The sequence below is a fragment of the Pseudomonas sp. Pdm06 genome (genome assembly GCF_014851795.1).
Taxonomy (GTDB): domain Bacteria; phylum Pseudomonadota; class Gammaproteobacteria; order Pseudomonadales; family Pseudomonadaceae; genus Aquipseudomonas; species Aquipseudomonas fluorescens_AA.
This window is the reverse complement of sequence record NZ_JACVAH010000027.1, coordinates 1-50,103: the sequence shown is the minus strand read 5'-3', so window position 1 is coordinate 50,103 and position 50,103 is coordinate 1. Positions and strand designations below refer to the sequence as shown.

General features: G+C 58.9%; 40 protein-coding genes, 1 tRNA gene, 1 rRNA gene and 1 pseudogene. 12 read left to right on the top strand and 31 right to left on the bottom strand.

Annotated features, from left to right (window positions below):
• A pseudogene (locus IB266_RS30850) lies at positions 1-93 on the top strand (IS110 family transposase); the annotation flags it as partial.
• Positions 94-139: 46 nt separating this feature from the next.
• On the opposite strand, the gene IB266_RS29935 reads toward IB266_RS30850, so the two are convergent.
• Positions 140-826: a Crp/Fnr family transcriptional regulator gene (locus IB266_RS29935; protein ID WP_192264302.1), complete on the bottom strand. Its 687-nt coding sequence runs from the start codon at positions 824-826 to the stop codon at positions 140-142.
• Positions 827-913: 87 nt separating this feature from the next.
• Here IB266_RS29935 and IB266_RS29930 point away from each other — a divergent pair, with 87 nt between their 5' ends.
• Positions 914-1,438, top strand: coding sequence for a DUF962 domain-containing protein (locus IB266_RS29930; protein WP_192264299.1), 525 nt, complete (start codon positions 914-916; stop codon positions 1,436-1,438).
• A gap of 140 nt (positions 1,439-1,578) precedes the next feature.
• Here the strand turns inward: IB266_RS29930 and IB266_RS29925 are convergent, their stop codons facing one another.
• The 9 genes from IB266_RS29925 to dibA all read right to left on the bottom strand — a co-directional run bounded on the left by IB266_RS29925 (position 1,579) and on the right by dibA (position 12,349).
• The gene (locus IB266_RS29925) at positions 1,579-3,798 is read right to left on the bottom strand and encodes a GMC oxidoreductase (RefSeq protein WP_192264296.1); all 2,220 of its coding nucleotides are present in this window, start codon (positions 3,796-3,798) and stop codon (positions 1,579-1,581) included.
• Entirely contained in the window at positions 3,795-4,304 is a 510-nt protein-coding gene (locus IB266_RS29920; protein ID WP_192264293.1) for a sorbitol dehydrogenase, read from the bottom strand. The genes IB266_RS29925 and IB266_RS29920 overlap by 4 nt, the downstream gene beginning before the upstream one ends.
• A complete protein-coding gene (locus IB266_RS29915; RefSeq protein ID WP_192264289.1) occupies positions 4,294-5,661 on the bottom strand; it encodes a cytochrome C in 1,368 nt (455 codons plus the stop codon). The genes IB266_RS29920 and IB266_RS29915 overlap by 11 nt, the downstream gene beginning before the upstream one ends.
• Before the next feature lie 287 nt (positions 5,662-5,948).
• Positions 5,949-6,938, bottom strand: a complete 990-nt coding sequence (locus IB266_RS29910) for a sulfate/molybdate ABC transporter ATP-binding protein (RefSeq protein ID WP_060739762.1) — start codon at positions 6,936-6,938, stop codon at positions 5,949-5,951.
• Positions 6,939-6,941: 3 nt separating this feature from the next.
• A complete protein-coding gene (gene cysW, locus IB266_RS29905) occupies positions 6,942-7,811 on the bottom strand; it encodes a sulfate ABC transporter permease subunit CysW (RefSeq protein ID WP_192264286.1) in 870 nt (289 codons plus the stop codon).
• A 12-nt stretch (positions 7,812-7,823) separates the two neighbouring features.
• Positions 7,824-8,642 carry a sulfate ABC transporter permease subunit CysT gene (gene cysT / locus IB266_RS29900; protein WP_013692011.1) on the bottom strand — a complete coding sequence of 273 codons (819 nt, stop codon included), beginning with the start codon at positions 8,640-8,642 and terminating at the stop codon, positions 7,824-7,826.
• 148 nt (positions 8,643-8,790) lie between these two features.
• Positions 8,791-9,804 (bottom strand): sulfate ABC transporter substrate-binding protein, encoded by a 1,014-nt coding sequence (locus IB266_RS29895; protein WP_192264283.1) that lies wholly within the window; start codon positions 9,802-9,804, stop codon positions 8,791-8,793.
• Between the two features lie 167 nt (positions 9,805-9,971).
• The gene (oscA, locus tag IB266_RS29890; RefSeq protein WP_042732574.1) at positions 9,972-10,154 is read right to left on the bottom strand and encodes a sulfur starvation response protein OscA; all 183 of its coding nucleotides are present in this window, start codon (positions 10,152-10,154) and stop codon (positions 9,972-9,974) included.
• 287 nt (positions 10,155-10,441) lie between these two features.
• Positions 10,442-12,349, bottom strand: coding sequence for a phosphodiesterase DibA (gene dibA, locus IB266_RS29885; protein ID WP_192264280.1), 1,908 nt, complete (start codon positions 12,347-12,349; stop codon positions 10,442-10,444).
• Positions 12,350-12,493: 144 nt separating this feature from the next.
• Between dibA and desA the strand changes: the two genes are divergently transcribed.
• Both desA and IB266_RS29875 read left to right on the top strand, forming a co-directional pair.
• Entirely contained in the window at positions 12,494-13,678 is a 1,185-nt protein-coding gene (gene desA, locus IB266_RS29880; RefSeq protein ID WP_060739765.1) for a delta-9 fatty acid desaturase DesA, read from the top strand.
• A gap of 296 nt (positions 13,679-13,974) precedes the next feature.
• Complete coding sequence (locus tag IB266_RS29875) at positions 13,975-14,964, top strand: GGDEF domain-containing protein (protein ID WP_192264276.1); 990 nt, start codon at positions 13,975-13,977, stop codon at positions 14,962-14,964.
• A gap of 369 nt (positions 14,965-15,333) precedes the next feature.
• Here the strand turns inward: IB266_RS29875 and IB266_RS29870 are convergent, their stop codons facing one another.
• From IB266_RS29870 to gabD, 3 genes are all read right to left on the bottom strand, one after another.
• Positions 15,334-16,551, bottom strand: a complete 1,218-nt coding sequence (locus IB266_RS29870) for an HDOD domain-containing protein (protein WP_192264273.1) — start codon at positions 16,549-16,551, stop codon at positions 15,334-15,336.
• 146 nt (positions 16,552-16,697) lie between these two features.
• Positions 16,698-17,975, bottom strand: coding sequence for a 4-aminobutyrate--2-oxoglutarate transaminase (gabT, locus tag IB266_RS29865; protein WP_060739768.1), 1,278 nt, complete (start codon positions 17,973-17,975; stop codon positions 16,698-16,700).
• 172 nt (positions 17,976-18,147) lie between these two features.
• Positions 18,148-19,590, bottom strand: coding sequence for an NADP-dependent succinate-semialdehyde dehydrogenase (gene gabD, locus IB266_RS29860; protein ID WP_018606643.1), 1,443 nt, complete (start codon positions 19,588-19,590; stop codon positions 18,148-18,150).
• Positions 19,591-19,939: 349 nt separating this feature from the next.
• On the opposite strand from gabD, the gene IB266_RS29855 reads away from it, so the two are divergent.
• A tRNA-Arg gene (locus tag IB266_RS29855) sits at positions 19,940-20,016 on the top strand.
• A 606-nt stretch (positions 20,017-20,622) separates the two neighbouring features.
• Positions 20,623-23,127, top strand: a complete 2,505-nt coding sequence (locus tag IB266_RS29850) for an NB-ARC domain-containing protein (RefSeq protein WP_192264270.1) — start codon at positions 20,623-20,625, stop codon at positions 23,125-23,127.
• 90 nt (positions 23,128-23,217) lie between these two features.
• Here the strand turns inward: IB266_RS29850 and IB266_RS29845 are convergent, their stop codons facing one another.
• From IB266_RS29845 to IB266_RS29835, 3 genes are all read right to left on the bottom strand, one after another.
• Entirely contained in the window at positions 23,218-23,742 is a 525-nt protein-coding gene (locus tag IB266_RS29845) for a type II toxin-antitoxin system VapC family toxin (RefSeq protein ID WP_192264267.1), read from the bottom strand.
• Between the two features lies 1 nt (position 23,743).
• Entirely contained in the window at positions 23,744-24,442 is a 699-nt protein-coding gene (locus IB266_RS29840; protein ID WP_225613693.1) for a hypothetical protein, read from the bottom strand.
• Between the two features lie 84 nt (positions 24,443-24,526).
• A complete protein-coding gene (locus tag IB266_RS29835; protein WP_192264261.1) occupies positions 24,527-24,805 on the bottom strand; it encodes a hypothetical protein in 279 nt (92 codons plus the stop codon).
• 166 nt (positions 24,806-24,971) lie between these two features.
• Between IB266_RS29835 and IB266_RS29830 the strand changes: the two genes are divergently transcribed.
• The gene (locus IB266_RS29830) at positions 24,972-25,220 is read left to right on the top strand and encodes a helix-turn-helix domain-containing protein (RefSeq protein ID WP_192264258.1); all 249 of its coding nucleotides are present in this window, start codon (positions 24,972-24,974) and stop codon (positions 25,218-25,220) included.
• Between the two features lie 262 nt (positions 25,221-25,482).
• Here IB266_RS29830 and IB266_RS29825 read toward each other — a convergent pair whose 3' ends face one another.
• Complete coding sequence (locus IB266_RS29825) at positions 25,483-25,698, bottom strand: hypothetical protein (RefSeq protein WP_192264305.1); 216 nt, start codon at positions 25,696-25,698, stop codon at positions 25,483-25,485.
• 339 nt (positions 25,699-26,037) lie between these two features.
• Here IB266_RS29825 and IB266_RS29820 point away from each other — a divergent pair, with 339 nt between their 5' ends.
• A complete protein-coding gene (locus IB266_RS29820; protein ID WP_192264255.1) occupies positions 26,038-29,937 on the top strand; it encodes an SIR2 family NAD-dependent protein deacylase in 3,900 nt (1,299 codons plus the stop codon).
• Positions 29,938-30,156: 219 nt separating this feature from the next.
• Here IB266_RS29820 and IB266_RS29815 read toward each other — a convergent pair whose 3' ends face one another.
• The 3 genes from IB266_RS29815 to IB266_RS29805 all read right to left on the bottom strand — a co-directional run bounded on the left by IB266_RS29815 (position 30,157) and on the right by IB266_RS29805 (position 33,196).
• Positions 30,157-30,774 (bottom strand): hypothetical protein, encoded by a 618-nt coding sequence (locus IB266_RS29815; protein ID WP_192264252.1) that lies wholly within the window; start codon positions 30,772-30,774, stop codon positions 30,157-30,159.
• Positions 30,771-31,343: an RNA polymerase sigma factor gene (locus IB266_RS29810; RefSeq protein WP_060739771.1), complete on the bottom strand. Its 573-nt coding sequence runs from the start codon at positions 31,341-31,343 to the stop codon at positions 30,771-30,773. The genes IB266_RS29815 and IB266_RS29810 overlap by 4 nt, the downstream gene beginning before the upstream one ends.
• Before the next feature lie 176 nt (positions 31,344-31,519).
• Positions 31,520-33,196 (bottom strand): vWA domain-containing protein, encoded by a 1,677-nt coding sequence (locus tag IB266_RS29805; protein WP_192264249.1) that lies wholly within the window; start codon positions 33,194-33,196, stop codon positions 31,520-31,522.
• A 208-nt stretch (positions 33,197-33,404) separates the two neighbouring features.
• On the opposite strand from IB266_RS29805, the gene IB266_RS29800 reads away from it, so the two are divergent.
• Together IB266_RS29800 and IB266_RS29795 are read left to right on the top strand one after the other, a co-directional pair.
• The gene (locus IB266_RS29800) at positions 33,405-34,016 is read left to right on the top strand and encodes a hypothetical protein (protein ID WP_192264246.1); all 612 of its coding nucleotides are present in this window, start codon (positions 33,405-33,407) and stop codon (positions 34,014-34,016) included.
• Between the two features lie 10 nt (positions 34,017-34,026).
• Positions 34,027-34,614 (top strand): hypothetical protein, encoded by a 588-nt coding sequence (locus tag IB266_RS29795; RefSeq protein WP_060739774.1) that lies wholly within the window; start codon positions 34,027-34,029, stop codon positions 34,612-34,614.
• A 142-nt stretch (positions 34,615-34,756) separates the two neighbouring features.
• Here the strand turns inward: IB266_RS29795 and IB266_RS29790 are convergent, their stop codons facing one another.
• Positions 34,757-35,758, bottom strand: coding sequence for a zinc-dependent alcohol dehydrogenase family protein (locus tag IB266_RS29790; RefSeq protein WP_192264243.1), 1,002 nt, complete (start codon positions 35,756-35,758; stop codon positions 34,757-34,759).
• A gap of 107 nt (positions 35,759-35,865) precedes the next feature.
• Between IB266_RS29790 and IB266_RS29785 the strand changes: the two genes are divergently transcribed.
• Entirely contained in the window at positions 35,866-36,744 is an 879-nt protein-coding gene (locus IB266_RS29785) for a LysR family transcriptional regulator (protein WP_192264240.1), read from the top strand.
• 9 nt (positions 36,745-36,753) lie between these two features.
• On the opposite strand, the gene IB266_RS29780 is transcribed toward IB266_RS29785, so the two are convergent.
• The 3 genes from IB266_RS29780 to IB266_RS29770 form a co-directional block, all read right to left on the bottom strand.
• A complete protein-coding gene (locus IB266_RS29780) occupies positions 36,754-38,067 on the bottom strand; it encodes an MFS transporter (protein WP_192264237.1) in 1,314 nt (437 codons plus the stop codon).
• Positions 38,068-38,105: 38 nt separating this feature from the next.
• Positions 38,106-38,279 (bottom strand): hypothetical protein, encoded by a 174-nt coding sequence (locus tag IB266_RS29775; RefSeq protein ID WP_163006770.1) that lies wholly within the window; start codon positions 38,277-38,279, stop codon positions 38,106-38,108.
• A 156-nt stretch (positions 38,280-38,435) separates the two neighbouring features.
• Positions 38,436-38,996, bottom strand: coding sequence for a YbhB/YbcL family Raf kinase inhibitor-like protein (locus IB266_RS29770; RefSeq protein WP_060739778.1), 561 nt, complete (start codon positions 38,994-38,996; stop codon positions 38,436-38,438).
• A 138-nt stretch (positions 38,997-39,134) separates the two neighbouring features.
• Here IB266_RS29770 and IB266_RS29765 point away from each other — a divergent pair, with 138 nt between their 5' ends.
• Positions 39,135-40,667 carry an apoptosis inducing factor family protein gene (locus tag IB266_RS29765; RefSeq protein WP_192264233.1) on the top strand — a complete coding sequence of 511 codons (1,533 nt, stop codon included), beginning with the start codon at positions 39,135-39,137 and terminating at the stop codon, positions 40,665-40,667.
• A 63-nt stretch (positions 40,668-40,730) separates the two neighbouring features.
• Here the strand turns inward: IB266_RS29765 and pgaD are convergent, their stop codons facing one another.
• The 7 genes from pgaD to rrf all read right to left on the bottom strand — a co-directional run bounded on the left by pgaD (position 40,731) and on the right by rrf (position 49,918).
• The gene (gene pgaD, locus IB266_RS29760) at positions 40,731-41,237 is read right to left on the bottom strand and encodes a poly-beta-1,6-N-acetyl-D-glucosamine biosynthesis protein PgaD (RefSeq protein WP_060739780.1); all 507 of its coding nucleotides are present in this window, start codon (positions 41,235-41,237) and stop codon (positions 40,731-40,733) included.
• Positions 41,234-42,589 carry a poly-beta-1,6-N-acetyl-D-glucosamine synthase gene (gene pgaC / locus IB266_RS29755; protein ID WP_092204979.1) on the bottom strand — a complete coding sequence of 452 codons (1,356 nt, stop codon included), beginning with the start codon at positions 42,587-42,589 and terminating at the stop codon, positions 41,234-41,236. Before pgaC ends, pgaD begins: the two co-directional genes overlap by 4 nt.
• Position 42,590: 1 nt before the next feature.
• Positions 42,591-44,588 carry a poly-beta-1,6-N-acetyl-D-glucosamine N-deacetylase PgaB gene (gene pgaB / locus IB266_RS29750; RefSeq protein ID WP_192264230.1) on the bottom strand — a complete coding sequence of 666 codons (1,998 nt, stop codon included), beginning with the start codon at positions 44,586-44,588 and terminating at the stop codon, positions 42,591-42,593.
• 12 nt (positions 44,589-44,600) lie between these two features.
• Complete coding sequence (gene pgaA, locus IB266_RS29745; protein WP_192264226.1) at positions 44,601-47,081, bottom strand: poly-beta-1,6 N-acetyl-D-glucosamine export porin PgaA; 2,481 nt, start codon at positions 47,079-47,081, stop codon at positions 44,601-44,603.
• A gap of 246 nt (positions 47,082-47,327) precedes the next feature.
• On the bottom strand, positions 47,328-48,833 hold the full coding sequence (locus IB266_RS29740; RefSeq protein WP_192264222.1) for a YdgA family protein: 1,506 nt from the start codon (positions 48,831-48,833) through the stop codon (positions 47,328-47,330).
• Between the two features lie 157 nt (positions 48,834-48,990).
• Positions 48,991-49,626, bottom strand: a complete 636-nt coding sequence (locus IB266_RS29735) for a hypothetical protein (RefSeq protein ID WP_060739785.1) — start codon at positions 49,624-49,626, stop codon at positions 48,991-48,993.
• A 176-nt stretch (positions 49,627-49,802) separates the two neighbouring features.
• Positions 49,803-49,918, bottom strand: a 5S ribosomal RNA gene (gene rrf / locus IB266_RS29730).
• Positions 49,919-50,103 lie beyond the last annotated feature (185 nt).

The window sequence follows — 50,103 nt, the reverse complement described above, 5'->3', positions numbered from 1 at the left end:
ACTCAGGCGTTGGTAATGCTGGCTCGCAAGCTTGCTCGGATCGTATTCGCTCTGCTGAAAGAGCAAAGCAAATACCAACCCAAAGCGGCTTGAGGGCTTCCCCTCAACCATAGAATCTCCCACAGGGTCCAGGGCAGGTTCAGATTGTGGTCAACCCGCGCAATCGCTCGATGTCGAGGATTTCGATCTCGCCATAGCCCAAGTGGAGAATGCCTTGGGCCTGCAAGTCCTTGAGGATCTGGTTGGTGGTCTGGCGGGACAGCGAGAGCATCAGCGCCAGTTGCTCCTGAGGCAGTTGCAAGACCCGGCGCGGCGGTTCGATTTCGCCGTAGCCTTCGGCGATCATCAGCAGGCGGTGGGCCACGCGGGCCGGGGCGGGCATCAGGCTCAGGTGTTCGAGGTTGATGAAGGTCAGGCGCAGTTTGTGACTCATCAACAATGCCAGATGCCGCCAATAGATCGGTTGCGCTTGCAGGAAGGCCAGCAACGGCGCCTGGGGCACGTGCAGCAGCGTACATTGCCCCACCACAACCGCATCATGGGTCCGTGGCTGGCCATCGAACAGGCAGATTTCACCAAACCAGTGAGGTGCCTCCACCACGCTCAGCAACGCCTCCTTACCCTGCTCGTTCACCGCACCGACGCGCACCGCGCCTTCCAGCACGGCATACAGCCCACAGGGTGGATCACCGCGCTGGAACAGCCGATGCCCCGCTGGCAGGCGGCGCACTCGCGCCATGCCCAGCAGACTATTCTGTAACTCATCAGGCAGATGGCTGTACCAGTGGCCGGCCATCAGGTGTGAGTGCCAGGGATGCGAATTCATGGAAACTCCGGGACAAGTGTCGGCTAACTGACAGAACGCCTCGTGGTACCCGGGCATCATGCAGGCATCACCTCAGGAGGAACAACAATGAAAAGCCTCGTCGATCATCTCAGTCAATACGCTGCTTATCACCGAGACCCGCGCAACATCGCCAGTCATTTCATCGGGATTCCGCTGATCTTCGTCGCCGTCGCCGTGCTGCTGTCACGACCTGGTTGGCCGCTGGGCGTGATCCTGATATCTCCGGCATTGCTGGTGGCCGTGGCCAGTGCTTGGTTCTATCTACGCCTGGAAGTGCGCCTGGGTGTGCTGATGACGGTGCTGCTGGGCCTGGCGGTATGGCTGGGTCAGGCACTGGCCGCACAAAGCACGGCGGTGTGGTTGAGCAGTGGCCTGGGGATGTTCGTGGTGGGCTGGGTGATCCAGTTCGTCGGCCACTATTACGAAGGCCGCAAGCCGGCGTTCGTCGACGACCTCACCGGGTTGATTGTCGGGCCGTTGTTCGTGGTGGTAGAAGCGGGCTTCCTGCTGGGGCTTCGCGGCGAACTGAAGCGGGCCATCGAAGAGCGCGCCGGGCCGGTTGCCGTGCGCAACCAGCGTTCGGCGGCGTGAAAAACCATGTCCCTCTGTGGGAGCGAGTCTGTGGGAGCAAGGCTTGCCCGCGAATCAGCTACACCGAGGTGTTTGCATCGCGGGCAAGCCTTGCTCCCACAAGCTCGCTCCCACAGGAGTCAGGCCTTATCGCTCATGCGTTACAGGGCTCCGAATTCGACCCGAATCGTCAGTGCACCGGTGTTATCTTTCAAGCCAGATCCGTACTGCCCGGTCAGGTCATCGTTGATGCACAGTTGCAGCTCCCCTTGCTGATTGCCCGGAACCTGCGCCAGGTCCCCCACCAGGAACGGCGTGCCACCAGCGCCCACACGACCGATCAAGGCGCCTTCGGCGGCACCGGGCAAGGCATAGCTGCTGTAGTCGATGTGCCGCGAACCGCCATTTCCATCGACATTGCCGCCCTGCGGACTGGCACACCATAGCCCACTGACGTAGCGAACCAGGCGCGGAACCAACCCGTTGACCTGCACGCCAGTGCCCTGCCAGGCGATGTTGGATTGGACCTGCATCGTCACCGCCTTCAGGTCGTTGGCTATGGTGTCCCCGGCCTGGAACGACAACGCCGCGATCGTCAGGCTCGGGTTCGAGGTGCCGGTGCTGGGGAACACGCCATCGCCCACCAGGAACAGGTTCTTGTGGTCCCAACTGCGCTGGTACTTGTCCACCACCGACTTGGTCGGATCATCACCCATGCGGTAGGTGCCCATCAGGTGCCCGGCGCCCTGGAAGGTGTAATCCTCTTTTAGGTGCGTGAATTTCCCTTCGCCAATGGGTGCCGTCAGCTCCTCCGCGCCGAGCAGGTCCCGGATGATGTGACTCGCCAATGCCTTCGCCTGCCTGAAGCCTTCCTTGGTGTAATCGGACAGGTCGTAGTGGATTTCCGGCCGAAGAATGCCGAGCCCGTCCGTGAGCTTGTCCGTCGAGGGCACGATGTAGCTCTTGGCCTTGTCGGGATCCTTCTCCACCTGCTCCACCAAAAAGCCGATCCGGAACTGGCGGATGAACAGGTCGTTGAGCCGTTGAATCAGGGCCGTGCCGTAAAGCACTTCAGTGGGCTGCGTGTCCTTTTTCGATGGCAACGGGTTGGTGAAGCTTTTGTTCTTGCCGTCGATGAAATCGACCACGGTGACGTAAGGGTCGCCCACCGGCCAATTCCAGCCCTCGTTGCCGATTTCGATGCGCCACGCCGCTCGCTGGCTGCGAAAGTCGCCGTCCCGCAGGCTCTCGATGCCCGCCGTGGACACCGGGCCCCGATATGGAAACACCGTCTTGCCTTCCGGCATCAGCCCCCACGCCAGGTAAATCGGGTGGTCGGACAGGCTGCATCCGACCTGGTGGCTGCTATTGGCCACGCCATCGGGCCAGGCCGGGGTCTTGGAGTTGAGCAGCAATTTAGGGGTCTCGATGGCATGGGCCGCGATCACGTAACGCTGCCCGATGGCCACGCCGGAGCCCGTCTTCGGGCCCTCGCCAAGCTGGTATTGAATGAATTCGACGCCATTGATGTTCTTGTCCGGGCCCACGGTCACTTTGCTGGCCACGGTCCGGTACATGACCCGGACCTTGCCGGTGGCCAGGGCCTTGTTCAGGGTCACGGTGGCGTCGTACTTGGCCTGGATCGGGCAGATCGGCGTGCAGTTGGTATTGCCGGCGCACACCCGGCGCCCGGCATAGGGCTGGGAGTTGCGCCCGGCCGGGGTCGGACTGACCACCAGCGGCAAGCCGTCGAAGCTCTTGCCGGTCACGGCAGCGACAAAACTGCCATCGACCAGCGACAACGGAATGCTGTGCATCGGGAATGAATAGCCCTCGGGGAATGTCATGCCCAGGTAGGCCTGGTCGGCGACATTGGCCGACACGCCGATTTCCGCCTCCGCCCGGCAATAGGCGCTTTGCAGGTCGTCGTAGCTGATCGGCCAATCCACCCCGACGCCGTACTTGCTCTTCAGGCGGAAATCGTTCGGCAGCATGCGCAGGCAGGTTCCGACCCAGTGCCAGGTCGTACCGCCGCCCACCCGTTCATAGGTGCTGTTGAAGGGCAACGGGCCCTTCTGCACCAGGTAGCTGGTTTTCGGCTTGTTCCAGCCACCGAGCAGGTCGGCGATGGTCGCCCGAGGCGCATTTTCCTTGCTCGGGTCACGCGGTGAGTCCGAGGTCGACACTGGCGGATAGGGCGACTCCGGGGTCTTCAGGGTGGCGGTGTAGAAACGCTCCAGGTATTGCGCACGGTTGGCCGGGACCTCCGGACCCGATTCGAGCACCAGCACATCCACGCCAGCCATGCCCAACTGATAAGCGATGATGCTGCCGGCCAGCCCCGCGCCAACGATGATCACCTCGGCTTGTTCGGTACTCATGACGAGGCTCCTTGCGTGTTGGCAGGCACGCCGGTGTAGTCCTCAAGGCTCGGTGGCGTGGTGTTCCAATAACCGAAAAACATCTCGCTGTAGCCCATGGGATGGGCCTGGGCGATTTTCCAGGCCCAGCTCTGGATGTAGGCCTGGTCGGACACCACCGTCGAATCGGTCGATGCGTAGTTACCGGTGGCATAGGGCTGATACCAGACGCCCAACAACCACAGCTTCATGATCGAACGCGCGGCTCGGGCCGCTTGCGTGACAGCCGGGTGCGATCCGTCCATCAGCACCGCTTGGGCGATCTGGTCAGGGGGCACATTGTCCGCCGCCAGCGTGGCGTACTGAGTCAGCAAGGCGTTGAGTACAGCAGGGGTGATACGCGGGGTGATGAACGCGAGAAAAGTTGGCGGCAGACCCACCTGGTCGATCGCCGGTGCCAGCCGATCCACGGGAATGCCAGTCAGGGCCGAAGACAGGCCTACGAAATTGTCCAGATCACTGCTCATGGTTGACTCCTTGTCCGCCAGTGGACTGTGCACGTTCAAGCAAATAGGTGAAATCCGCGAAGCTGGTGCGCGCAGACTCGGTGACATGGGTGGCCGCGTTGCCGTGACAGGCCATGCAACTGGAGGACGCCTGGGGCACGGTGCCCTGGATATAGGTTTCCAGCGTGGCGTTGGCCAGGAACAACGGCGCGGGGCTGCCCAGCGGGTTGGCGGCCGATACCTGGCAGTTCTTGGGCGGGTCTGACGGCCACTGGGTACTGATCAGTTGATAGTTCGCCCAGACACTCTGCTTGTTCACCGTACGCAACAGCGTTTGATAGGTGGCATTGAGGTTTTTGGTGGCTTCGGTCAGCGGCACTTCCCGCACGATCTGCGAAGGTGTCGCCTTGACTGCCGGGTTCCACGGCCGTGGCGGCGGCTGGTTGATGTCGCTTTTGCTGGCCGCGTTGTAGAACAGATAAGGCCCCGTGCGCTGGGCCACAGGCGTGGTTTTTTCCGGCACGTTTTTCACATGCTCGAAGGTTGACCAGACCCATTGCGCCGCACTGGTAGTCTTATGGACCATATGCAATCCCACCAGCCCGACCGGCTCGGACACGCATGACTCCGCGACGATCGGCCCATGGCTCGGGTCGTTGTTGCCCGGGGTGTAGACCAGTGCATCGACGGTATGGAAATCCTGGCGGTTGTCGTCGGGGCCCAGCACTTTCCACGATGCCTTCACCATCACCGCGCCGACCTGTTTGGTCTGGGTGGAACCACAGCTGAACGCCACGGTGTTGTTCGGGTTGGCGGCGAAGAATTTCTGCTGGCCTTCGATGCTGTACAGGCCGTTGTCGACGATGCCGTCGAACATCGATTGGTTGACCACGATTTCGTTGCGCGTATAGGTACCGTTCTGGTCCACCAGCGGGCCGCTCTCGAAGGGCTGGATAAACTCATCCAGCACATCGGGCACCTTGCCCATCTGCTGCAACAGGCGACCGGGTTTGAGCGACTTGCACGCTTCAGGGAGAGTCGCCGATGCGTTCCAGGGCAGCGGCGTCTGGCCCTTGGCGCGGAAAATCTGGTAGCTCTCTTTCCAGCTCTCCCACACGGTGGCGCCATCCTGCTTGCCGATGGGCGTGCCGGTATTCGGATCACCGTTATCCAGCGCCGGCCAGTTCAGGGCGATGAAGGTCTGCCACGACAGCTCATCGAAATCGGCTTGCAGGCTGACCAGTGAAACGGGGTGGGTCACCGTGACATCGAAGGGTATCTGGGGGGACAACGCAGGGGCGGCGCTGGCGGCCGGGACCAGCAAGACGCTTAATAATGCACAGCCAAACGGGCCATGCCGACTGACTTCCATTCTCATACTCATCTCCTTGGCATCAGGGTGCCAGGAGATAACACCGGTCCGTCGTTGGACTCTCTCTCGCCTCCTGGCAAGTCAGAGTCTAGGTAGGGTTTGATTCAAGAACAGGTGCAAAAGTAGAACCGATTGAAGCAAGGGCGAGCGGTGTTATTCAGATTCGGAGGAAGTTGGCCGTGCCGTCGCCATCGCGAGCAAGCTCGCTCCCACAAGGTTTTGGGGATGACCGCAACGATGCAGCCACCGCCGACCCCGTGTGGGAGCGAGCTTGCTCGCGATGCTTTTTGCTCTTAAAGGTTGGAAACCTTCTGCCAGACCTTCGGCTTGAAGAACAGTGTCTCGCCCTTCGCCAGGCCCACCAGGCTGTCATGGTCCTTCACCACTTCCGCCTCGATCAGTTCGCTCTGGCCTTCCACCTTCAACGTCACCCGAGTGGTCGCGCCCAGCGGGCGAATGTCGCGCACTTCGGCGGCGTGATGGTCTTCCAGCTCCGAGCGCGACAGCGAGACTTCGTGAGGACGGAACAGCACATGCTGGTCCTCCCCCAAGTGCAGGCGGTTCGAGTCGCCGAGGAAGTGGTACACAAAATCACTGGCCGGGTTTTCGTAGACATCGCCCGGCGAGCCGATCTGCTCGATCACGCCTTTGTTCATCACCACGATCCGGTCGGCGACTTCCATGGCTTCTTCCTGGTCGTGGGTTACGAACACCGAGGTCAGGTTGATGTCCTCGTGCAGGCGCGCCAGCCAGCGGCGCAGTTCCTTGCGGACCTTGGCGTCGAGGGCGCCGAACGGTTCGTCCAGCAACAGTACCTTGGGTTCCACAGCCAGGGCGCGGGCCAGGGCGATCCGCTGACGCTGGCCGCCGGACAGCTGCTCCGGGTAGCGGTCGGCGAGCCAGTCCAGTTGCACCATGTTCAGCAGCTCGTGGACCTTGGTCGCGATCTGGCTTTCGTTCGGCCGCTGGTTCTTGGGCTTCATGCGCAGGCCGAAGGCGACGTTGTCGAACACCGTCATGTGACGGAACAAGGCGTAGTGCTGGAATACGAAACCGACGTTGCGATCACGCACGTCGTGGCCGGACACGTCCTCGCCGTGGAACACGATGTTGCCATGGTCCGGGGTTTCGAGGCCGGCGATGATCCGCAGCAACGTGGTCTTGCCGCAACCCGACGGCCCCAGCAGCGCGACCAGTTCACCGCTCTGGATGTCCAGACTGATGTCGTCCAGGGCCCTGAAGGCGTTGAAATTCTTGCTGACGTTACGGACTTCGATCGACATGACTTATTCCTCCGCGGCGCTGGCGCGCAGGCGGTTGATTCGGTTTTCGCTCCACTGCTTGAGCAGCAGGATGAAGAGCGCCAGGATCAGCAACAGGCTCGCCACAGCGAACGCGGCCACGTGGTTGTATTCGTTGTAGAGGATCTCGACGTGCAGTGGCAGGGTGTTGGTCACCCCACGAATGTGCCCGGACACCACCGACACCGCGCCGAACTCGCCCATGGCCCGGGCGGTACACAGCACCACGCCATAGATCAGCCCCCACTTGATGTTCGGCACGGTGACATGCCAGAACATCTGCCAGCCATTGGCGCCCAGCAGGCGCGCGGCCTCTTCTTCCTGGGTGCCTTGTTCCTGCATCAGTGGGATCAGCTCACGGGCCACGAACGGCACCGTGACGAAGATGGTCGCCAGGACGATGCCCGGCAGCGCGAACACGATCTGGATGTCGTGATCCGACAGCCACGGCCCGAACAGGCCCTGGGCGCCGAACATCAGCACGTACACCAGGCCCGCGATCACCGGCGACACCGAGAACGGCAGGTCGATCAGCGTCACCAGCATGCTCTTGCCGCGGAATGAATACTTGCTCACGCACCACGCGGCACTGACGCCGAACACCAGGTTCAGTGGCACCGAGATCAGCACGGCGATCACCGTGAGCTTCAAAGCCGACAATGCGTCGGGTTCAAAGATCGCGGTAAAGAATGCCCCCAGGCCGGACTTCAGCCCTTGGGACACCACGATGAACAGCGGCAACAGCAAAAACAGCGCGAAAATCAGCCAGCCAAGGCCGATCAGCACGCGCCGCGACGTCGCACTGCCGCGACGGGCGGCGTTGGTGGAGGCTGCGGAAATAGACGATTGGGACATGTTCGCGCCTCCTTATGGGGTTTCGATGCGCCGCTGCAGCAGGTTGATCAGCAGCAACAGGACGAAGGAAACCACCAGCATCAGCACGCCGATGGAGGTGGCGCCGGTGTAGTCGTATTGGTCGAGCTTCACCATGATCAACAGCGGCAGGATCTCGGTTTTCATCGGCATGTTGCCGGCGATGAAAATCACCGAACCGTACTCGCCCACGCCACGGGCAAAGGCCAGGGCGAAGCCGGTCAACCAGGCCGGCAACAACGCCGGCACCAGGATGTGGCGGAACACCTGCCACGGCTTGGCACCCAGGCAGGCGGCGGCTTCTTCGACTTCACGGGGAATATCGGCCAGCACCGGCTGCACCGTGCGCACCACGAACGGCAACGTCACGAAGGTCAGCGCCAGGGTGATACCCAACGGGGTGTAGGCGATCTTGAAGCCCAGGTCGGTGGCGAACTGACCAACCAGGCCGGTCGGCGCGTACAACGCCGTCAAGGCAATACCGGCCACGGCGGTGGGCAGGGCGAACGGCAGATCGATCATCGCATCGATGATCTTGCGGCCAGGGAAGGTGTAGCGCACCAGCACCCAGGCCAGCAGCGTACCGATCACGCCGTTGATGATCGCGGCGTACAGCGCGGTACCGAAACTGAGTTTCAAGGCCGCCAGCACCCGCGGCGCCGAGATGATCGCCCAGAACTGTTCCCAGGTGAGTTGGGCGGCATGCACGAACATCGCCGCCAGGGGTATGAGCACAATCAGACTGAGGTACACCAGGGTGTAGCCCAGCGTCAGCCCGAAGCCGGGTATGACGGGGGATATGCGACGCGACATAGAAGTCCTTGATTTACTGTGGGAGCGAGCTTGCTCGCGATAGCGGCGCATCAGTCAACATCAATGCAAACTGAACCGACGCCATCGCGAGCAAGCTCACTCCCACAGGTTTGTGGCTTAACTGGCAGGCACTAAGACAAAACCCAGCTTACTGCGCCTGATAGATCTGGTCGAACACGCCGCCATCGTTGAAGAATTTCGGTTGAGCAGTTTTCCAGCCGCCGAAGTCCTTGTCGATGGTCACCAGCTCCAGTTTCGGGAATTGGCGGGAGTACTTGGCGGCCACGTCCTTGTCACGTGGACGATAGAAGTTTTTCGCGGCGATTTCCTGGCCGGCCGGGCTGTACAGGTGCTTGAGGTATGCCTCGGCGATCTCGGCATTGCCCTTTTTCTCGGCGTTCTTGTCCACCACCGCCACCGGCGGCTCGGCGAGGATCGACAGCGACGGCACAACGATGTCGAACTTGTCGGCGCCACCGTCTTCCTTCAGCGCCAGGAAGGCTTCGTTTTCCCAGGCCAGCAACACGTCGCCCTGACCGTTGTTGACGAAAGTAATGGTCGAGCCACGGGCGCCGGTGTCGAGGATCGGCACGTGCTTGAACAGCGCCTGCACGTATTCCTTGGCCTTGGCTTCGTCACCGCCGTTGGCCTTCAGGCCGTAGGCCCAGGCAGCGAGGAAGTTCCAGCGCGCACCGCCGGAAGTCTTCGGGTTCGGGGTGATGACCGACACGTCGTTCTTGATCAGGTCGCCCCAATCCTTGATGCCCTTGGGGTTGCCCTTGCGCACCAGGAACACGATGGTGGACGTGTAAGGCGTGCTGGCATCCGGCAGGCGTGTTTGCCAGTCCGCTGGCAGGGACTTGCCCAGCTTGGCGATTTCATCGATGTCGCCGGCCAGGGCCAGGGTCACCACGTCGGCCCGCAGACCGTCGATCACCGCCCGACCTTGCTTGCCAGACCCACCATGGGACTGCTGGATCTTCACGCTGTCATCCGGGTGCGCTTTCTTCCAGAAATTGACGAATTCGGCGTTGTAATCCTGGTAAAGCTCGCGCGTCGGGTCGTAGGACACGTTGAGTAGCTCGTAATCCTTGGCGACGGCGGAACCTGCAAAAACAGCACTGGCCAGGGCGGCCAGGGCATAACGACGAATGGACGACATGGTGAAAGCTCCTGGAATTCTGGTTTTCTTATGGCTTATAAATCGTGAGACCTGAACAAATCGAACCGCTGTGGGAGCAAAGCTTGCTCGCGATGAAGGCACCACAGTTCCCCAGAAATCGAGGCGCCTGTTTCGCGAGCAAGCTTTGCTCCCACAACCAGACTGTTTCAGCCCGGTTTATGGCTCGGCTGCTGCAAGCGGAATTTTTCCTTGCGTTCGATCTGGACCACCTGGGCGTTGTGCACAGTGATTTCCACTGCCCCAAAGCGTAGATCGCGCAACGCGCTCTGGATCTCGCGCAAGATGGTTGCTTCGTCCTGGCCGTCAACACTACGTAGAGATGCGCTCATGCTGCTGCTCCTTTAAATGAATGCCTGGCAGTGGGCGGCACTGCTTGCGGCGTGGGAGCAATACTAGATAAGTGCGGATATTCTTAAAAAGACTATTTAAGAATTTTTATATAACCAAAATGATATTGAGCTTTCCGCCCCCCTACGGCGGCTGTGATTGCGCCATCGCGAGCAAGCTCGCTCCCACAGGGGGAGCAGGTTAGCGCGCATATCACAGGCAACACAAAACAACGGTGGGAGCGAGCTCGCGATAGCCGAGTGTCAGTCAACATCAATGCCACTGACGATCAAGCAATGACCGGCGCGCAGTCCCAATCCAACTGCGGCGCCGCCACCGGCCGGCCAAACCAGTAGCCCTGCCCCAGCTCACACGCCTGGCCAAGCAAAAAGGCCGCTTGTTCGCGCTGTTCAATGCCCTCGGCATGCACTTGCATGCCCATGCTGTGGGCCAAGGCGATGATCACCCGGACGATTGCCGCGTCATCCTCATCCCACGGCAACCCCGCGACAAAGCCCTGATCAATCTTGAGCTTCTGCACCGGCAAGCGTTTGAGCCGCAGCAGCGACGAATAGCCCGTGCCGAAATCGTCGATGGCCAGGCGCACGCCCAATTCCCGCAGGCGGTGCATCTGCTCCAGCGCCACCTCCGGGTCTTCCATCACCGCGCTTTCCGTCACTTCCAGCTCCAGGCAGGCCGGATCCAGGCCCGTGTCGTGCAACACCTGGGCAACCTGCTCGTACAATTCGCGATGGGCAAACAACCGACTCGAGACGTTGACGGCGACGAACGACAACGCCACGCCCGCCTGCTGCCACCGGCACATCTGCCGACAAGCCTGGTCCATGACCCAGGCATCGACCTGGGCAATCAGGCCGGTACGCTCGGCGATAGGAATGAACTCGGCCGGCGACACCAGCCCCCGCGTGGGATGCTCCCAGCGCACCAGCGCCTCGACACCGATCAGACGGCTGCTCGCCAAGTCGTGTACTGGCTGGTAATGAACACGCAACTCCTGCTGCTGCAGCGCGCGACGCAGTTCGAAGGCAATTTCGACCCGTTGCTGCGCATGGGCGGTAAGTTCTTCGGTATACAGGGCGTAGCCGTCGCGTCCGGCGCTCTTGGCCTTGAACAACGCCGAATCGGCATTGCGCAACAGTTGCCCGGCGTTCAGGGCATCACCGGGGAACAGGCTGATGCCGATGCTGGCGTTGATGAACAACGCGTGCTCATCGAACCGCAGCGGTTCTTTCAAGGCGTCGAGGATGCGCCGGGCCAACGCCGCAGCCTGGCCAGGCTGGGAACAGTTTTCCACCAGCACCGCAAATTCGTCGCCCCCCAGCCGGGCCAGGGTCACGCCCGGGGCAAACAGCCCGCGAAATCGCTCGGCCACGCCTTTGAGCAACTCGTCGCCGACGTTGTGGCCGAGGCTGTCATTGATGTTCTTGAAGTGATCCAGGTCCACCAGCAACAGGGCACAGCCACGCTTGTGCAACTGCGCCGACGCCAGGGCCTGCTCGGTGCGGTCGGAAAACAGCAGGCGGTTGGGCAAGCCTGTCAGCGGGTCGTGATGGGCCAGGTAGGCCAGTTCGTGCTCGGAATCCTTGATGGCGCTGATGTCCGAAAACACCGCGACATAGTGGCTGACTTGGCCGTTGTCATCGTGAATGACGCGGATCGTCTGCCATTGCGGGTAGATCTCACCACTTTTACGCCGATTCCAGATCTCGCCACTCCACTCGCCCAGGCTGGCCAGGGCGGCAAATATGTCGCGATAGAAATCCGGCCCATGGCGACCGGACTTGAACAGATTGGGGCGCTGGCCCAGCACTTCGTCCCGGGCATAACCGGTGATCGCCATGAAAGCCCGGTTCACATGCACGATCAAGCCGTTGCGGTCGGTCACCAACACCCCTTCGCGGGTGCAATCGAAGACGGCGGCGGCCTGGCGCAAGCGCTCGCGATCGACACCGTGCTCGCCCTTGGCGAAAAACCGCGAGATCCGTGCCCGGGCCAGGAAGATCAGCCCGGCACTAAACAGGATCCAGGCATACCCGTTGATCAGGAGCCAGCGCTGCCTGTCGGCGAATTGATCGAAGAAACTGCTCAATAAATAACCAACCAGCTGCAGCCAGACGACTGACAACACGAGGTAAAGCAGCGCTACGCGCATGGCACTGCGTTGATAAGCAGGCATTCGGCCATCCATGTCCCTACAAAGAGGTGGATTATAGAGGAAGAAACATTCAGCCACTCTTATCTGAAAGGCCGACTGGTTTTATCTGTGGGGCTGGTGATAATGCAACGGCGGTTTCTATCTTTATCGAGGGCCCTACAGCCTATGTGGTACGAAGGTTTTCTTGGCTTGTCGGCCTGGTCACTGGTGGCAGTCACCCTGCTGATGACCCACGTCACGATCATTGCCGTCACGGTCTATCTGCACCGCTATTCGGCCCATCGCTCCCTGGAGCTCAACGCCGGTCTCAAACATTTCTTCCGTTTCTGGCTGTGGCTGACCACGGCGCAGAACACCCGCGAGTGGACTGCCATCCACCGCAAGCACCACGCCAAATGCGAAACCGAGGATGACCCTCACAGCCCGGTCATCAAGGGCTTGTCCACCGTGCTGCGCAAAGGCGCCGAGCTGTATCGCGCCGAAGCGGAAAACCCGGAAACCCTGCGCATCTACGGCAAGAACTGCCCCGACGACTGGATCGAGCGCAACCTCTACAGCCGCTTCCCGTTGCTGGGCGTGGCGATCATGGGCGTCATCGACCTGCTGCTGTTCGGCACCATCGGCATCACCATCTGGGCCATCCAGATGATGTGGATTCCCGTGTGGGCCGCTGGCGTGGTCAACGGCCTGGGCCATGCCGTGGGCTACCGCAACTTCGAATGCCGCGACGCGGCGACCAACCTGGTGCCCTGGGGCATCCTGATCGGCGGCGAAGAACTGCACAACAACCACCACACCTACCCCAACTCGGCCAAGCTGTCGGTACGCAAATGGGAGTTCGACCTGGGCTGGGCCTGGATCCGGGTGTTCAGTTTCCTGCGCCTGGCCAAGGTCCAGCGCGTTGCGCCGATCGCCCACCGGGTCGAAGGCAAGGGCCACCTGGACATGGACACGGCCATGGCGATCCTCAACAACCGCTTCCAGATCATGGCGCAGTACCGCCGGCTGGTCATCGCGCCGCTGGTCAAGCAGGAACTGGAAAAAGTCGATCACTCGGTGCGTCACCAGTTCCACCGGGCCAAACGGTTGCTGTCGCGGGAAACCAGCCTGCTGGACGACCGTCACCACGTGCGAATCCAGAACATGCTCGAACACAGCCAGGCACTGAAGGTAATCTACGAGAAACGCCTGGCCTTGCAGCAGATCTGGGTCAAGACCAGCAGCAACGGCCACGACATGCTCGCCGCCATCAAGGAATGGGTCAACGAGGCCGAAGCCAGCGGCATCCAGTCCCTGCGGGACTTCGCCGACCAGCTCAAGACCTACTCGCTACGGCCTGCCACGGCCTGACCAGGCAACTCCACCACTGTGGATGAGGGCTTTTTGTGGCGAGGGAGCTCGCTCCCGCTGGGCTGCGCAGCAGCCCTTCTTTTCTTGTGAGCGCTTTGCGCTCAAGCGGGAGCAAGCTCCCTCGCCACAGGTCCAACACTTGGCATCTGACTCGCTAAATCCCCACGCCCTTCGTCGCCTGAAAAGGAACTTCGCACCGAATCCCCTATCTCAAAGAGCACTTCGCCATCCAGGCGGGATTTGGAGAAAAGTGCGTGCAAAACAACAGCAGTGCACGCTCTTTGAGATTTGTGCCGATGGTCGACAAGAACCTACAGGATTACTCCCTACCTCATTGGCCCGAGGCGGCCCAGACGCTCATGGCGCTGATGCACGCCCAGGGCGAAGTGGCGCGCCTGAGCGAACGTGAGCAACTGTTCAGCTCGCTGCTGGTCAGCGTCAATGCCGTGCTGTGGGCGTTCAACTGGGAAACCCGGCAAGTGCTGTATGTCAGCCCCGCCTACGAACGGATCTTCGGCCGCCCCGCCGGCCTGGTCCTGGCTGACTACAACGAATGGCGCGACGCAATCTACCCCGACGACCAGGAGTACGCCGAACGCAGCCTGGCCGAAGTATTGGTCAAGGGCGCCGTCGAAGACCGTGAATACCGCATCATCGCCGGCGACGGCCAGGTTCGCTGGCTGAGCGACAAATGCTTCATCAACCGCCAGGCCGAGCCTGGGCAACCGGTGATCGTGGTCGGCATCGCCGAGGACATCACCGAAAAGAAGCTCTTGGAAAGTGAGCTGCAGCGATTGGCAACCACCGATGTGCTGACCCAGAGCAGCAATCGCCGGCATTTTTTCGAATGCGCCCACCGTGAGTTCGAGCAGGCGCGGCTACAAGGGACGCCCATGGCGTTCCTGTTGCTGGACATCGATGACTTCAAGGTGATCAACGACACCTACGGTCATCAGGAAGGCGATACCGTGTTGCAGAAGATCGCCGAAAGCGGCCGGTCCGTGCTGCGACGCGGCGACCTGTTCGGGCGGATCGGGGGCGAAGAGTTCGCTGCGGTGTTCCCTGGCTGCGCCCCCGACATGGCATTGCAAGTAGCCGAGCGGTTGCAACGGGAAATCCAGCGCCTGATGTTCCGCTGCGGCGAACAGACCTTCGGCATTACTGTCAGCCAGGGCCTGACCGCCATTACCCCCGAAGACCAGTCCCTCGACAGCCTGTTCTCCCGCGCCGACGCGGCCATGTACGAGGCCAAGCGCAAGGGGAAGAACCGCATCATCGCGGCTTGACGCCAATCGCAGTGCAATTGAATCCAGTCATGCCACAGATCCTGTGGGAGCGAGCTTGCTCGCGATGAGGGCCTGACATTCAATGATGGGGTGACCGTCATGCCGCCATCGCGAGCAAGCTCGCTCCCACAGTTTTGGTTTCGAGGCGGTTGCGAAATTCCGAGCCACCGCCAATCCCCTGTGGCGAGGGAGCTTGCTCCCGCTCGGCTGCGCAGCAGTCGCAAAACCGAACAGCGCGTTCTGCCTGTAAGCATGCTGGGGGCCTGCTGCGCAGGCCAGCGGGAGCAAGCTCCCTCGCCACAGGTTCTGGCCTGTCTGGGCTGACGCCATCGCGAGCAAGCTCGCTCCCACAGGGGTCAGGTGGCGGTGCTAGTTGCGGCGCAACCGCATCAGTTCCGGCAGTCCGATCTTCAGCAACCGCGCCGTGCGCCCCTGGGCCAGTTCTTCAAGCCCTTCATGCTCGGTCAGATGGGCCATCTGCGCCGCCATGTTCATCACCAGCGCCTCGCGGGAATAAACCCCACCACCCAGGCTATAGGCCGCCGCGATCAATTCACGCAACTCCAGCGGCAGGCGCCAGCGAGTGCGCAGCGCCGAACCGAAGCCGGCGCCGTATTGATCGAGGGCGTTCCCGACTTCTTCCAACTCATCCAGTTCGCCCCCCGCCTGCGTCCATTCTTCCAGGCAACGCAGCAGCGCCAGGTCGCCCAAACGATGTAACAGCCCCGCGCAGTAACAACGCTCCGGTTCCAGATCCAGCAACCGCGCCAGGATCCGGGCGTACTCGGCGGTGTGCAGCGACAATTCCCAGTAACGCTTGGCATAGTCCGCCAGACAGGGAACGGTGAGCCGGGCGCAGCGCTTGAGGGTCAGGCCAAGGATCAGGTTCATGCTCTGCCCGGTGCCGAGCTGGTGCAGCGCCTGGGCCACAGTCTGCACCGGGCCACCACCCTGATGCTGGGCAGCGCTATTGGCCGCCGCAATCAGCACCCCGGTGATTTGCGGGTCGGTGCGGATCTCCTCTTCCAGCAGTTTCAGATCCAGGCCCGTGGGGTTGAGGCAGCGTTTGACCGCCACCTGCACATCGGTCATCAGCGGTGCGCCTTCGGACAGATCACGCCGTCGCTCCAGAAAGGCTATCAGGGTCAGCCCCGGGCCCGGAACCGGCACATCGCCGACGGTTTCTTCAGTACCACTCAACAGCAACCCTTGCAGACGCAGGGTCAGGCTTTCCCGGTTCAACGGCTTGGTCAAATACGCCGTCGGCGCCAGTGGAACGACCTCACGCACACTGGCGCTGTCGTTACGCCGACTCATCAGAATGAACGGCAACGGTGCAGCTCGATGCTGTTGGCGAAGGCCACGCAGGATCGTCAGGCCATCGACACCCGGCAGTTCCCAATCGGCGATGACCAGGTCGTACGCGTTATGCGCCAGCAAATCCAGGGCCTGTTGCCCCTCGCCGCAGGTGTCCACTCGGGCATCGCAGCGCACCCCCGACAGCACTTGCTCAAGCATCTCCCGGGACGCCGGATCGGCCTCGGCGATCAACACACGCGGTACAGCGGGTAAAACCACAGCAGTCATGCAACATCGCTCCCTTGCCATACATGCACCTTAGACAATGAAGGCCGTTCCAGACAGCTCAAACCTGCGGGATATGCCCGCAGACATGAAAAAACCCGCCGAAGCGGGTTTTTTTGTGGATCAGTGCACAGTCAGCGTTCGTCAGATCAGAGCTCGGAGAAACACTCTTCGATGATCGCCAGGCCTTTGTCCAGTTGCTCGTCCGGCGAGGTCAGCGGCACCAGCACCCGCAGAACGTTGCCGTAGGTGCCGCAGGACAGCAGGATCAGGCCCTTGTCACGTGCCTTGGCCACCACCTGGGCCACTGCCGCTGCGTTCGGCTTGTGGGTGTCGCCGTTTTCGAACAGCTCGACGGCGATCATTGCACCCAAGGCACGGACTTCACCGATGACCGGGTACTTCTTCTGGATGGCCTTGAGGCCCGTGACCAGACGCTCGCCCACGGCCTTGCAACGGTCCAGCAGGTGCTCTTCCTCGAAGACTTCCATCACCGCCAACGCCGCCGCGCAAGCGATCGGGCTGCCAGCGTAGGTGCCTCCCAGGCCACCTGGGGCGATGGCATCCATGTACTCGGCCTTGCCGCAGACACCGGCCAACGGGAAGCCGCCAGCGATGGATTTGGCGAAGGTGGTCAGGTCAGCGGCGACGCCCATCTGCTCCATGGCGAAGAAGGTGCCGGTACGGCCAGCGCCAGTCTGGACTTCGTCAGCGATCAACAGAATGCCGTGCTGGTCGCACAGGGCGCGCAGGCGCTTCATGAACTCCTTGGGCGCCACATAGAAACCACCCTCGCCCTGCACCGGCTCGATGATGATTGCAGCGATGTCACGGGGCTCGGCGTCGTTCTTGAAGATGCGTTCGATGCTGGCGATGGAATCGTCGATGCTCACACCGTGCAGTTCGTTCGGGTACAGCGCGCGGAAGATGCCGCCGGGCATCAGGCCCATGCCGGCCGAGTACGGCACGACTTTACCGGTCAGGCCCAGGGTCATCATGGTGCGACCGTGGTACGCGCCGGTGAAGGCGATCACACCGGCACGGCCAGTGGCGGCGCGGGCGATCTTCACGGCGTTTTCCACCGCTTCCGAACCGGTGGTCACCAGCAGGGTTTTCTTGGCGAAATCACCGGGCACCTTGGCGTTGATTTTTTCGCACACTTCCACGTACGGCTCGTAGGCCAGGACCTGGAAGCAGGTGTGGGTCAGCTTGTTCAACTGCGCGGTCACGGCGGCGATGATTTTCGGGTGCACGTGGCCGGTGTTCAGCACGGCGATACCACCGGCGAAGTCGATGAATTCACGACCTTCAACGTCGGTGACCGTGGCGTTCTTCGCCGACTCGGCGAAAATCGGGTGAATCTGGCCGACGCCACGTGGAACAGCGGCGGTACGGCGGGCCATCAAGTCAGCGTTAGTCTTGCTCATTACAGTCCTCATTCGCCGCTCATCGGTCGGCGTGGCTCAAGGAATACATGGCGGGAAGGCAACTGCGACAGCATGCGATGATCGACTGCCACAGCGTTCCCGGCCACAAGAAACAGAACGGGTGAAACACGCAAAGGGACAGCACTCTCGTGCCCTTTGCGTTTGAAGCGGATCAGATACCCAGGCAGAGGTATTTGATTTCCAGGTAGTCCTCGATGCCGTACTTGGAACCTTCACGGCCCAGGCCCGACGCCTTGATGCCGCCGAACGGCGCGACTTCGTTGGAGATCAAGCCGGTGTTGACGCCGACCATGCCGTATTCCAGGGCCTCGGCCACACGGAACACACGGCCCAGGTCGCGGGCATAGAAGTACGAAGCCAGACCGAACTCGGTGTCGTTGGACATCGCGATCACTTCGGCTTCGTCTTTGAAGCGGAACAGCGGCGCCAGCGGACCGAAGGTTTCTTCCTTGGCCACGGCGGCATTGTTCGGCACATTGGTCAGGATGGTCGGCTCGAAGAAGTTGCCTTCCATCGCCTTGCCGCCCGACAGCACGGTCGCGCCTTTGCTGACCGCATCGGCAATGTGCTCTTGCACCTTGGCGACCGCTTTGCCGTCGATCAACGGACCGGTGGTGGTGCCATCGTCCAGGCCGTTGCCGATCTTGAGCTTGGCCACCGCCACTTTCAGTTTCTCGGCGAAGGCGTCGTACACCGAATCCTGGATGTACAGGCGGTTGGCGCAGACGCAGGTCTGGCCGTTGTTGCGGTATTTGGAAATGATCGCGCCTTCGACGGCCTTATCCAGGTCGGCGTCGTCGAACACAATGAACGGCGCGTTGCCGCCCAGTTCCAGGGAGACTTTCTTGATGTCCTTGGCGCATTCGGCCATCAGCTGGCGACCGATCTCGGTCGAGCCGGTGAAGGACAGCTTGCGCACGATCGGATTGCTGGTCAGCTCGCCACCGATGTCGCCGGCGCTGCCGGTGACCACACTCAACACGCCTTGCGGGATGCCAGCACGGTGCGCCAGCTCCACCAGGGCCAGGGCCGAGAACGGGGTTTGCGAAGCCGGCTTGATGACCATGGTGCAACCGGCAGCCAGGGCTGGACCAGCTTTACGGGTGATCATCGCCGCCGGGAAGTTCCACGGGGTAATGGCCGCGGTCACGCCGATCGGCTGCTTGATCACGATCAGGCGCTTGTCGGGCTGATGGCCGGGAATCACGTCACCGTAGATGCGCTTGGCTTCTTCGGCGAACCACTCGATGAACGAGGCAGCGTAGACGATCTCGCCCTTGGCCTCGGCCAGTGGCTTGCCTTGTTCCAGGGTCATCAGGCGACCGAGGTCGTCCTGGTTTTCGATCAGCAATTCGTACCAGCGGCGCAGCTTGTTGGCGCGTTCCTTGGCGGTCAGTGCACGCCAGGCCGGCAGTGCCTTGTCGGCGGCTTCAATCGCCCGGCGGGTTTCGGCCGCGCCCATCTTCGGCACGGTGCCCAACACTTCGCCCGTCGCCGGGTTGGTGACCTTGATCGTCTGACCATTGTCCGCATCGACCCAAGCGCCATCGATAAAGGCTTGCTGGCGGAACAACTGGGTGTCTTTAAGCTGCATGTCGGCTTTCCTTAACAGCACCGCGCGCACGCGGAGCGAATTAGATTTGTAGAAAGGCGCCTCGGGGGCTGCCGTCAGGGAAATCATTCACCGGGCTGAAGCACAGAAATAACGCACATAAGCACAGACGTGCGGTTCAGCACCCAGACAAGAGCGTTTGAAATCTCAAACGAATCCTAGGGCCGATGGGGGTGAAGGACAAGAGCCTGTTCGAAAAAAAGAACGAAAAAACCGAATTTGCCCGTTTTTTCTGATCAGCGTAGACAACACCCGGCGAGTTGCTCAAAAACGCAGGCGATTCAGCAGCATGGACGCCCGCCATGCATATGAGTATCATGGCGCCCGCGTCGCACCAGTAGCTCAGCTGGATAGAGTACTGCCCTCCGAAGGCAGGGGTCGTGGGTTCGAATCCCGCCTGGTGCACCATATAGCTATCTAGACCTGTCCCGGACAGTCTATGAACCTCTCCAAGAAGCCCGCCCTGTGCGGGCTTTTTTTGTTTATGGCGACCTCTACAACTTCACGTTTTTGCCATCAGCACATCAAGCGGAGACATACACAGGTATGTGGTAGTCAGCTCCGAGCACAGCATGAAATTTTCTCGGCCAGACCTAGACCTTATCCTCGAATACATTGATGCGGTCGAATCCGGTTATGCCTGCGTTTCAGCTAATGACGGATGTCTCGGTGCGCTTGTACTCGACCATCAGAGCCTAACTCTACTCGTCGGGCCGGTGCGCTCTTGCTGAACCAGCTACCCCATGAGCGACTGCTTCGCTAACACGATAGCCCTGATCAATCCCGAGGCTGCGACCGCGATATCATGGTTGAAAACAGAATCACTTGGTTGCTCATCATCCCACCCTCTTCCGAAAGCATTCTTATCTAGCGGGGGTGGCCAATGAAGTTTCACCAAACCGCTAGACAGAGTGATGTCAAATTGATAGCTTTGTTTGGTTTCTATACAAATCTCAGCGGGCATGCCCACCTCCCAGCAGTGTAAGTCCAACAAGATTTCAAAGGAGTGAACTTGTGAAAGAGATCTATCTGACCGAGCTAGCCAAAACAAAAGTCATGAGTTCAGAGTCCGATAAATTTAGCTATTTAAACTCCATCACTCGTTCAATACTCCAAACAGCGGCGATAGTCTCACTTGAGATTGCAAGAAGACTTATCCCCAATGCTGATGATAGCTACGAACTTGACTACCTAGCAATTAGATTTCAGCAGCCTTCAGACGGCCTCCCTGTCGAAATACTTGACAGGTTAATACCTATAATTCGCAGCTTAATCAGTGACGAGTACATGAAAGGCTGGTTCGAGAAGTCTGAAGGCGCCACAGAAAATTTGGTTACATCCATATTAAAGTGGGTAGAGTTCCGAAACAAAGTTATTGCGCACGGCGTAGTCGACCAAAATGACATAAGGGAATGGAATCCAAAAACCGAGGAACTGGTGAACAAATGTATCGCCGTTTTTTCCCAAGCCCTACCAAGATTTACTCCTGACCGACACGACTTGACCTTATCTGAAACATATAACTCACTATCTGTAAATACACCCCTAGTAATAAACAACAAAGCCGTGGTAGTAACAAAAATAATTTTTAAGAAAAACCTGTGGAAGATTCACGGGCAATTGCTCTGCTGGGATAACGCCGCAGAGTTCACAAATGACCTGCAGGAAGCCAATGCCTTTTCCGAACAAGGCTTTCAACGACAAAATAAATTCAAATACAGTCAAATAATTCTTAGCAGCAATACATTTTCCTTACTTCAAAACATACCAACAAGGCAAACCTCAACGTTCGAAGGAAGAAAAAAGGAATTAGCCAAACTTACAAAGTGGCTCAACGAGCCAGAAGAATCGCGATCTTGTTTGATATTCGGCGACGGCGGCTATGGAAAGACGACCTTAGTTCTAGAGTTTCTAAACAAACTGATTGATGGTGGAATCGAAGTCAGTACGGGCATGCCAGAAATAATAAGTTATCATACCGCGAAGATGACAAGGTGGACTGATCAAGGCATAACGCATTTCCGGGGTATTTCCAATGCAATGGAGGATGGCATTAGAGAAATCATGTACTGTCTACAGGATGTACTGGGAAAAGAATGGTACCGAGTTGAAGGTATAGCTCTAATTGACAAAGTAAAAAATGAGCTAACGACGCAGGGATACTCAAGAAACGATTTATTACTAGTATTGGATAATACCGAAACTCTAGCCACCTCGGTGGCAGACAGAGAAGAACTTACAGATTTCTTTGATGAAGTTGCCAGAAAAATCGGCCGAATCATAATAACTTCTCGACGTAGAGAATTGATGAATGTGACACCCGTACAAGTTAGCGCACTGACGGAGGATGAGTCGATTCAATTACTCCGTAGGTTAGGCACTGAACATTGCGCTAAACCTATTCTGCAAGCAGGCGATGCAAGATTAAGGCGAGTTAGCTCTCAGCTTTCTCACAAACCACTGCTGATGGATGCACTAGTCAAATACATCGCCAGAGCATCAGTTGGTATAGATGATGCGCTATCAAGTATATTTAGAAAATCCAATGATCAGCTTTTAGAGTTTTTGTACGAAGACGCTTGGCTCCGAATGAGCGAGTCGCAACGCCATGTTTACCTGATCCTAGTAAGTATAACCTGCCCGGTAGATGAATATTCTGTCGGCTATGCCTGCCAAGAAATTGGAATCCCTCATGACGAGTTTCATCAGAGTTTAGACGAAACATACTTTGCAAATCTTACAAGCTATGGTCGCTCCTACGAACTAGAGATTGTAGATCTAGCGCACAACTTCTTTCTTCAAAAACTATCAAAACTACCTACCCTTGAAAAAGGCATTATACAAAACTGTGCAAAAATAGTAGACGAGCATGCGAAAGAAAGAGAAAAGGTTGAACTAGAGTACAGAAACGACCGTATAGCAGAGGCCTTTAGAGGCCAGTATGCAAAAGCCGCAAAAATTGCCACGAGCAAAGGGAAAATTGCCGACGCGCGCGACTTATTTGAGATGGCCATTCAGGATGACCCAATGAATGCGGCTCTTCATGATCGTTTCGCATGGTTCTTATTAAACAAAGACCACGACCTTGATGAAGCCTTAAAAATGGCAGAAAAAGCAGTATCTCTTGACGAGAAAAACCCCGATGCGCTGCTCACCCTAGCAATTATTTTATATCATAGAAGTGATCTCGAATCAGCAGACAGCTATATTCAAAAAGCCAATAGCTTAGGAAAGCCTAACTCCCTTTGCTTACTAAGAATGGGGATAGGACGATATCATATCGCAAAAAATATTAGCGATAGAACAGCAATACCCTTTCTAGAGAAGGCCATCGACTGCTTCAATCGTTCAAGCCGGGAAATAAAACCTACTGATAGGTATTATGCAAAAAACAAAAATGAGTTAAACAAATACGTAGCACTCTCCCAAAATGCCTTACACATACTTAAAAGCAACAACTCCACCCCCTTATCGGAGGTAATCTTGAATGGGAATTTGGGTGGTTTCGAGCCATCGTAGACATGTACGCCGCGAACAACATAGCTCCAAACCCAGATCAGCCCGCATAATCGCGGGTAGTGCCCTTCAAGATCAGCGCTTGGCAGACACTCATTGGTCGAGATCAACCTCAAGCTGCTCAGGTGCCGGCTCAATATCTCCCAAAGACTTCACCACAAGCCCGCACCTTTGAGCCTTGGAATATAGCCCCGCATCATGAGTCCATATTTCATCAGCATTGGTTGCGAGAGCAGTAGCAATTATCTGGCGATCAAAACGTAGCTTGGCTTTCGTTGCTGCCGGGTCAAGGACCTTTAGCTCGTTGTCATCGACCATACGAGCACATTCGACCGCAGCAATCTGATCGAACGATACGATTTCAAAACACGAAAAACCATTTATGACATCCAGATGGCTCTGGTGAAAATTCCGATCAATGCCTACCAGATACTCAGCCAATGCAGGTGTCGGTATCAGCACGGTCCCGCCTCTTGCGTCGACCAAGTCGATTAAAGCCTCAGCTCTAGCCTCCGCCCTATCAACATTGTGACCAGTGGCGGGATCAACCAAGACGATACCGTCCTTTGCATTTCCCAAGGCTTGGACAAGAACGTTGGTATCGAGAACTATGCGCACCTCAGCCCCTTAGGTTTTGAATCGTTCCATGAGGATCATCCATCTCGCTCCAGGTGATGCCTCCGAGTTCTTTGAGCTGGGTAACCGCACTACGCAAAGAGGTTTTCTCGAGCTTCTCGAAGGATTGAATGAACATTTTTCGCAGCCGCCAACCACCGTGCGGCCGGCTTTCCCATTCACCTTTTCCGTGAACGCGGACGTACTTGAACAAGAGCTTGCCCAGTTGTTCAGCCAATGCCGTATCGGCTTCACACAGAAGAGTTTCGCCGCCAGCGCCCTCAAGCCGAACAGGAACAGTCTCGTCTTTCCCGCCTACGACATACAGGCGACCTTGGACGCTACCCTGCTTGATGACAATCATGGGAGGAGGAGCCGCCTTAGCTTTTGGAAATTGAAGAATGTTCGCATCCGCGGCTTGCAAGACACCATCCACTCGATCTTGCTCCATCAGTGCAGATAATTGCAGGTAGGCTTTTCGTGCGCGCTTAGGGCCAATTCCCTGAGCAGCCTCCCGTACCCTGTTCAAGACGTGGGGGTACTTCTCATCCTCCACCCACGTATTCAGGCAGACACAGCCTTCTGTAACGGAGTCAAAATGAACATTATCGTGTGAGCCGAAAAGCTCAGCGAGCTCACACAGATAATCCGTCAAGCGAACCATCGAGAGCTTGCTTGGATCGGTTCCGTCGAGTTCGAGCATCAGCTTTTTCATGCCGTCGAGTATAGTTCCGCCCAAATGATCCTGCTATGGCCGCATTTGTAACGCTGTGCCCGACTAAGCCGCCTACAACGCTACCCTGCCAGCACCATCGATGTTCCGACTCACCACTTCCAGCAAATCCGAACCTTCTCGCAGCAGCAAATACGCCGCGTTGGTAAATCGATACAAATCCCCATCGTCGATGCCCTTGATCGTGACCGAAGTGATGCTTTCCAAAAGGTCGGTCCCGGCCTTGATGCGGCTGAGCGCACTGTCAATCAGCATCGCGGTGGGCATCTGGCTGTCGATCAGTAGGACGGGGCAGTCGGGATTGTTGGTTTGCAACGGGATGTAATGCGACATGTATATGACTCCTTGTCAGACGAACTGATAAATGGATGAAACGGGTTACTGGAGCCACGAGAGCCATAGCACTCCGCCCAACCCGTCATTTAATCCAAAATACCTGAAATTCAGATATCCGAAAAGCAGATATAGCGTGGCGAAGCGAATATCAATGGATGCAGCCATGACCAAAGCTATTTATCGACGCGAGCACGAGGTTTTTCTTCAGGTCCTCAAGCGCATGCGAATCGAATCCGGGCTTACTCAGGCACAGTGTTCGACAGCGCTGGGTAGACCGCAGTCATTCATGAGCGATGTGGAGCGAGGGGTGCGAAGGCTGGATACGGTTCAGTTGCGAGATTTGTGTTTGGTTTTGGGCACGGATTTGACGAGTTTTTCAGCCGACTACGAAAGGGCGCTCAAGGTCGAATGATCCTTCAGCTTCTAGGACCACTAGCACTTCAAATGTCTCGGTCATGGATCGTAGTCCCGTTCATTTATGGCCTGCGGAAGCCATTATGTAGTGGAGCTTGCCCCCGCTCGGCCTGTAGGAACTGCCGAGCGAAGCGAGGCTGCGATCTTTGCGCAGACACTTGAGTCTAAAGCGAAATATCAAAAATCGCAGCCCTCGGCAGCTCCTACAACTCAGCCCAGCGGGAGCAAGTTTCCTCGCCACGAATTCTGGCCGTGTCCCTTCAACGCTTGCGTAACGCCTCCAACCGCGCCGGCAAATCCTCCTTTGGAAAGCGCTTGTGCAGCACCAGCAGCTTCTCATAAGCAGCCTTGCTCTCACCCGCCTCGCACAAGCGCAGGATTTCCAACAAACCTTGCTCCAACGATGGCAGTGCATCCGGCGCCGATTTTTCGCCGCAGGCTTCCCACCAACGATTGCATTGGGTTTGCCGGGGCACGGGCCAGTTCGCCCTGGGGCGCCGTGCGGGTGATCGGGCGGGGCAGTCATAACGACGTTACAGCGGTAATGGCGGGCTCTTGCCGCTCAGCGGAAAAACTCCATCGAGGCGGTGAGGAAAGCTGGTCGTGAGACACGGGCGAACACAGCACCAAGCCGATCATCAGCGCCCGCCGCCCGGCGCGTACAATTTCCCCCCAACATGGATGTTAGCTAGATCGCTTTCCTGCGGGCCTGCAGTAGCTGCTAATGTAGGTCCAGGAGGGCTTACAGAGATCAATTCATGTATTTAAAGCCCTAAATCCCTGCACATCCGCATGCTGCAACCAGAAGGAATGTTATGGACAATGAGTCTTACGTACATATCGCTGCCGTTCGGAAAGCGCTGACCCACAATACTGCAGCAGTGATGATCGGAGCAGGATTTAGCAGAAATGCCGAGGGTGGAGAACAGCTTAAGCTATGGAAGGATTTAGCATACGAACTTTGGACTGCTCTAAACCCCGGAAATACGAACATCGAAGAGTTTCATAGCAGTTCTGTAACGGCATTAGCCTCTCAATACGCTCAAATGTTTTCCTTACCGAGCCTAGAAGATCTTCTCAAGCGACACATACCGGATGAAAAAGTTAAGCCTGGCGACCTCCATCACAGGCTGCTAACACTGAATTGGTCAGAGATTTTCACCACTAACTATGACACATTACTCGAGCGCTCTGCTGAAGATATTATCGAGAGAGCGCACTATGTAGTTACCTGCAGGGAAGACATTCCACAGTCTAAAACCTTAGGCCGTCGAAGAATTGTTAAGCTGCATGGATCATTTCCATCTCAACGCCCTTTTATATTTACTGAAGAACAGTATAGAAACTACCCAATCCAATTTGCACCTTTTGTTAATCTAGTTAGACAGTCCATGCTAGAAAATGTTTTTTGTCTAATTGGATTTTCAGGAGATGACCCAAATTTCCTCCAGTGGATCGGATGGGTTAGGGACATGCTTGATCAGCATGCTTTGCCAATATATCTTTTTATTAGCCGTCCAATGCCTTTCGGACAACGCAAGTTACTCGAGGCACGAAAAATAACTCCCGTACTACTTCCAACAGACTCAAATACAGATGAATCCGACTACCAAGCACGATATAAGCTTTTGTTACAGCTTCTTGCCAAGCCAGAGGAGGAAGACGAAAGTAAGAACTGGCTAAACTCTCTAACAATTAAATCAGAGCCCAGCCAAGACATAGAGAAGAAACTTGACGAACTACTTCTAGCCCTCCCCGAACTTATAGAGTTTAAGAACAAATATCCGGGCTGGCTGATATGCCCCGAAAGTACTCGAAAAAACCTCCAGTCTAAACTTTCAAGACTAGAAGACATTTTGAGCGATGAAACAATATACATCGCACTATCCAAAAAAAGCCCCCACCTTGCAGTTATTGCAATTGGAGTTTATGCATGGCTAACCGAAACGGTGTTAGAATCCCTTAATGACGGACTAGCACTAAGAGGCCTTGAGCTTATTTCCAAAACTAGAAAAACGAAACCAGAAACAAAGGACAGCAAGGCTAATGAAGCACTCAAAAAAATAAATGTTCTAACTCGCAAAAACTTTATGGATTATTGGAGTGAACTTGCCGTCAGAATTTTACGCTGGAGCAGAGAAGAGCAAGACCATAAGCGCTTTAGACTAATCAGCAAATTTTTAAAACTCAACTCTTATCTGAGTCTTACAAATCAAGACAATCTAAACTATGAATCAATTTTATTCGCTATTTACGAAGGTGACAGGTCGCTGGCTCGCAAACTAACTATCGAATGGATACCTGCTTCGAACGAAAACTACATGGAGATTCGGAAAGGCTCGCTATTAGCAGAAATGGGTGAGCTTTCATTGGGGTTAAAAGCATGTATACAAGGACTTCAAAAACTACGAAAGGGACAAAAACTTAATAGCAATAGCGCCAAACTCTTATCCGAAGAGTCTTGGGCTGCGCTGGTAATTAGAAATATCAAATTAGCACTCAACGGAACTGAGCAGCTGAGTTCGACACACAGCATCTCTAATAGCACTGAAATCGAAGACCCTGAATATCTATCAGATGCCGAAGGAGACTACCCGGATGAAGCTGGTCAAAATACTTCGCACGTCTATCAGAGAGAGTCCAATAGCTACGAAATCGATAGAGTTACGAAGAGTATAGACTCTAGAATTTCTGAGCTAGAAAGCAAGGGATTCAAGGCTGAGCGGGAAAGAGACGCAATACTTTCCAGGCTGGACTCTGAAGTATCATATACACATAGTGAAAAACAGATAATACATTCTTTTGAGATTGGCAAATACAGCTCAACACGAACCTTAGGGCACGGAAGTGGCGAGCACAACCAAAAATCTTTAGCAGCATTCAACTTCCTTAAGCTTAGCGATATTGCTGCAATCCCTCCTACTTTGGGAGGCTACTCCTTCTTCTCCGAATCTTATATCCAAGCAGCTTGGTGGATTCATAGAAATGACTCTTTCATACGAGTTTTGACGACAGCTCTGCGAGCACAAGATGCGACCATCTTCAAGCCAAGAGATCAAAATAAAGCACAGTACAAAACGGGGTGGCTCTCTCGCTACCAAGTCGGCACTATCGAGGAGGCCGCAGCGAGCAAAATATGTGAACGGTCGTTAGAAATCCTTGAAACGTCTTTAACCGACTCAAGTTCAATAAGTCCAGAGAGTACTATTGAAAGCTCGAAACACAGAGTTGCAAACATCCACGCCGAGCTGTACTCAAGATTAGTTATTCGACTCACGAATCAAGATGTCATTGCAAAGCACATACAAAAAATAATCGAATTCCATAAGTCACACGAACTTTGGTCAAACCCGGATCTATGGAAGTCATTTGGTAATGCACTATACCGAAGTTTAGAGGCTGCCAACAAATCCACTAGATCGGATTTCATAGTAAGTTTACTAGAAATACCAGCTATGCCTCCAGTTCAAGAGGCTGACCGTTTCCGCAAGCACTTTAGGCATGACTGGCTTAATATCAACCAACTGCTATCGGTACTTCGCGACCTGACGATTTCGACAACACCGGCGATTAAAAATGAGATACACAGACTTACAACGAGTATCTTGAACACTAAAGACGAAGAAATTCTAGAGAAACTATGGTCTAGGGTCTTGATGCTTGATCGCTTGGGCCTTATGCCGGAAGAATACCCATCATCATTAGTAGAAAGCCTGAAAAAAACAAATGGCATCCCTATCATCCCAGGATTAAAGATGGTTGCAACATTCATGTTGCTGTCGAACCAAGAGCAATTCACCCGCAGTCTCCACACAGAAATAATTGATGATATATCACGTATTTCTAAAGACGGAAGGCGCTCATGGTCTTTACATATAGATGAAAGGACACTTGATTGCTGGGTATATCTAGCGCAAGAAAAAAAACTAACCATCGACGATGTAATAGCTGGTATCAAGGCTATAAAAGTTTGGTGGGACAGAGAGTGGAGCGTTATTACAAATGAGACATTATCATTCGATGATATAAAATCGAATATCGCTCATAGACTGACTCTCATAGACAAGTTCTTAGCTACGGCTTTACCGATGGACTGGCGAACTATCCCTGGGTTCAAGCCCCATGCGAAGTGGCTGAGATCGCTACCTACCGAAGCGCTAAAAGCGGGGGTAGATCTATGGAGAATTCAGCACAAGCATAAAATTAAAATACCTAGCGCCCATGTAGCTGAAGAAGTTGGGCTTGATATCTCCTGCGCATTGCTAGGCGACCCCACCTCACCTAATTTTATTAATTCGATATCCACCACCAAGGACTGGATACAGACTGGATGGAGCCCAGAACCCAAGCATCTAACGGAGTCTGCGATTAGCATGATGTGCTGCCTCAGGCAAAGAACTACGGCATGGGGCCTAGATATACTTATAGATATCGCAAGAAAAAGAATTGAGAGCATAACCGAAAGTCGATTCAAGCGAATAGAGAAGGGTTTACAACTTCTCGAAACGATAGCAATTTATCGCCCAAGAAATGTTCCCTACCCTGTCTTCGACGAAGATATACCTCTTATAAGATACTCATGTTGCCGTCTGTCCCTCGAGCTCAGCAAATATGACCGTTTCCGGGACTCCCTGGTTCTACAAAGGTGGTTATTGGAAATACCGGGCGATCCACTTCCTGAGGTCAGGTATCTACTGGAGATCGACATCGATTAAACCGCTAACATGAAATTTTGTATCCGATTTGTACCCTCTCCAAAAAAACCCGCCTGTGCGGGTTTCCTTGGTTCTGCTGACAACGGCCCTTTTACCAAGCCTGTTCAATATCTTTGCCAAGGCCCTAATCATGACCCGCAAATACCGTTCACTTATGGGTTGTGTAGGTCCTTGTACCGAGGAAGCTTGTTCCTTCGCCACGGCAATGGCGGAACCTCTTCAACGCTTGCGCAACGCCTCCAACCGCGCCGGCAGGTCTTCCTCGGGAAAGCGCTTATGCAGCGCCAGCAGCTTCTCATCAGCGGCCTTGCTCTCACCCGCCTCGCGCAAGCGCAGGATTTCCATCAGGCCTTGCTCCAGCGATGGCAATGCTGCCGGCGCGGATTTGCTCATTTTCGCCGCGGGCTTTTCCGCCAAGGATTGCACAGGGCTTGCCGGGGCCCGGGCCAGTTCGCCCTGGGGTGCCATTCGGGTGATCGGGGCCGGGGCGGGCATGGCCGGTGGTGGTGTGGCGGCAACGGCAGGCGCTTGCCGATCGGCGGAAAACTCCATCGAGGCGGGTGAGGCCAGCTCCTCGTGGGGCACGGGTGAGCGCAATACCAGGCCGATCATCAGCGCCACACCGGCGACCGTGGCGAATGCCATTTGCCAGCGCGGCCGTTGGCAGGCTTGCAGCCAGCGTTGCCACAGGCTTGGCGTGGGTGTCGGTGCTTCGCGACGGGCGGTGGCCAGGATGAAGGCGTCCAGGGAGGCCGGCGGCTCGCCGCTGGTGTGTTGGCGGAAATGCTCGATCAGCACTTCGTCGTTGGGATCCGGAGTGTGTTTGGCGTCGATCATGCGGGTACCTCCTCGGCCAGCAGTCGCTGCAATTTCTGCTGGGCGTAACGCAAGCGGCTTTTGACCGTTTCCAGCGGGGCGCCGGTCAGGGCGGCAATCTGTGGCAGCTCCAGGTCGCCATGCAGGCGCAGCAGGAAGACCTCTCGCTGATCCTCGGGCAAGGCCTGCAACGCGGCGTCGAGACGCGCCTGGTCACGGCTCAGGCTCAGCTGCTGCTCGGGGCTGCCGGTGTCGTCGGGCTGGACGTGCAGTTGCTCGTCATAACTGTCGTGCAGCGGGTTGTGGACACCCTGTCTGCGCCAGTGGTCGATCAAGCGGTTGCGGGCAATCTGGAACAACCAGGTACGAAAACTCGCCCGGCCTTGTGGCTGGGTGGCGCTGCGAATCAGGCTGAGCCAGGTGTCCTGGAAAACTTCCTCGGCCAGCTCGGCTTTGTTGCTCAAGGACAGCAGGAAACGGTAAAGCCCTTGCCGATGGCGGGCGTACAGGACTTCGAAAGAAGCTCCGTCGCCATTGCGGTAGCGGGCCAGCAGCGATTCGTCGCTGGGAGAATCAAGCGCAGCGGGCATGTGGGGGGCGAACTCCTTTCCGGTCATTGCAACACAGTCCTGGCAGACAACAAGGGAGCCCTGTGGGAGCGAGCTTGCTCGCGATGGCGTCCGATCAGTCAATGACGAACATGATCGGTCTACTGCTATCGCGAGCAAGCTCGCTCCCACATTGATGATCCTCGTTGTAGTCAGGCTCAGCGCTTGGCCGCAGGCTCCAGGCTCTGGGCCAGTTCCACCAACTGCACAAACTCCGAGCGCAGCCCAAACGGATCATCACCGCGGGCCGAGCGCGCCAATTGCGCAGTGTCCTTCAAGGTCATCGTCCCAGTGTAGCGTCCATCACCCTTGAGCTGTTGGGCGAAGGCGGCAACAGCGGCCGAGAAACGCAGGTCATCGCTGGGCTTGCGGTCGTTCTGCACGCTGGCAATGGGATGTTCGATCAATCGACTGCTTCCGCCCTCGGCCGGCTTGTAGCGTACGCGCAACATCGCCAATTCGCCTGAGGTGCTCTGCGACTTGGGCGTGCTTGCATAGCGCAGTGGTTCCAACCAGCCCGGCGTGCCCTTCGGCACGATTTCATACAACGCCGTCACCGTATGCCCGGCGCCGATCTCGCCTGCGTCGACCTTGTCGTTGTTGAAATCCTCACGCTTCAACGCGCGGTTCTCATAGCCCAGCAGTCGATACTCACTGACCTGGGCGGGGTTGAACTCCACCTGCAACTTCACGTCCCGGGCGACCACCGCCAGGGTGGAACTGAGCTGGTCCACCAGGACCTTGCGCGCTTCGAGCAGGTTGTCGATGTAGGCGTAGTTACCGTCACCGGCGTCGGCCAATTGCTCCATCAGGTGCTCGTTGTAGTTATCCACACCGAAGCCCAGTGTCGTCAGGGAGACGCCGCTTTTACGCTGGTCCACCGCCATCTGCTTGAGGCTGTCGAAATCACTGACGCCGACGTTGAAGTCGCCATCGGTTGCCAGCAGGATGCGGTTGATGCCTTTGTCGATGAAACTCTCCCGCGCCATCTGATAGGCCAATTCGATACCCGAGGCACCTGCGGTGGAACCACCGGCGTCGAGTTGATCGATGGCGTTGCGGATTGCCGCCTTGTCGCGGCCCGAAGTGGGCTTGAGCACCACCCGGGATTCGCCGGCATAGACCACCAGGGACACCCGGTCCTGATCGCGCAATTGGTCCACCAGCAGTTTCAGCGTGCTCTTGACCAGCGGCAGGCCTTCGCGACGGTCCATGGAGCCGGAAACGTCCACCAGGAAGACCAGGTTGGCCGGCGCCAGGTCCGCCACGGCGCGGTCACTGGCCTTGATGCCGATGCGCAGCAAACGGGTGTGGGGGTTCCACGGTGAGGGGGCGACCTCGGTGGTCACACCGAAGGGCGAACCGTCGGTGGGGAGGGCGTAGCTGTACGGGAAATAATTGACCATTTCCTCCAGCCGCACAGCCCCTTCGGGCGGCAGGCTACCTTGGTTGAGGAACCGTCGCACATTGGCATAGCTGCCGGTATCGACATCCACGCTGAAGGTCGACACCGGCGTTTCGGCCACGCTGTGGATCGGGTTGTCCGGCAGCTTTTCGTACTGTTCACGCGGTTCGGCACGGTAACCCGCGGCGATGGCATCGTTCGCCACGCTGGGAGCGGGCATCGATGCCGGCTTCATGAGCATGCGCTTGACCGTCGACTCGGGCCCTTGGGCGATCTCGCCTTGCGGCACCACGCTGGGCGCCACAGGCACCGGTTCGGAGGACTGGGCAGCCTCTCGGGAGGAAGACAACCCACAGCCGGCCAACGCCACCAGCAAAGTCACGGCGAAGCCTTGGGCAGCAGGACGCATAAAGGGAAGTGGACGGAACATGGGCTGAACCTCGTGAATGAATGATTCGTACACAGGCTCAGACGCAAGGCACGCGCGGTTCGGGTTAACCGGTCGAAATTATTTTTCCGGCGGCTGACAACCCTCGCCATTTTCCTCTACAGCCCCTTGATACCTTTGCGGTTTTCCCTCAAGTTACCGCCCCCCGAGTCGAGACATTGAAGTGCCATCAACCCTATAAGGACATTCCGTGTTCAAAACGCTCCTCAAGGCCAGCGCCCTGGTCGCCACTCTATCGATGACCGGCTGCGTGTCCTACACCGTCACCGGCCCGGTGGGCGCCCCGCAGCACCCTGCTCCTGCGAGCAGCCCGCGTATCGCACAAATCGCCGATGTCGCCGTGACTGCACCCGATGTCAACGATGCAACCCGCACGGCCATCAGCCGCTCGCTCACGGCCCAGCTCAATCAGTACGTACAGACCGGCGGCTACTTCAAGCAGGTCACCGAATACCCAACGCGCCTGGGCGAGAATGACGTACTGCTCAAGTTCGACATGACCTCCCTCAAGGGCCATCGCGCCCCGCACCCAGGCTACTTCCCCGGCGCGTTGCTGACCCTGACGATCTGGATCTGGGTGAACGGCCCGATCTACGTCGACAGTTTCGATGTCGCCGGCAACCTGAAGATCGTCGACCGCGACGGCAAGGAACTGGCAGCGGCCAAGGAAGAGGTCAAGCTCGAGCGCAACGTTGGTTTGTACGGCCGCGAATATTGGGCGCCGACCATGGGCGCCCAACAGCTGAATCAGTTGGTCGCACAACTGCTGGACACCGCCACCGCGCGCCTGGCCAAACAATAAGGAGCAACACATGATGGGTTTCATCAAACACAGCCTGGTACTGGCCGCCGTCCTGCTGACCGGTTGCGTGTCCTACTCGCAACACGAATTGCCCGACGTGAAGACCTGGCCGCCAGCCGCCGCCACGCCAGCGGCCAAACCCAGCGCCTTCGTGCGCACCACCGCGCAGAACCAGGTCAACAGCGGCCCGGCCGTTGCCGCCTCGGGCGCCCAGGCCACCGCGTGGGAAACCTCCGTGGCCGAGACGTTCCGCGACTCCGGACGCTTCGCGCGGGTCAGCACCGACAAGGTCGAGTCGGACATCTACGCCGAAGCCACCTTGAGCAACAACGAGCAGTTCAGCATGGCCTCGGCCATCATCACCGGCGCGACCTTCTTCGTGATCCCGTCCACGGCCGAAAACACCTTCACCCTCGAAACGGTGTTCAAGGACAAGGACGGCAAGGAACTGGGGCGCGTGCAGAAGAGTGAATCGGTGCGCACCTGGATGCACTTGGTACTGATCTTTGGCATTCCGTTCCAGCAGGACACCCGCGACGTGGTGCAGGCGCTGACACGTAGTACGTTGGAAGAGGCGGTGCAGCGGCGGTTGCTGTAACACCACCCGTTGGCGTCACAGTGGCGAGGGAGCCAGCTCCCGCCGGGCTGCGAAGCGGCCCTTGCATGGGTGCTTCGCACTCAAGCGGGAGCAAGCCCCTCGCCACAGATCATTTCAACCTTGGACAGTATTGCGACCCACCTCACTCAGCCCCGATTTCCACCACGGTTTTTCCTTTCCCACGCCCCTCGGCTACCTGCGCAAAGGCCTCATTGACCTCCCCCAGGCCAAACCGGGTTTGATCCACCTTGATCCGCAACACTCCGGCCTCAACCAATGCGGCTGCCTCGCGCAAAATCTGGCCATGGTGCTCGCGGCCGTTGCCCGTCAGCAGCGGCAGCAACGTAAACACTCCAGAATAGCTTGCGCCCCGGAACGACAATGGTGCGAGGCTGTGCTGGCCCCAACCGAGGCAACTGAGCACATGGCCGGTGTAGGTTTTAACCGCGTTGAATGAAGCATCCAGGGTCGAGCCACCAACGGTGTCGTAGACGATGTCGAAGCCTTCGCCATCGGTGTACAGGCGCACGTAGCTGTCGGTGTCCTGGGTCCGATAGTCGATGGCTGAGGCGCCCAGTTCGCGGATGAAATCCAGGCTGCTGGCCGAGCCCGTAGCGTAGACCTCGGCGCCCCGGGCCTTGGCGATTTGCACGGCCATTTGGCCGACGCCCCCCGCGCCGTCATGAATCAGCACCTGTTGCCCGGCCCGGACGTTGGCGCGGTCTACCAATCCTTCCCAGGCCGTGATGAATGCCAGCGGCAAGGCGGCCGCTTCGCGCATGCTCAATGAACGGGGTTTGGGCGCAATCAGGCGGGCATCGACCGCGATGTACTCGGCCAGCGCGCCTTGCGCCCCGCCGATTCCGCCGGCCATGCCGAATACCTCGTCGCCAGGTGCGAAGTCATCCACGCCTTCGCCCCGCTCAACCACCGTCCCGGCCAGGTCGATCCCCAATACGGCGGGCAACGGCTGGCGTGCATGGGCACCGCCTCCCGCCGCGATCTTGGTATCCAGCGGGTTGATTCCGGCGGCATGCACCTTGATCAATACCTGGCCTTTGCCGGGAACGGGACGGGCGATGGAACGGACAATCAGCGGCGCCTGAGCGGTTTCGGCAACGGCGGCGAACATGGCGTTGTTCATGACGGTAAACCTCCAATAAGTGGGCAGGTTCATCATGCGAGCGAAGACGCATTCCGATAAGTGAGCAACAATGGATAGGATTTATTCCAGACAGAGGCCAAATCCTGATGGATCTGCTCGATGCAATGCAGGTGTTCGTGCGCGTAGTGGAGCGCGGTTCGTTCTCGGCGGTCGCCAGGGAGCTGAACCTGGGCCAACCGGCGGTGAGCAAGCAGATCCGCGCATTGGAGCAACATCTGGGCGGGGCGCTGTTTGCCCGCAGCACTCGCCATCTCGCGCTGACCGATCAGGGACAGCGCTTCTACACCGAGAGCAAGGACATACTCGCCAGCGTGGACGCCGCGCGGCTCAGTTTCGCCAGTGGCCAGGAACAGATCGCCGGCCTTCTGCGGGTGGCGGCGCCCGTCAGTTTCGGCCGGTTGTGTATCGCGCCCCTGGTGGGCGAGTTCCTGACCCATCACCCACAGCTTCGTATCGACTTGAGGCTGAGCGACCAGAACGAAGATGTATTGAAGGAAAACATCGACCTTGCCATTCGCATCGGCGTGGTGAAAAACGAAGGGCTGGTGGCGATTTCCCTCGGTGATAGCCCGCGCCGGGTGTACGCATCTCCTGCTTATCTGCAACAGCACGGCACGCCCCTCGAACCGGCCGACCTGGCCCGCCATAACTGTTTGGCGTTCACGCTGCTGGAGCATTACGACGTCTGGCGATTCGAGCAGGATGGCCTACAGCACAGCGTAACGATCAAGGGCAACGTCACCTGCAACAGCAGCGAGGCGATCCGGGAAATGGTGCTGTCGGGCCTGGGCGTTTCGCTTTCACCGCAGTGGTTGTTCGCAGCCGATGTCCGCCAGGGAACCGTCTGCCCCCTGCTTGCCGATTACCAACCGCTGGCGCTGCCCATCAGCGCCGTGTTCAGTCTCGACCGACGCCGCTCGGCACGAACCCGAGCCTTTGTGGATTTTTTGCGCGAGCGTCTTTGAGCAGCCGGATCAGGACTCACAGGCCAATGACGGCTGCGCAGCCTTGCCATGCCGTCCCGGGAAATACGCCGCCGCACCCACGCCTACCGCGCCCATCACCACGCAATACCCTACGCACACCCACGGGCTCCACGGCACCAGGGCGATCAGCATCAACGGTGTCATGCTGGCCCATAGCGCATAGGCGATGTTGTAGGTGAGCGAGATGCCCGACACGCGGATCTTCGGCGGGAACAGGCTGACCATCACCGACGGCACCGCGCCGACCACACCGCAACCCAGGCCGGCCACGGCGTAGGCCAGGCCCAGCCAGGCGCTGCCGCTGATCAGGCTGGCGTAGAGCACGGCAATGCCCAGGGGCAGCAGCAGGCTGTAGAGCATGACGGTGCGCCAGGCGCCGATGCGGTCGACGATGAGGCCGGCCAGGACGCAGCCGATGTTCAGGAAGACGATGCCCAGGCTGCTCAGGGCGAAGGTGTGGCTGGGCGTCATGCCGAAGCTTTTCTGCATCACGGTCGGGGTGATGACCACGAACACCACCACGGCAGAGGTCAGCACACAAGTCAGGATGGCGGCGGGCAGCAAAGCCTGGCGGTGGTCACGCAAGACCGTGCGCAACGGCAGTTCCGCAGCGCCTTCGCGATCGGCTTGCAGGGCCATGAAGATCGGCGTTTCGCTCAGCCAGCGGCGCAGCCAGACGCCGATCACACCGAAGACACCCCCCAGCAGGAACGGCAGGCGCCAGGCGTAATCGAGTATCTCCGCCGGTGTGTAGATCCGCGCCAGCGCCGTTGCGGTCAGGGCGCCCAGCAGGTAGCCGAAGGTCAGGCCGGCCTGGAGGAAACCCAGGGCATAGCCGCGATGATGCAGCGGCGCGTGTTCGGCCACGAATACCCAGGCGCTTGGCACCTCGCCGCCCACGGCCGCGCCCTGCAGGATACGCAGCGCCAGTAGCAGCAACGGGGCGAAATAGCCGATTTGCGCGTAGGTGGGCATCACCCCGATGAGCAGGCATGGCAAGGCCATCATCAGGATGCTCAGGCTGAACACTCGCTTGCGCCCCAGGCGATCGGCAAAGTGCGCCATGAGAATGCCGCCCAAGGGGCGAGCCAGGTAGCCGGTGGCGAAAATCCCGAAGCTTTGCAGCAGGCGCAGCCAATCGGGCATTTCCGGCGGGAAGAACAACTGGCTGAGGGTCAGGGCGAAGAACACGAAGATGATGAAATCGTAGATCTCCAGCGCACCGCCCAAGGCGGCCAGGCCCAGGGTCTTGTAATCGGATCGGCTGAATCGGTCACCGGGTGGAACAGGGGTGGCAGTCATAGGCGGATTTGAACGATAAGTTGAAAGAGGGCGACGGCTCAGTCGTCGCGATCAGTGTCCACCGGTTGCACCGGCGGCTGGCCTGGCTCGGCGTCTTCGGCCTCGTCGGCAGGCAGGAAATCCTTGCGGCTCTGGGCAATGGCCCGGCGTATTTCGTCGCCCTTGGTGGGGCAGTTCAGGAGGCGGGCGATGCCGTCGGGTTTCTGCGTCATCGCCATCCTCCGGCATGAGTGAACAGGGGCTCGATAGTGCTCGCTTTTGGCGCGCGATGCCAATTTTGTGTCTGGACGGCGCCATTGTGGCGGGGGGCTGCTTCGCAGCCCAGCGGGAGCAAGCTCCCTCGCCACAGGGGGTTTGCGTTGTTCGGGTCAGCGGTGGTAGCGGCGCACCACGCTGCTGTTGCGTAGGACGTGGCCTTTGATTTTTTCCATCAGCTGGGCCCGGGTGAGGCCGGCGGGGAAGGCTTCCGGCGGCAGGTCCAGGGCGAAGAGCTGGATCAGGTAATGGTGAGCGCTGTCGCCGATGGGCGGGCAAGGGCCGATGTAGCCGTGGGTATTCTTGCTGTTGATGCCGCTCATGCCTTCCAACGAAGACTTGGTACCGGCGCCCGCTGGAATCTGCCGGGTGGTGGCCTTGATGCCGTAGTGGATCCAGTGGTCGACACCCTGGCCCCTCTGGCCGTCCGGGTCCAACATGACGATGGCGTAGCTGAGGGTGCCCGGTGGGCCGGCGTTCCAGCTCAAGGCCGGGGAAATGTTCTTGCCACCACAGGTGTTGGCGTCACTGGCCGCCGCCGCGGTGAAGAGGCGGTCGTCCGACACGCCGGGGATACTGAGGGTAAAACGCTCCTCCGCCTGGGCTGCCCCTTGTGCGCACAGCACCAGGGCGACGGCCGCCAGCCAAGGGGTGAGAATGTTCAATCGAGTCATACCGGGGCACCTTGTGCGTGTCTGGCCATGGACGGCTTGCGAACTATAGCCGCAGCTTCGCCAAGGGTGCAGTGACAATTATGCTGAACCTCGTTCCGGCCCTCGACTCCAAAGGGAAACGCCTGCCGGAGAACGCTCATGTCTCTGCACCAAGTCGCCCGTTTCGCCGATGTTCGCGAAGACCGCGGCCTCGAAGTCAAAATCCACGACACGTCCATCCTGTTGCTGCGTTCAGGCGATCAGGTGCGCGCCTTCCAAGGTAAGTGCCCCCATGCAGGCGCACCACTGGCCAAGGGCGCGGTGTGCCATGGACGGCTGATTTGCCCGTGGCACAAGGCGGCATTCCGGGCTGAGGACGGCGCCCTGTGCGAGCCGCCAGCCCTCGACAGCCTGGCGCGCTATCACGTCGAAGTGCGCGGCGATGACATCTGGGTCGATGACCAACCGCTGCCGGCCGATAAAATTCCGCCGGCCGATGACGCGCGCACCTTTGTCATCATCGGCGCCGGAGCGGCCGGCACGGCTTGCGCGGCGGCGTTGCGGGAGAAGGGGTTTGGCGGCCGGATCCTGTTGATCGACCGCGAAGCCGAAGCCGGCTACGACCGTACGGTGCTGAGCAAGTATGTATTGGCCGGCGACATGCCGGTCAACGAGACGGCGCCGCTGCGCGATGAAACTTATTTCACCCAGCAACGTATCGAAAGGCTCCACGGCGAGGTCACGCATTTGGACCCCAGTGCCCGGCAAATCCAGCTCGCTGATGGCCGGCGCCTGGACTACGACGCCGCGCTCATTGCCACCGGCGGGGAGCCGAAGAAGCCAGCACTGCCCGGCATCGATTTGCCGCAAGTCTTCGTGCTGCGCTCGATTGCCCACGCCCGGCAGATTCTCGACACTGTCCGGCCAGGGCAACGGGCGGTGATCATTGGCGACAGTTTCATCGCCATGGAGGTCGCCTCGTCCCTGCGCAAGCGCGAGCTGAGCGTCACCGTCTTGGCCCGGCACCCGGTGCCATTCGCCGCGCAATTGGGCGAGAGCGTCGGTCAGGCCATCCTGGCCCGGCACCGGGCCAACGGCGTGGAGTACCGCACCGACGGCGAAGCGGCACGGATCGAGGGCGCGCACAAGGTCGAAGCCGTGGTGCTGGATAACGGCCAGCGTTTGGCTGCGGACCTGGTGATCGTCGGCATCGGCGTGCATCCGGCCACCGAGCCGTTTGCCCAGTTGCCACGGGAACAGGACCAGTCGCTGTCCGTTGACGCGGGCATGCGTGTGGCTGATGGCTTATGGGCCGTGGGTGATATCGCGACGTTCCCCCTCAACGGCACGCCTGTGCGCATCGAGCATTGGCGCCTGGCCCAGCAACAGGCACGCATCGCCGCCGCGAACATGCTCGGCGGCGACGAGCACTATCTGGACGTGCCGTTTTTCTGGACCTATCACTTTGGCAAACGCTACGACTACCTCGGGCACGCTGAACATTGGGACGAGGTGGAATTCAAGGGCACGCCCGAGCATCCGCCCTTTATCGCCCTGTTGGGCAAGGACGGCCTCGTTGCCGCCGCCGTGGCCTGCGATGAAGGCCGGGCCATGGCAGCGCTGGCCCAGCGCATGAAGCAACCGCTGCCGGTGGACGAGGCATGGCGGCTGGTTCGGGATTTCTCGTCGTAGATCTGTCCCACCCAATCCCCTGTGGGGGCGAGCTTGCTCGCGATGGCGGTGGATCAGCTTGCATCAATGCACAGACTGATCGGCCGGCAAGTGGATAACCCGTGGCCGCTCCAATGGCGCCAGGGGCGGTGGCTGCAAGTCCGGGCTGAGCAAATGGAAATGCGGCACGACGTGGCTGATATCGCCGTCCTGGTTGTTGTGGATGATCTTCGAGCCAGGCTGGCGCAGCGTGTCCAGGCGCTCGCCGGTCAACTTGAAACTGGCGCTCAAGCCCTGGTCATCCACCACCGGCGCCGGCAACCGGCGCTGGGCGAAGCTGCGGCTTTTGCGCTGTTGATAACGCGCCCAGGTAATCAGCAGCACCGCGTTGACCAACGCGATCCACCCATAGACCTGCAAAGTCCCCAGGGTGTCGAACAGCGACCCTCCCAGGCGCGGGCCGGCTTGGCTGTCGAGCAGCGGCCACAGCCCATTGACCAGCAAATACAGCAGCCCCACCCACGCCAGCACGGTGAAAAGCGCATCGATGACCACCAGAAAAGGCCGTTGCCGGGTCCTGACAATTTTCATCGGATCACTTCCTCTTCCTGATCATCGAACGGTTTGATACCGCGATCCGGACTGATCCAGCGCGCACGCTTCTGATGCTGCCCGAACAGCACTTTGGGAAAGCTCACCAGGGTGGTGAAGAGGCTGATCAGCCAGAACACCAACGGGTACCAGACCACCCAGAACATGATGTGCCACAGGCCTTTTTCGTAGCGCCGATCGATCAGGATGCTCACCGCGAACTGCAGCAGGCACACCACGGCCAGCAACAGGCCGGTGAAGGCTGGCGGCATCAGGTGATCCACGGCGATGGCCGCTGGCATTTCGACGAATTTGCCGGCGCCCCAGAAGATCACCGACAGCAGGAAGGTAAACGCCCAGCCGGTGGACAGGCAGTATTCGAACAGCAGCGGCCACAGGTAGCGATGGCGGTACTGCCAGATGCCACGGATGTTCTTGAACAGCACCTCGGCGCCCCCCTGGGCCCAGCGCAGGCGTTGCCGCCACAGGCCGCGCAAGGTTTCGGGCATGAGGATCCAGCACAGCGCGCGCGGCTCGTAGAAGATGCTCCAGTGATCCAGTTGCAGCTTCCAACTGATGTCGATGTCTTCGGTGATCATGTCCGGGCTCCAGTAGCCGACCCGGTGCAGGGCGGTGCGACGGAACGCGACGATCACGCCGGACACGGTGAAGATCCGCCCGAAGACCCGCTGGGTCCGCTTGATCAGGCCGATGATCGAGGAAAACTCGCCGACCTGGACCCGGCCTATCAAGGTCGAGCGGGTGCGGATGCGCGGGTTGCCGGTCACCGCGCCGAGGCGGGCGTTGTCCAGCATCGGCGCCACCAGGTAAGCACAAGTGTTCGGCGCCAGTAGCGCGTCACCGTCGATACACACCAGGTATTCGCTGCGCGCCGCGATGGCACCCATGCGCAGGGCCACGGCCTTGCCCTGGTTTTCCGCCAGGTGCAAGACGCGCAGGCGCGGGTCCTCGGCTGCCAGTTGGTCGAGCATCTGGGCGGTGTTGTCCTTGGAGCCGTCGTTGATGGCGATGACTTCGATGTTCGGATAATGCTGGCCCAGCGCCGCGTGAATGGTGTCGGCAACGTTGTCGCCTTCGTTGAAGCACGGGATCAGGATGCTGATCAGCGGCTCACCTGCCAGGGACGGTGGCAAGGTGTCGTCCTTCCACGGCCAGTGGCGTTCCCAGTGCAGCCAGAAATACAGGCCGCCGGCGATCCACAGCCCGGACATGAACAGCGGGTAAAAGAACACGAAGTCCATCAGGAATTGCCCGGTGACCAGGAAGATCAGGCCCAGGGGCACCCCAAGGACGATCGCCAGCACCAGCAGGGCGAGCAGTCTGTCGAGCATGTCAAGGATTCCACTTGTTGGAGAGCGCCGGCCGCACGGTTTTCACGGCGGGCTGGTCTTCGATGAAGTTGTCCGGGTAGTAGCCGAAGCTGGTCACGCCCTGGCGCTTGAGGCGCCCCATCCAGTCGGCCAGGAGTTCGCCGTCGATGTCGGTCACCGGTTGGCTGTCCCAATCTCGCGCCTGCAATTCGAACACCGTGCGCTTGAGTGCACCGGGCCGGCTTTTGACAGTCTGGACCAGACGTTCCAACCACGGGCCGGACTGCGCACGGGTCTGCTTTTCCATCAGCGGCATGGCCATCGGTGCCGTCCAGTCATAGGCGCCGAGGAAATCGTCGAGGTTCTGGGCGAACCAGGCTTCGCTTTGCGGGTTGAGCATCGGTTCGGCAAAGATATTGCGCGCCGTCAGCACCTGCGGACCACGAATCGCCCGGACCTTGGCGGTCAGCTCATGGGTGAAGTCGATCAGGTAGCGGCTCTTGAAACGGGTCCAGCGTTGCATCGCCGTAGGATCGTCCCGCAGGGCGGCAATGGATGTCGGCAAACCGTGGGCGGCATAGACTTTCAGGGCCGCGGGGCTGGCGTCCTCGAAGTCGGAAAACACCGCGTCGTCATGGTACAGAACGCCATCCAACGAACTCATCCGCGCCAGGTCCTCGTAGATCTCGCCGATGACCTTGCGCACGTTCGGGTCGAACGGCGACAGGCGCACGTATTGGTCCGGGGCGACGCCGGTCTTGCCGGTTTCCGGATCCCAGCGCTGTACCCGTGGCAGCTTCGCGTCCAAGGCGAAACTGAGCACTGGCATCCAGGCATAGACCTTGGCGTTGGCCCGAGTGCGCAGTTGCCACGCGACCCGGTCGAACAGATCGGCGCGTACCGGCAGGTGGCGGTTGGGGAAGTACAGCGAGTGCACGAGGCCGTCGCCTTTGGGATCGGCAAAGGCTTGCAGGAACACCGTATTGGCGCCCAGGTCGGAAATGCGCTGGACCAACTTGCCGACGTTGGCTTCCTGCTGCAACGGGTCCGGGTCGTAGACGTAATCCAGATCGACATGCACCACCCGCATCGGGTCAATCGTCTGTACGGACACGATGCTTTCGGCGAAATGGGCGCCATCCGGATCGGACGCCACCAGGAAGCGTGGGCCGCTCATCAGGTTATCCAGGCTGTCGAGGCCGTCCTCCAAGGTCAGGGCCATTTGATAGCCTTCGCTGCCAATCACCTGCAACGCAGTACCGTCGGCTTCACCGTAAGGCCAGACCCAAACGCGCGGGCTATAACCGGCGACCTTGCGGATTTTCTCGGAAATGGCCGCCACGTCCTTGCGCAAGCGCGCCTGGAAATCGGCCTCGGTCTCATAGCGACCGGTGGCCGGATCGTAGCGCCGGGTCGTCGCCGCAGGTTGCTGGTTGCCTTGCGGGTTGGCGAGGATGCCTTTGTGATTGGCATCGGTGTGGGCGGCGATTTCCACCAGGCCCGATTTCGACACCTCGCGAATCTGCTCCCAGGTCAGGAACTCGGAACGCTTGCGCGGCACCCCGGCGAAATCCACCGTCTGGTTCAGCGGCGTATCAACCCAACTGCCGACCGGAGCCAGGATGGCCGGCCAGTTATAGGCACGCAGGATGGGCATGACGCGGGTATAGAAGCTCGAATAGCCGTCGTCGAAACTCAGCAGCACCGCACGGGGCGGCAGTTCCGGGCCGCCATTGCGGGCCGTGATGATCTGGTCCACCGTGACCGGCTGGTAGTTGTTTTCCCGCAGCCACGCCAATTGCTCGATCAGCCGCTCGGTACGCACGGCCACCAGCGCCTGGTCCGGGTCTCGGTCGTCGACATCGTGGTAGGCGATGCCGAGCACATGGTTCTTCGGCCACGGGGCGTCATTGGCCGCCAGCGGACGTTGGGAAGGCGGCGTGAACGCCGGAGCTTGCTGGGCACAAGCGCTGATCAGCAAGACCCCCAGCAGAAGGATGAATCGCGAAATGACAGGCATCTTCAAACTCTTCTAGAAGCGATAGGTGAGGTCGACAAGCAGGCGCAAATCGCTTTCGCGATCGCCATCGTAGGGGCGGTTGAGCCAACTCAGCGCAGCACCTGCCTCTAGCACGTCGTTCCAGATGAAACGCTGGCCGTAGCCGAGCAATCCCATGGCCCCGGTGTTGTAGTCACGCTGGCTGTAGGTACCGGCACCGACCTGGAATTGCTGGCTCCACGTGGTTTCGTAGCGGCGATACAACACGTGGTTGGCGCTCACGGTCGGCATGACGCTGAAATCCGCTTTCGGGTTGAAATAAGGCACTTCGTTGGAGCCGCTGTTGCGGCTGGCGCCGACCTCCAGACCCAGCTCCACTTGCAGGCGCGGCGTACTGTAGATGCCCTCGCGGCCGGTCAGTTGGGTTTCGAGGCGGTTGTTGCCGTCACTGAAATGGGACGGGCTCACCGCCAATCGCCACTCGCGGCTTTCATTGGCCCGCCAACGGACGAAACCACTCCCGCCGTTGGCGCGGATGCCGCTGTTGAGCGCCCGCAGCGGGGTATTGGCCGAGAGATAATCCAGGCTGCCGCCGTATTGCCAGTGGTCGTCGATGTCTCGGGCCACGGCCACGCGCGCGCCTTGCTTGTCGCCGGAACCATAAGAGTGATTGGAGACCTCGGCCTCCAGGGTCATGTCCCGGGTGCGACGCTCCACGCCCAGGCGCTGCCAACGGTGGTGGCCAGTGCCTTCCTCGAAATCACCGGTGGCGTAGCCGGCACCGCCGAACAACCGCCAGTCTTCATCGATAGGCGGGCTGTAGAGCAACGTTTCGATACCAAAGTCCCGGCTGCCAGTGACTGCACCGGCATCACCGTTGCCACCGCCATAGCTCTTGCCGGTGTAGGCCTCGATGCGCAGCTCGGCCATGTCGTGTACCTCGCGCTGGCGCTGCAGACGTTTGACATGGGCGTTTTCCGGGTAGCGGGCGACCACGTCGTCGGTCAGTGCATCCAGCTGCCGCCACTCCTGCAAATCCATGGCGGCGCGGGCCTGGGCGATTTCCAGGTCACGGTTGCGCGGAATCGTCGCCTCGACTTCTTTGAGCAGGTTTTCCGAACGGCGCGGCCAGTCGCGGGCCTGGTACAGATCGGCCTGGGCCAGGCGCATACCAGTGTTGCCAGGGCCCTGGCTGACCAGGGTTTCCAGGCTCGCTTCGGCAGAGGGCAAGTCGGCGCCGTACGTGCCGGCCTGGGCGGCGAGTTGCTGGGCGTCCATCCATTCATCGTTGGGATTGCCGATCGGCAGGCCCTTGAGTTCGATGCGCGGACGCTGGGCTTTCGCCATGTCTTCGGCCAGTGCGCGGGCCTCTTCGGACTTTTCACTCTCCAGCAACGCATAGTAGAGCGCGGTGCTGTCTTCAAAACGCTCCGCGGGGTCGGCATCCGGCGCAGTCAGGACCCGGCGGTACAGCTCGACGGCGATCTCCGGCTCACGCTGTTCCAGATAGGAAGAGGCCACCCAGCGCAGGGCATAAGTGGGAATGCTCACGCCCTCGGCGATCAGCTTCTGGTATTCGGCAATCACTTCTGCTCGACGGGCGCGGGCATTGAGCGCGCCCATGCGATCGATGCGCCAACGGAGTACGTCGTCATGGGCCTCGGTCACTGGGGTCCAGGTGGCGAGCAACTTGTCGTAGTCGGCCAGGGCGCGCTCGGCAATGACGAAGCGCTCCTGTTCGCTGCGGCTGGCCATGTCCGCCAGGCGCACCCGTTCAGCGGCGACGTCACCCTCCAGGCGTCGTTGCACGCCACGGTCGATCAGCCCCGGCTGCAGACGCGCCAGGCGCAGCGCCGGCTCTGGCAGCCGTGCGCGTTGCAGGGCGTAGATGTATTCGCGCGCTACCTCTGGGCTGTTGCCGGCGCGCGTGAAGGCCTGGTCGTATTCGAACAGCGCTTCGTGGGGACTGTTGGCGCGGGTCAAGGCATAACCCAGTGCCAGTCGACGCATCGGATCTGTCGGCTTGGCAGCGACCAGGGCCTTGGCGCGGGTGACGGCTTCGTCGGGCTGCCCCGCATCGGCCTGGGTCAAGGCCAGGCCGAGTTGCAGGTCGGGGTTCTGGGGGGCGAGAGCCAAAGCCTGGCGGTATAGCTCGGCCGCCGAATCCCAACGCTTGAGGTTGCGATAGGCTCGAGCCGTCGCAGTCAGCGCCTGGACGGGCAGCGCTCGATTGCGCCCCTGAGTCTCATAGACCGACACCACCTCGCTATCGAGGCCGGCCCAGCTGGCGATCTGCAGGTGGTCACTGATCTGCGCGGCGCTGGCCTGGCCGGCCGGCACCTGGCGCAACGCAGTCAGCGCAGGGGTGTAATGGCCGGCACGGGCGTCGAGCACCATTTGGTCATAGGCGGTATCGGCAAACGCCAGCATCGGCCAGCACAACTGGCTGCACAGCGCGACGCGAAACAACGGGCGCAAACCACGTTGAATAAAAGGACCCACAGTACGCGGCATTCGTCAGCATCCTTACATGGCCAGCCGGGTCGCAGTGCCCCCTTGCCCATCAAACAGGAAGCCGGATCAAAGGAATCCAGCCAAGCTCTAATGGGCCTAGTCTTGCACTCTCAGGCGGGTCATCTTCAGGAACGCCACAATTCTTCAGAATCGATACAGATTTCGGCCCAGGGTTGATCCGTGGGCATAAAAAAACCCGGCCGTGCGTCATGCACGGGCCGGGTCTTGGGTGTGACTTGAACGGGCTTACTGGATGGCGACGCCGCCGCCCAGTTTGCTCATCACAAATGCCGAGAATTGTTCAACGGTCATTTTCTGGCCATTGAAATCGACCTGGTTGTTGGCGTAGTGCAACTTGGTGACAACGTCGTTGCCTTCAAGGGTCGCCAATTGAGTGCCGACGGCCATGGCGCTGAACATATCGCTGGTAGCGGTGGCTTGATCGGCGATCAGCTTGGCATCCGTCTGGCCTTCCATTTGTGCCTGCACGGTCATCAGGTCGACCAGCATCGGCTTGGAAACCTTGAGATTGAAATCCAGCAGGGCGAGCAACTGACGTCCCAATTCCTCCGGCGGCAGGTCCATGGACTGCGGCTTGGTCAGATCAACGATCAGGCTGGCACGGCTTTCACCGTTGGCGGTACTGAACGACAGATTTTCCAAGGCCACCTGCGGGGCACCGGCCAAGAGTTTTTCCAGATCGGCTTTGACCTGTGCTTCCTCAGCTTCGGTCAGGCTCAACTCTGGCGTCGGTTCACCGGCTGCAGCGGCTTCAGCGGCCGCTTTTTCGTAGGGCTGCAGCTTGGTCTGGTAGATCTGCATCAGCGACATGGTGGCCGGGATGTCCAGATTCTTCAGACTGACCGCCATCTGCGCCGAACCAATGGTCTTGTCGTTGAACGACAACTCACCGATCTTGTAATCGGCACGCCCCGAAGCACTGGTGCCGTTCTCGCTGCTGCTGTTCTTCATTTCGAAGTTCTTCAGGCCCAGCACCGACTTCGGCTCACCAAACGTGGCCTTGGTGCTGCTCATCAGCAGGGTGTTGTCACCCATGTAGTAACCGTATGAGCTTTTGCTCAGGTTACTGGCCAATGTCAGGCCGTTCAGCTCGACCTGCACCGGCGTCTGGTCTTCGGCAACGGTGGTCAACTTGAAGCTGTCCATGTAGCCGTCAGCCTTGACCTTCTGGCCTTGGGCGCTGGCGGCCAGGTCGATCTTAAGACCGGAGAAGGTGAGCTGGGACTGCTCATCCAACTTGGTGTCCAACGGCAGCAGCTCGTAGGTGCCGTTGATAGATTCGTCGTAACCCAGGTTGACCACACCTTTGAGCGGCGACTGGTCCTTGGTCGCAGCGAACCACTTGTCAGTCAGTGGATTGCGCTCAAGAGCGGTGTGACTGGTGGCCATGACCGGCAGCCACTTGAGCGTAATCAAACGCGAGAATGGCAGCGGGCCGTGCTCGATCCGGTCGACGAAGAGCAGCTCGACCGACTCACCACCGAACATCTCGCCTTCGCCTTTGAGACGGTAGTGGGCGGTGCTGCTGAATGTGCCACGGTCCATGGAAACCAGCTCCAGGGCGGCAGTGCTGTTGGACCCGGACAAGGCTGTCTGCATCTGCTTATTGCTATCGGCAATAGCATTTTTCAACACGCCTTCGAGTTTGGTCCCGGTGTACCAGGCGCCGCCCGCGCTGATAGCGCCGACAGCCACAACGATTCCCAGAAGTACGCTTGCTGATTTATTCATGAGTGACCCGATCGATATCCATGGTTGAAGAAAGCCGTCGTCTTCCCTGACCCGCCAAAGGGGTGGCTCGACGCCGCAAAGAGGAGGGGAGATTACCATCAGGCACCCTTGCGGGCCCAATGTTTATAGGGGTAAAAACGTTTTCTTGAGAGGTGGTCTACGAATATTGGACTTCAATCTCATCGAGCTGATGGTCGAAAGTCTTGAGGCGGGCCGTCCAGGTGTACACCAGCACTTCAAAATCGCGATTGATCACCGCCGCACCCGATGACTCTGCGCGCGAATCGCAAAAGTCCAGTTGATAGCGCTCCCGGGCCATGGCGTTAGCCACGTCGCACAATTCACGGGCATTGTTGAGCCAGTGCCAGCCATCCTGGGTGACCTGCTTGTCCAGGGCCGCGCACTGGACTTTCAGGGCTTCCAGGCTTTTTTCCAGCGGGGTACCGGTGAGCTCGCCCATGACCTCCTGGAATGTGCGGCCGGGTTGCCAGTAACTGCCCCAGAAATAACGGTCAAACACCGTTTCGACGCGGCGCAATGCGACCTTGGTGTCCCAAATCAGCACCAGGGTCTTGCCTTGCTCGAGGTGTTTTTTCTTGATGCGTTGGCCCTGAAGCGAAGCCCAGGCCACGATTGCGATGGATATCACACCAATCAACGCTGCCGCGCTATCGAGGAACAGTAGCGCCTTGTCGATTTGATGAGTGAGCATGACGCCATAGAAATAAGTGGCCGAAAGCAGCAGCAATGCTGCGGTGGCGCACCAAAAGCCGGGAGCATAAGGGTTTTTCATTATTGGAATCCCCATGACCAGTGACGTCGTGGGCCCTCTTGGTCGCCAGGGCCCGACTCTCACAGCATAGCAACGGCATGAGGGGTTTGCCGGAGCATCAGAGGCTCGATCCGATTACCGGCCCAAAACGACAAAACCCCTGTCTGCTGAGGCAGACAGGGGTTCTGGGAATTCAATCTTGACGATGACCTACTCTCACATGGGGAAACCCCACACTACCATCGGCGATGCATCGTTTCACTGCTGAGTTCGGGATGGGATCAGGTGGTTCCAATGCTCTATAGTCGTCAAGAAATTCTGTGTCCGACCCGTTCAACAACAACGTGTCGGTAAAATCGATGATCTCTACTAAAAACAAAACCCCTACCTGCGTCAGCAGATAGGGGTTTCGGAATTTAATCTTGACGATGACCTACTCTCACATGGGGAAACCCCACACTACCATCGGCGATGCATCGTTTCACTTCTGAGTTCGGG

Bases quoted from the DNA above. Each gene is read 5' to 3' on its own strand.
- IB266_RS29935 (WP_192264302.1), bottom strand. From the start codon at position 826: ATGAATTCGCATCCCTGGCACTCACACCTGATGGCCGGCCACTGGTAC.
- IB266_RS29930 (WP_192264299.1), top strand. From the start codon at position 914: ATGAAAAGCCTCGTCGATCATCTCAGTCAATACGCTGCTTATCACCGA.
- IB266_RS29925 (WP_192264296.1), bottom strand. From the start codon at position 3,798: ATGAGTACCGAACAAGCCGAGGTGATCATCGTTGGCGCGGGGCTGGCC.
- IB266_RS29920 (WP_192264293.1), bottom strand. From the start codon at position 4,304: ATGAGCAGTGATCTGGACAATTTCGTAGGCCTGTCTTCGGCCCTGACT.
- IB266_RS29915 (WP_192264289.1), bottom strand. From the start codon at position 5,661: ATGAGAATGGAAGTCAGTCGGCATGGCCCGTTTGGCTGTGCATTATTA.
- IB266_RS29910 (WP_060739762.1), bottom strand. From the start codon at position 6,938: ATGTCGATCGAAGTCCGTAACGTCAGCAAGAATTTCAACGCCTTCAGG.
- cysW (WP_192264286.1), bottom strand. From the start codon at position 7,811: ATGTCCCAATCGTCTATTTCCGCAGCCTCCACCAACGCCGCCCGTCGC.
- cysT (WP_013692011.1), bottom strand. From the start codon at position 8,642: ATGTCGCGTCGCATATCCCCCGTCATACCCGGCTTCGGGCTGACGCTG.
- IB266_RS29895 (WP_192264283.1), bottom strand. From the start codon at position 9,804: ATGTCGTCCATTCGTCGTTATGCCCTGGCCGCCCTGGCCAGTGCTGTT.
- oscA (WP_042732574.1), bottom strand. From the start codon at position 10,154: ATGAGCGCATCTCTACGTAGTGTTGACGGCCAGGACGAAGCAACCATC.
- dibA (WP_192264280.1), bottom strand. From the start codon at position 12,349: ATGCCTGCTTATCAACGCAGTGCCATGCGCGTAGCGCTGCTTTACCTC.
- desA (WP_060739765.1), top strand. From the start codon at position 12,494: ATGTGGTACGAAGGTTTTCTTGGCTTGTCGGCCTGGTCACTGGTGGCA.
- IB266_RS29875 (WP_192264276.1), top strand. From the start codon at position 13,975: ATGGTCGACAAGAACCTACAGGATTACTCCCTACCTCATTGGCCCGAG.
- IB266_RS29870 (WP_192264273.1), bottom strand. From the start codon at position 16,551: ATGACTGCTGTGGTTTTACCCGCTGTACCGCGTGTGTTGATCGCCGAG.
- gabT (WP_060739768.1), bottom strand. From the start codon at position 17,975: ATGAGCAAGACTAACGCTGACTTGATGGCCCGCCGTACCGCCGCTGTT.
- gabD (WP_018606643.1), bottom strand. From the start codon at position 19,590: ATGCAGCTTAAAGACACCCAGTTGTTCCGCCAGCAAGCCTTTATCGAT.
- IB266_RS29840 (WP_225613693.1), bottom strand. From the start codon at position 24,442: ATGCTCGAACTCGACGGAACCGATCCAAGCAAGCTCTCGATGGTTCGC.
- IB266_RS29835 (WP_192264261.1), bottom strand. From the start codon at position 24,805: ATGTCGCATTACATCCCGTTGCAAACCAACAATCCCGACTGCCCCGTC.
- IB266_RS29830 (WP_192264258.1), top strand. From the start codon at position 24,972: ATGACCAAAGCTATTTATCGACGCGAGCACGAGGTTTTTCTTCAGGTC.
- IB266_RS29820 (WP_192264255.1), top strand. From the start codon at position 26,038: ATGGACAATGAGTCTTACGTACATATCGCTGCCGTTCGGAAAGCGCTG.
- IB266_RS29815 (WP_192264252.1), bottom strand. From the start codon at position 30,774: ATGATCGACGCCAAACACACTCCGGATCCCAACGACGAAGTGCTGATC.
- IB266_RS29810 (WP_060739771.1), bottom strand. From the start codon at position 31,343: ATGCCCGCTGCGCTTGATTCTCCCAGCGACGAATCGCTGCTGGCCCGC.
- IB266_RS29805 (WP_192264249.1), bottom strand. From the start codon at position 33,196: ATGTTCCGTCCACTTCCCTTTATGCGTCCTGCTGCCCAAGGCTTCGCC.
- IB266_RS29795 (WP_060739774.1), top strand. From the start codon at position 34,027: ATGATGGGTTTCATCAAACACAGCCTGGTACTGGCCGCCGTCCTGCTG.
- IB266_RS29790 (WP_192264243.1), bottom strand. From the start codon at position 35,758: ATGAACAACGCCATGTTCGCCGCCGTTGCCGAAACCGCTCAGGCGCCG.
- IB266_RS29785 (WP_192264240.1), top strand. From the start codon at position 35,866: ATGGATCTGCTCGATGCAATGCAGGTGTTCGTGCGCGTAGTGGAGCGC.
- IB266_RS29780 (WP_192264237.1), bottom strand. From the start codon at position 38,067: ATGACTGCCACCCCTGTTCCACCCGGTGACCGATTCAGCCGATCCGAT.
- IB266_RS29775 (WP_163006770.1), bottom strand. From the start codon at position 38,279: ATGACGCAGAAACCCGACGGCATCGCCCGCCTCCTGAACTGCCCCACC.
- IB266_RS29770 (WP_060739778.1), bottom strand. From the start codon at position 38,996: ATGACTCGATTGAACATTCTCACCCCTTGGCTGGCGGCCGTCGCCCTG.
- IB266_RS29765 (WP_192264233.1), top strand. From the start codon at position 39,135: ATGTCTCTGCACCAAGTCGCCCGTTTCGCCGATGTTCGCGAAGACCGC.
- pgaD (WP_060739780.1), bottom strand. From the start codon at position 41,237: ATGAAAATTGTCAGGACCCGGCAACGGCCTTTTCTGGTGGTCATCGAT.
- pgaC (WP_092204979.1), bottom strand. From the start codon at position 42,589: ATGCTCGACAGACTGCTCGCCCTGCTGGTGCTGGCGATCGTCCTTGGG.
- pgaB (WP_192264230.1), bottom strand. From the start codon at position 44,588: ATGCCTGTCATTTCGCGATTCATCCTTCTGCTGGGGGTCTTGCTGATC.
- pgaA (WP_192264226.1), bottom strand. From the start codon at position 47,081: ATGCCGCGTACTGTGGGTCCTTTTATTCAACGTGGTTTGCGCCCGTTG.
- IB266_RS29740 (WP_192264222.1), bottom strand. From the start codon at position 48,833: ATGAATAAATCAGCAAGCGTACTTCTGGGAATCGTTGTGGCTGTCGGC.
- IB266_RS29735 (WP_060739785.1), bottom strand. From the start codon at position 49,626: ATGAAAAACCCTTATGCTCCCGGCTTTTGGTGCGCCACCGCAGCATTG.